This window comes from Streptomyces sp. NPDC002884, from assembly GCF_040295245.1.
Classification (GTDB): Bacteria; Actinomycetota; Actinomycetes; order Streptomycetales; family Streptomycetaceae; genus Streptomyces.
Window position 1 is genome coordinate 622,521 of sequence record NZ_JBEOVB010000001.1, and the last position, 57,671, is coordinate 680,191.

Below are 57,671 nucleotides of genomic sequence, written 5' to 3' on the forward strand. Positions count from 1 at the left end.
ACGCGCACGGACCCGCCTGCGGGCACGACGAGTCCGTGCCGGTGCAGCGTTCGTCCGTGCCGGATGTGCTGCGCGGTGCCGGGCGGCCGCTGGACGGGGCGGTCCGCACGGAGATGGAGGCGCGGCTGGGCGCCGACTTCTCCGACGTGCGGCTGCACACAGGGCCGACCGCCCAGCGTTCGGCGGCCGAGGTGGGCGCCCGCGCCTACACCTCCGGCAGCAATGTCGTCATCGGCGCCGGCGGCGCGGACCGGCACACCCTGGCCCATGAACTGACGCATGTCATCCAGCAGCGCCAGGGGCCGGTCGCGGGCACCGACAACGGCTCGGGGCTCAGCGTCTCGGACCCCTCCGACCGCTTCGAGCGCGCGGCGGAGGACAACGCCCGCCGTGTCATGGCCGGTCCCGCACCCACCGGGTCGGCGCCCGTGCAGCGGGCGGCGGCCGCCCCCGCGCACGCCGGCGGGGAGGTCGCCGTACAGCGCATGCACGGCGGCGAGGCTCCCTTCGACCACGGCCAGTACTACGCGAAGACGGGCTGGCAGGCGGCGGCCGAGGAGTTCGAGAAGCGGCTGGGGGCGTACTCCTTCGGGCATCCGAAGGCGCTCGCCGCGGCCCGCAAGACCGTGAACCGGCTCAAGCAGCTGCTCATCGCCTACGCCCGCTCGGAACACAAGGACACCGCGCTCGCCAACAAGTCGTTCTTCAAGAACGACAGAACGAGCGCCGGGCAGGTCGGCGAGGGGATGACCACCGACCAGATCAACGAATTCTTCGCCCGGGACGGCAATGTCCGCGAGCTGATCACCGCCGTCTACAACGCCGCGTACTACAACAAGTCGGCGGAACTCTCGCTCAAGGACGTCCTCAACGGCATCGTCGGGCCCAAGCCGCAGCTCGCGGCCACGCTCGGCATGGACCAGGAGGAGCTGAAGAAGCACTCCGCGTTCCTCAACGGCTGGTCCCGGCCGCCCCTGTGGGCCGCGGCGAACGTCGCGGGCAAGGGCTACAACTACGAGAAGGACCCGTACGCGCTGGGCGGCCTGCTGTGGCAGTCGGACCCGGAGACCTTCGCCGGCGACACCCTGGAAATGATCAACAGCCAGGGGCCGCGGAAGGAGCGCAGCGAGGCCGACAAGGAGGCCAACCGCAAGACGCCCCGCGACTACGCGGACCGGGGCGCCCCGCTCGGCGCGCGCGAGCTGGCGTTCCTCGGCAAGCCCGGTATGGACGACAAACTGCCGTGGAACGAGGGCACCGCCTACTGGGAGATCCAGCAGAACGAGTCCTGGCCGAAGGCGAACGCCGCGCGCGGCATCCCGGTCGTCGCCGGCATGTCCGGCACCACGACCCGGATGCTCAAGACCTTCCAGTGGATCAAGGTGTCCGGGGTGGACGTCTTCGACTACCGGATGGCCGTGATGGGCTGGATGCTGCCGTCCTGGGACCACTCGCTCTACGAGATCCTCCGCGGTTCCTGGGCGGCCGGGGTCAAGGGGCCCGGCGAGTCAGCGAGCCTGGCGGGCAGGGGCGCGGCACTGATGTACCAGAAGATCGCGCCCTTCACGGAGGAGGAGCTGCGGCAGAACGTCTGCGTCGACGGCCAGTTCCCGCACGAGCTCATGTACCTCGCCGAGGCCGACAAGCCGCGTGCCGTCGACCCCGCGGCGAGCGGATTCATGGAACCGGGCCAGGACGCGGCCCGCACGGTGCCGGCCAAGTACAACGAGTTCGCGCAGGGCGACACCACGCCCACGCCGGCCATCACCAAGTGGAAGACGGACAACGGGGGCGCCTCCACGGCGGCCGTCACCGAGACGTTCAAGCCCGCCCACGCGACCGCCCTGATGACGTACACGGGCGGGGCGCACCAGATGATCAACTCGGTGGTGCGCAGCCGGCTGCTGCCCGAGGGGTACGCGCCGTACGGCACCGGTGGCCTCGCGACCGCCGGCGCCGAGGCGCTCTCGCTGCGGCAGATCAAGAGCCAGCTCCACTGGGCCGCCCAGAACGACGATCCGAGCCAGGAGTACGTGCCCACGCTCGACGAGGACCCGGTGATCGAGCCCCAGCTCGCGGCCGCGCGGGGCACCGACCCGGTGGCCAAGAAGGCGGCGATGGTCGTCGTCGACGCCCGGATCGAGGTGATCGCCCCCGCGCTCTTCGAGGAGCTCAAGGCGCACGCCGACATGACCATGGAGGCGCTGAACCGGCTGCCCGGCGTCACCGGCACGGTCTTCCGCGGCGACTGGAACCTCGGCGGCGACGAGGACTCGGCCCTCCGGCACGGCAAGCAGGCCGCGCTGAACTACCGGCCCGGCTCCGTCTTCACCAGCTCCTTCGACAGCACCAGCAGGGACGAGACCGTGGGGCTGAAGTTCATGCGGGGGCAGAAGGCCAGCGGCAGGCAGACGCACCGGATCCTCCTGGAGCTGACGCTCACCGGGAAGTACGGCCGCGACATCGATCCGTTCCACCAGTACCAGGGCACGGAGGACGAGGTCCTGCTCATGCCGGGCGCGAAATTCAAGGTCACCAAGAGCGAGTGGAAGACCGACGCGGCGCACAGCCCGACGGACGGTGGCACCGACCAGTACGAGCACGTCTGGGCGACCGAGGTGTAGGGGCGCGGCGGGAGCGCGGGACGCAACCCTCACACCCCCGCCCCGGCCCCGCTGAGGGCAGCGTTCCTCGCGGGAAACAACCGTGATGCGGTCGGGTAACGTCGGCAACGCACGCTCCTGGACATGACCTCGAATTCGCGTGTGGTGGTGATCGGCGCCGGCCTCGCGGGCGTACGACTCGCCCGCCGGCTCGGCGAGCTGGGCACGCCCGCGCTGCTGATCGGCGAGGAGGAGCACCGGCCCTACAACCGGGTCCTGCTCGCCGAGGTGCTGGCCGGCCGGTACGCCCCCGAGGTGATCGCGCTGCCCGCGCCCGCCGGGCTGGTCCGGGGCCGGGTCACCGGCATCGACCGCGACCGGCGGACCGTGGCCTGCGCGGACGGCTCGGAGATCGCATACGACACCCTGGTCCTGGCCACCGGCTCCAACCCGGTGCTGCCGCCCCTGCGCGGTCTCTTCACGCCGGACCACGTGCTTCCGGAGGGCGTCCACGCCTTCCGCACCATGGACGACTGCCTCGGCCTGTCGAAGGCGGTGCGGCCGGGCGTGCGGGCGGTCGTCATCGGCGGCGGGCTCCTCGGGGTCTCCGCGGCCCGCGCGCTCGCCGTCCGCGGCGCCCAGGTCGTCCTCGCGCAGCAGGCCGAGCGGCTCATGGAACGCCAGCTCGACCCGAACGCGTCGAAGCTGGTGCTCCGGCACCTGAGGGACCTCGGCGTCGAGGTCCACACCGAGTGCCGGGTCCGCGACGTGCGCTGCGTCGGCGGCGCCGTCCGCTCGGTGGAGCTGGCCGACGGCTACGCCCTCGACGCCGACCTGGTGGTGCTGGCCTGCGGGGTCTCCCCGCGCGCCGGACTCGCCAAGGCGTCCGGGATCGCCGTGCACAAGGGAATCCTGGTCGACGACGAACTCCGCACGTCCGACCCGTACATCCGGGCGATCGGCGACTGCGCGCAGCACGACGGGAACGTGTACGGGCTGGCAGCACCCGCGCTGGAACAGGCGGACGTCCTCGCCGAGTCGCTCGCCGGAGACGCGGGCTCCCGGTACGGCGGCACCCGCGCCCTCACCCGGCTCACCCTCGCCGGGCACAGCGCCTTCGACCTCGCCGCGTTCGGCGAGACGGAACCGCGCCCCGGCGACGACGTCGTACAGCTCGCCGACGCCACCCGGGGCACCTACCGCAAGGTCGTCGTCCGCGACGACCGCCTGGTCGGCGGGGTCCTCGTCGGCGAACTCGGCACCGTCGGCGCGCTGGCGCGCGCCTGGGAGGGAGCAGAGCCGCTCCCCTCCGACGGCGGCCCCCTGCTCCACCTGCTCACCAACGACGGAGGCTCCTGATGACCGCCACCCCCGGGGGCACCCCCACGATCGTGCTCGTCGGCCACGGCATGGTCGGCCAGCGCTTCCTCGAGGCGCTCGCCGAGCGCGGCCTGACCGCCACGCACCGCGTGGTCGTGCTGTGCGAGGAGCCGCGTCCCGCGTACGACCGCGTGCAGCTCACCTCGTACTTCTCGGGCCGGACGCCCGAGGAGCTGTCCATGACGGACATGGCGTTCATCGCCGACCACGGGATCGAGCTGTACGTCGGCGACCCCGCGGAGACCATCGACCGCGAGGCCCGCAAGGTCACCGCCCGCTCGGGGCTGGCGGTCGACTACGACATCCTCGTCCTGGCCACCGGCTCCTACCCCTTCGTGCCGCCCGTCCCGAACAAGGACGCCGAGGGCTGCTTCGTCTACCGCACGATCGAGGACCTGTTCGCGATCGAGGCGTACGCGAAGTCCCGTGCCACCACCGGCGCGGTGGTCGGCGGGGGCCTGCTGGGCCTGGAGGCCGCGGGCGCGCTGAAGGGCCTCGGGCTCACCTCCCACATCGTGGAGTTCGCGCCGCGCCTGATGCCCGTCCAGGTCGACGACGGCGGCGGCGCGGCCCTGCTGCGCACCATCGAGGACATGGGCCTGAGCGTCCACACCGGTGTGGGCACCCAGGAGATCGTCGTCGGCGAGGACGGCGCGGTCACCGGTATGAAGCTCTCCGACGGCTCCGAGCTCGCCACCGACCTGGTGGTGTTCAGCGCCGGTGTCCGTCCCCGTGACCAGCTGGCCCGCGAGTCCGGCCTGACGGTCGGCGAGCGCGGCGGTATCGCCGTCGACGAGCAGTGCCGCACGGTGAACGACCCGCACGTGTTCGCGATCGGCGAGTGCGCGCTGGCCGCCGACGGCCGGGTGTACGGCCTGGTGGCCCCCGGCTACGAGCAGGCCGTCACGGTCGCCGCGACCATCGCCGCCGACGAGTCCGAGCAGCTGTCCTTCACCGGCGCCGACCTCTCCACCAAGCTGAAGCTGCTCGGCGTCGACGTGGCGTCCTTCGGTGACGCGCACGGCACCGCCGAGGACTGCCTCGACGTCGTCTACTCCGACTCCCGCTCGGGCCTGTACAAGAAGCTGGTCATCGGCCGCGACGGCACGCTGCTCGGCGGCATCCTGGTCGGCGACGCGGAGGCGTACGGCACCCTGCGCGCGTTCACCGGGTCCGTGCCGCCCGTCTCCCCCGAGTCACTGGTCCTGCCGGCCGGTGCCGGGGAGTCCGTCCAGCTCGGCCCGTCCGCGCTGCCGGACGAGGCGATCGTCTGCTCCTGCCACAACGTGTCGAAGGGCACGATCCGCGGCGCGGTGACGGAGCACTCCTGCACGACCGTGCCCGAGGTGAAGAAGTGCACCAAGGCCGGTACCGGCTGCGGAAGCTGCGTCAAGGTGCTCGGCCAGCTGGTCACCGCCGAGCTGGAGGCGAGCGGCGTCGAGGTCGACAAGGGCCTGTGCGGCTGCTTCTCGCAGACCCGCGAGGAGCTGTACGAGATCGTCCTCGCCCTGCGCATCAACACCTACCAGGACCTCCTCGACCGCTACGGCCGGGACGGCGCCCGGGGCGGCGACGGCTGCGAGGTCTGCAAGCCGACCGTCGGCTCGATCATCGCCTCCCTCGCCCCGACGATCGGCGCGAGCGGCTATGTCCTGGACGGCGAGCAGGCGGCCCTCCAGGACAGCAACGACCACTTCCTCGCCAACCTCCAGAAGAACGGCTCCTACTCGGTCGTCCCGCGCATCCCCGGCGGTGAGATCACGCCCGAGGGGCTGATCGTGATCGGTGAGATCGCCCGCGACTTCGGCCTCTACACGAAGATCACCGGCGGCCAGCGCATCGACATGTTCGGCGCCCGGGTGGAGCAGCTCCCGCTGATCTGGACCCGGCTGGTCGACGCCGGCTTCGAGTCGGGACACGCCTACGGCAAGTCGCTGCGCACGGTGAAGTCCTGCGTCGGCCAGACCTGGTGCCGCTACGGCGTCCAGGACTCCGTCCGCATGGCGATCGACCTGGAGCTGCGCTACCGGGGGCTGCGCTCCCCGCACAAGCTCAAGTCGGCGGTGTCGGGCTGCGCCCGCGAGTGCGCCGAGGCCCAGTCGAAGGACTTCGGCATCATCGCCACGTCCAACGGCTGGAACCTCTACGTCGGCGGCAACGGCGGCGCCACCCCGCGCCACGCCGACCTGCTCGCCCAGGACCTCACCGACACCGAACTGGTCCGCCTCATCGACCGGTTCCTGATGTTCTACATCCGCACCGCCGACCGCCTGGAGCGCACCTCGACCTGGCTGGACCGCATCCCCGGCGGCCTGGACCACGTACGGGACGTGGTGGTGGAGGACTCCCTCGGCATCTGCGAGGAGCTGGAGTCCCTGATGACCGACCACGTGGCGCACTACGCCGACGAGTGGGCGACCACCATCAACGACCCGGAGAAGCTCGCCCGGTTCGTGTCCTTCGTCAACGCTCCCGACACCCCCGACCCGGTCGTCGGGTTCGTGCCGGAGCGCGACCAGATCAAGCCCGACCTGCCGTTGCTGTCCATCGGCCACCGTCCCCTGGAAGGGAGCGCCCAGCGATGACCCTGGCACTCGAGACGACCGACCTCAAGGTCCAACTGCGGCTGGATGAGCAGTGGTTCACGGTCTGCGACGTCAGCCGGCTGATCCCCGGCCGAGGTGTGGCCGCCCTGCTGCCCGACGGCCGCCAGGTCGCCCTGTTCCGGGACCGGGCGGGTGAACTGTACGCCGTCGACAACCGCGACCCGTTCGGTGGCGCGGCCGTCCTCTCACGCGGCCTGACCGGTACCCACGAGGGCCGCACGTTCGTCGCCTCCCCGCTGCTCAAGCAGCGTTTCGACCTGTCGAGCGGGGTGTGCCTGGACGACGACTCGGTGCGCATCGTCACCTACGAGGTGCGCACGGCCTGACGGCCGCCGTCGCCGTCGAGTCGCCGTCGAGTCCCCGTCGAGTCGCCTACCGCCGGCCCGGTGTCGTGGACTGGAGGCGCCTGGCCGGACGCTGCGCGGGCACGCCGGTGCTCCCGCTGCCGCCGGCGCCTGCCGTACTCCCGCTGCCGCCGGTGCTCCCGGCGGCGCCGGGGCGGGCCGGTACCGCCGGGAGCCGGACCACCGCGTCGAGGCCGCCGCGCGGCGCGGGCCGCAGGACCGCCTCGCCGCCGCTCGCGTGGGCGAGGCGCTGCACCAGGGCGAGACCCAGACCGGTACCGCCCTTCGGGGCGTCCGGGGCCCGCCAGAAGCGGTCGAAGGCCCGCCGGCGCTGCTCCTCGGTCATCCCGGGACCCTCGTCCATGACGTGCAGCTCGACCCGGCCAGGACCCGCCGGGCGGTGCGGGTGGCGATGCGGGAAACGGCGCTCGTGCGGCGTCTGGTGGCGCGGATCGACGGAGACCGTGGAACCCGGGGGCGCCACCCGCAGGGCGTTGGAGAGCAGGTTGTCGAGAATCTGCTCCACCGCCCCGGGCAGCGCCAGCACCTCGCCCGTGTAGTCCCCCGCCAGCGCCAGCCAGACACCGTGCTGCTCGAACAGCGGCGTCCAGGCGCGGTGCCGCTCCGCGCACACCCGGCCCAGGTCGACCGGCTCCCGTTCGGCGGCGCTCTCGTCGAGCCGGGCCATCGCGAGCAGCCCCTCGACCATCCGGGCCAGCCGGTCGGTCTCGGTCAGCGCGGCGGTGAGCGAGCCACGCGCGTTCAGGGCGATGTCGTTCTCCAGGTTCTCCAGCCGCAGCCGCAGCGCCGCGAGGGGCGTCTTCAGCTGGTGCGAGGCCTCACCGGCGAAGGCCCGCTGGGAGGCCAGCAGGTGTTCCAGGCGGGCGGCGGTCCGGTTGAAGGTCGCGGCGAGGCTGCGGACCTCCGGCGGCCCCTTGGTGATCGCCACCGGGACGGCGGTGCCGCCCATCGCCAGCTCATGGGTGGCGTGCTCCAGTTCACGGATCGGACGGCCGGTCCAGCGGGCGACGACGAACCCGAGCGCGGCCACCGCGGTGAGCGTCGCCAGTCCGCCGAGGGCCAGCAACAGCCAGACGTGGTGCACCCGTTCGGACACCATCCGGGTCGGCACGGTGATCCGGACGGCGCCCTGTTCCTCGACACCGTGGCGTACCGGGGTGGCCACCGCGAGGTACTGCACACCGCCGATGGTGGAGGTGCGCACGTCGGCCGTCGCGGTGCCGCGCAGGGCGGCGGCGATGCCCGGCCAGGAGGCGAGCGCGTCCTCCTCCCGCTCGGTGAGCGGATGCGAGGAGGCCAGCAGGGCGCCGCTCCCGTCGACGATCAGCACCTTGCCGCCGATGCGTTCGGCGCAGTGCGCGGCCCGCTCGGGCAGGTCCTGCGCCGCCCGGCCCGCCGAGATGGACAGCGAGGCGAACGCCGAGACCGACTCCGCCTCGTCCGTCGCCGCGTTGATCACCCGCTCCCGCTCACCGCGCGAGTAGACGAAGCCCAGCGGGATCTCCAGGCAGAGCAGGACCAGGGCGGCGAGCGTGAGATAGCCGAGCAGCAGCCGACGGGTCACCGGTAGGCCGCCGGGTGCCGGTGGGTCCGGTCCCACGCCGACGCCGGCTCGGCCGCCGGCACCTGGTACGGGTACGCGGACGACGGGTCGTAGGCCTGAGCGCCGTAGGCGTGCGGGTCGTGGGCCGACGGTTCATAGCCGGTCTGAGGGTAGGCGGGCTCGCCATACGCGGGCTGCGGACAGGCGGCCTGGGGGAAGGCCGGTGGGGCAGGGGTGGCGGGGGCCGGTGGTTCGTACGGGTGCCGCGCGCTCGGGGAGGAGGTGTGGACCGCCAGCCGGAATCCCACTCCGCGCAGTGTCTGGATCCAGGCCGGGTTGCCCAGCTTCTTTCGCAGGGTGGCGACATGGACGTCCAGCGTCTTGGTCGGCCCCTGGTAGTGCGGGTCCCACACCCGGTCGAGGATCTGCTGCCGCGAGTACACGGCCCCCGGGTCCTCGGTGAGCAGTGCGAGCAGCTCGAACTCCTTGGGTGTCAGTGTCACCGTCTCCTCCCCCACCCACACCTGCCGGGTCCGCCGGTCGACGACCAGGGGACCGGCAACGGCCGTGGCGGCCGTGGCGGCGGCCGTGGGAGCCGTGGCGGCGGCCGTGGCGGTGCCCTCGAAGGCCTCAGGCGCGGCGGCCGCCGGCGCGAAGGACTCCCCGCCGACCGGCTCCTGCCCCGTGAACTCGCGTTCGGCCAGCCCGCGGTGGGTCCGCCGGGTCACCGCGCGCACCCGCGCCACGAGTTCGCGCATGCTGAACGGCTTCGCCAGGTAGTCGTCGGCGCCCAGTTCCAGGCCCAGCACCCGGTCGGCCTCCTCCCCGCGGGCGCTGAGGATGATGATGGGGACGTCGGAGGTCTGCCGGATGCCCCGGCAGACGTCGATGCCGTCGATGTCGGGCAACCCCAGGTCGAGCAGGACGACATCGCCGTACGGCCCCCTCAACCCCTCGCCGCCGGTGCCGACATGACGCACCGTCAGCCCGAAGTTCCCGAGGCCCTCGACGAGCGGTTCGGCGATCGTCCGGTCGTCCTCGATGAGCAGGACTCGTACACCCATGCGTTCCCGTCTCTCCCGTGCACCGAATTCACGTGTTCCGTGGATCCGTCACGCTACAAGAACGCTCAGGGAAACGCCTCGAATCTTTCGGACAATGTGAGCAGCGGCTCAACTCCGGACGAAAACTGTCCCCTTCTTGTCGGCGGTTTAGTGTTCCTCTAACCTTCGCCTGGCATTGACTCCTCTACGGTGATGAGGAACTGGCCGGACCCCCATGCCGACCAGCTCTGACCTGGGAGGATCCATGAAGGCACTGCTGGACCGCGCCCGCTCGTTCAAACGACGGGTCGATTTCGAAAGCGGCGAATACCGGCGACTGGCCGAAGGACAATATCCCGAGGCATTGTTCATCACCTGCTCGGACTCACGGGTGATACCCGCACTGATCACGGGCGCGCGGCCCGGTGAGATATTCGAGCTGCGAAACGCGGGAAACATCGTTCCGCCGCACGGCCGGCCGGGCGCCTCCGGCGAGGCGGCCACCATCGAGTACGCACTCGAGGTGCTCGGCGTTCAGGACATCGTGGTGTGCGGCCACTCCCACTGCGGTGCGATGGGCGCCCTCAAGTCCGGCGACGACCTGTCCGCCCTTCCCGGCGTGGACGCCTGGCTCCAGCTGGCCCGCCCCAGGCTGGCGCCCGTCCTGGACGGCGGCGTCGAGGACCCCTCGATGCCGGACGTCGCCCAGCTGAACGTCGTCAACCAGCTCGCGATACTCCGGAGTTACCCGGCCACGCGGCAGCGTCTCGACGCCGGGCGACTGCGGCTGCACGGCTGGTACTACGAGGTGCACACCGGTCAGGTGCACGAGCTGGAAGAGGACGGCCTGTTCCGGGTGCACGCGGCATGAGCGGCGCGCACGCCAGGCACGCCCGCAGCCGGGACACGGGCACGGACATCGCCGCGGGCGCGGAGTGGGACCCGGGCACGGCCTGGGACACGAGCGAGGCCTGGGACGCGAGCGCGGACCGGGGAGCCGTCACGGACCGGGGAGCCGGCGCGGACTGGAGCTCCGGGGAGAGTGACGGACGGGGCCGCACGTTCGGGGAGGCGGCCGGGCTGACCGGTCCGCCGCCCAGGCCGGCCGCGCCACCGCCCCGGCCCATGTCCCCGCCGCCGCCCACGCGCAAGCCCACGCGCCCGCCGACACCGACGGCCCGGCGGGACACTTCACCGACGACCGGGCGGGACACCACACCGAAGGGCGCCGCGACAGCCACCTCGCAGGACGACACGGCGAAGGGCACCGTGGTGGGCACGGCGAGGGCCGCGCTGAAAGCGGCCGCGCCGAAGGGGGACCTGGCCACCGAGATCACCGCGTCCCTCGTCGTCTTCCTGGTCGCGCTCCCGCTGTGCATCGGCGTCGCCGTCGCCTCGGGTGTCTCCCCCGAGCTGGGCATCATCTCCGGTGTCATCGGCGGTCTGGTGGTGGGCGCGGCGCGCGGCAGCACGCTTCAGGTGAGCGGTCCCGCCGCCGGACTCGCCGCGCTGGTCGCGGAGACCGTGCTGGAGTACGGCGTGGCCATGCTCGGTGTGATCGTGCTCTTCTCGGGCCTCCTCCAGATCGTCCTCGGCCTGGTGAAACTGGGCCGGTTCTTCCAGGCGATCTCCCTGGCCGTCGTCCAGGGCATGCTCGCGGGCATCGGCCTGCCGCTGATGTTCAGCCAGGCGTATCCGCTGGCGGACGCGAAGGCCCCCGGAGCCCCGCTGGAGAACATGGCCGGCGTCCCCGGTCTGCTCGCGGACACGGCCGCCGACCCACAGGCGATGATCGCCGCCGGCCTCGGCATCGTCACGGTCGTCCTGAGCTTCCTGTGGAAGAAGGCGCCGGGGCCGGTGCGGAAGGTGCCCGCGGCCCTGGTCGCGGTGGGCATCGGCATCACGGTCGCCGCGCTGCCGGGCGTCGACGTCAAGACGCTCCAGGTGGGCAATCTGCTGGCCTCCGTCGACGTACCGGGCCCGGCGCAGTTCGCGGGTCTGGCGGACGCCGGGATCATCACCGCGATCCTCACCTTCACGGTGATCGCCTCGGCGGAGTCGCTGTTCACGGCGGCCGCGGTGGACCGGATGCACGACGGTCCGCGCACCCGCTACAACCCCGAGCTGATCGCCCAGGGCGCCGGCAACACGCTCGCGGGACTGCTCGGCGCCCTGCCCGTCACGGCGGTGGTGGCCCGTAGTTCGGCGAACGTCCAGGCGGGCGCCAGGACCCGGCTCTCCCGCACCCTGCACGGTCTGTGGCTGCTGGCGTTCGCGCTGCTGCTCCCCCAGGTGCTGGCCCTGATCCCGATCTCGGTCCTCGCCGGCGTACTCGTGCACAGCGGCTGGAAGCTGTTCGCTCCCGACGAGTTCCCGAAGATGTGGCGGCAGGACCGTGGCGAGTTCGCCGTCATGACGCTCACCACCCTGGTGATCGTGGTGACGGCGCTGCTGGAGGGCGTCCTGATCGGCCTCGCGGCGGGCATCGTGCTGGCCGCGGTGCGTATGTCCCGGACGGTCATCCGGCAGCACACCGAGGACGACACCGCGAAGGTGGTGATGGCGGGCAACGCGACCTTCCTGCGGCTGCCCCAGGTCATCGAGGCCCTGGAGTCCGCCGCCGAGGCCGGCCGGCCCCGGATCCGGCTCGACCTCACCGGCGTGACCCACCTCGACCACGCCTGCCGCAGCCAGGTGGAGGAGTTCACCGCCCAGCAGCGCGGCAAGGGCCTGCGGGTGGAACTGCTGATGCCGGGCCCGGCGACACGACCGCCCGCCGAGGCGGACGCGACACCGCTCACCGACGCTCCCCCGCACTCCGACCCGCTCCCCCGCCGCCGACCGGCCCCGACGCCCGCCGCCTCCGGGTCCGCCCCCGGCCCCACCGCCGAGTGGTTCTACCTGGACACCACCCCGATGCCGGAGGACTTCGCACAGCGCTACGCGCAGGAGTACGCCCCGAGCTCTCCGCAGGGCTACCCGCGGGCGTACTCCGAGGGGTACGCGGACGAGTACGCCTCCGGGTTCGCGCGCGGGCAGTCGTAGCCACGAGTACGGGCAACGAGGTGCGGCCCCGCTCCCTGAAGCGGGCGGCGACAGCGGGCGGCGACAGGGGCGGCAGCGGGCGACGAAAGCGGCCGGGGATCAGCCCTCGAGGGCGTCGTAGGACACCCCGGTCAGCCGTTCGGAGGCGGCCCACAGCCGCTCCCCCGCCCGGTCGTCGCGGGTCCAGGGTGCCCGCCTCGACGGCGCGGGCGCTCCGCGCCACATCGCGAGGGACGGCCCGGTGAACGAGTCCGGGCGGACCCCGGGAGCGGTCGCCGCGTACAGGGCGGGCAGCGCGCCGGCCTCGGCGGGCTGGGCGAAGACCCGGTTGCCCAGCGCCATCAGCCGCTCGGCGACCGGTCGCCCCTCCGCGCGCGGCCCCGCCGTCTGGAGGTTGGTCGCCGCGTACCCCGGATGCGCGGACGCCGCGACGGCCTCGGCCCGGGCCTCGTCGAGTCTGCGCGCCAGTTCGTGCGTGAAGAGCAGGTTGGCGGTCTTGGTACGGCCGTAGGCGATCCAACGGCGGTAGTTCCGCTTGGAGTCGAGGTCCTCCGGGTCGATGTTGCCGAGCAGGTGGGCCATGCTGGAGACGGTCACGATCCGGGCCTCGGGCGAGCGGCCCCGCGTGGCGAGCAGCGCGGGCAACAGCAGCCCGGTGAGGGCGAAGTGCCCCAGGTGGTTCACCCCGAACTGCGTCTCGAACCCGTCGGCGGTGGTGCCGTACGGCATCGCCATCACGCCCGCGTTGTTGACGAGCAGGTCGAGCCGGTCGTACGGCAGCGCGTCCGCGAACTCCCGTACGGAGGCGAGGTCTCCGAGATCGAGGCGCCGCAACTCGGCTTCCGCGCCCGGCACTTCGCCGTGCAGTCGTCGGACGGCCTCCCGCCCCCGCGTCTCGCTGCGGCAGGCGAGCACCACACGTGCCCCCTTGCGGGCGAGCTCGCGCGCGGTGACGTATCCGAGCCCGCTGTTGGCCCCGGTGACGACAGCGGTGCGACCGCCCTGGTCAGGGATGTCGTGCGCGCTCCAGCCGGCCATGGCCGTACTCCCTCCGCCGTGTGCACGGGCAGCCTACGGCGCTGCCGGTCACCCATCCCGCATCTCCCCGTTACGGCATGTCCACGACATCGCTACCCTGCGCTTCTAGCGTTCGGCAGCGCACGACCCCTGAACGACCCCGTCGCCGGGACCGGCGTGCGGGCCGGTTCACCACACCACCCCCGGGAGTGAGCGTGGAACGTCGTACCTTCCTGCGTGCGGCCGCGATCGGCGGCTCCTCCGCCGTACTCGGCGGAACCCTCTGGCGCGGCGCCGCCTACGCCGCCCCGGCCCAGCCCGGCACGGGCCCCTACGGGGCACTCGGCACGGCCGACGCCAACGGCATCCGGCTCCCGAGCGGCTTCACCAGCCGGGTGATCGCCCGCTCCGGCCAGACGGTGTCCGGGACGTCGTACGCCTGGCACAACGCGCCCGACGGCGGCGCCTGTTACGCGGACGGCACGGGCTGGATCTACGTCTCCAACTCGGAGATCAACCCGTCGGGCGGCGCGAGCGCGGTGAAGTTCTCGGCGGCGGGGACCATCACGGCCGCGTACCGCGTCCTCTCCTCCACCCGCCAGAACTGCGCGGGCGGCAAGACCCCATGGAACACCTGGCTGTCCTGCGAGGAGGTCGACCGCGGGTACGTCTACGAGACCGACCCCTGGGGCACGAAGGCGGCGGTCCGCCGGGACGCCATGGGCCGCTTCAAGCACGAGGCGGCGGCCGCCGACCCGGTCCGCGGGGTGATCTACCTGACCGAGGACGTGACCGACGGCTGCTTCTACCGTTTCCGGCCGACGAGCTGGGGCGACCTGTCCGCGGGGACGCTGGAGGTCCTGGTGGCCGGCACGGCCACGAGCGGCCCCGTGACCTGGTCGCCGGTGCCCGACCCGACCGGCGCCACCGCCACCCGCAACCAGGTCTCCGGCGCCAAGCGCTTCAACGGCGGCGAGGGCTGCCACTACGCGAACGACACCTGCTGGTTCACGACGAAGGGCGACAACCGGGTCTGGCAGTACGACGCGGCCGCCCAGAGAATCGAACTCGCCTACGACGACTCGCTGGTGACGTCCGGTACGGCTCCCCTCACCGGGGTGGACAACATCACGGGCTCCGCCTCCGGCGACCTGTTCGTGGCGGAGGACGGCGGCAGCATGGACATCTGCCTCATCACCCCCGACGACGTGGTCGCCCCGTTCCTGCGCATCGACGGCCAGTCGGGTTCCGAGATCACGGGCCCGGCCTTCTCCCCGGACGGCACCCGGCTGCACTTCTCCAGCCAGCGGGGCACGAGCGGCAGTTCGTCCGGCGGGATCACCTACGAGGTAAAGGGCCCGTTCCGGACCTGAGGGCTCCTGGGCAGGCACTTCCGGATTGACAGGAACCCGACAGCGGAACGGAGGAACGCAGCCGGGCGGCGGCTCGTTACTCGCCAACGAAGTCGAAGCGGAGTGAGACCACACACCCGGTGTGGCCGCAGTTCGCCGTGGTACGCCGTTCGCAGAGTTACGCCGTTCGCCGCCCGCACCCCACTCACGGAGGCACGTAACCATGACCCCCGCTCCCACGCCCGCCCCCACCCCGTCCCGCCGCACCGTACTCGGCGGCGCGACCCTGGCCGCCCTCGCCGTGACGGCCACGGCGGCCCCCGCCGCGACCGCGGCCACCTCCCCGCCCTCGGCCGCGAAATCCCCCACGGGCGAGGCGAGTTGGCCGACCACCTACCCCCTCCCCGACGGCTGGCTCCCGGAGGGCATCGCCATCGGCGGCAAGCCGTACGCCTACCAGGGCTCCCGCGCCCACGGCGGCATCCTCCGCACCGACCTGCGCACCGGCGAGGGCACGGTCCTGTACGCGGGCGGCACCGGCCAGGTCGCGGTCGGCCTGAAGCTCGACCACGACGGCCTGCTGTACGTGGCGGGCAGCACGGGAGTGGCGCGCGTCATCGACTCCCGCACCGGCGCACTGGTGACGACCCACCAACTCAGCCCGGCGACAGGCCACTTCATCAACGACGTGACCCTGCTCGGCGATCGGGCCTGGTTCACCGACTCCCGGGCCGCCGTACTGTACGGCGTCCCGCGCGGCCGGACCGACGGCGAGATCCGCGCCCTTCCGCTCACCGGCGACTGGGTCCAGCTCCCCGACGTGAACAACGCCAACGGGATCGTCGGCACACCGGACGGCCGGGGTCTGATCGTCGTCAAGAGCACACCGGGCGAGCTGTACCACGTGAATCCCAGGACGGGCCACGCCACGAGGATCACGCTGGTCGGCGCGTCGGACGTGGTGAACGGCGACGGCCTCTACCGCATCGGCCGCACCCTGTACGTGGTCCAGAACCGCCTGAACCTGATCAGCGTCTGGGCCCTGGACCGCACGGCGACCACGGCCACCCTCACCCGCACGATCACCGACCCCCGCTTCGACGTCCCCACCACGGCCGCCCGCTACGGCGACCGCCTCTACCTGGTCAACGCGCGCTTCACCAGCCCGCAGCTCCCGGAGACGACGTTCACGGCGGTGGCGGTGTCGATCTGACGGACCGTCCGGCCCACCGGGCAGGGGCGGCACCCACCGAGCACGGGCGCCGCCCCGAACAACACGCACAGAAAGTCACAGAACGGCCACGCCCCCCACACCGCATGCAAAACGGCCATACCGTCGTCCCCTCACGCCACACACAGCTCGGGGGGACACACATGAGCAACCCGTACACCACCTCACCCACCCGGAACCCCTCCCCCCGGTGGGCCAGGAAGAGATACGTCCTGCCCGCCCTCGCCCTGGCCCTGTTCCTCGGCGTGGGCATCGGCGGATCCGACGGCGGCACGAAGACCGAGGCGAAGCCGACGTCCGCCGAGCCCCAGCCCACGGTGACCGTGACGACCACGACCACGGAGACCGCCGTCCCCGAACCGGCGGGCACGGTGACCGCCACGGCGACGGAGACGGTGAGGGTGACGAAGACGGTCACGGCGAAGGCGGCGGCGAACGAGAACGGCACCGCAACAGGCACAGACGACTCCGCCGACTCCGCCGGATCCGACGACTCAGCCGGTTCCGGAAGCGCCTACTACGACAACTGCGCGGCCGCCCGCGCCGCCGGCGCCGCTCCGGTCCGCGTGGGCGACCCCGGCTACGGGCGCCACCTGGACCGCGACGGCGACGGCGTCGGCTGCGAATGAGGACAGAAGGCGGCGCCCACCGCTCCACCCCTCACCCCACCAGGAGCCCGCGGCGTGAATGGTTCGGGCGATGTGGGCGGTGTCGGCGGCGTGGGCGGCGTGGGCGGTGTGGGCGGTGTTCGCCAGGACCGTTTGCCGAACCGGCAACAAAACTCGCGGCACACCCGCCAGGACCGCATCCTCGGCCTCATCCTCGAAACGATCTCGAGCCATGGAGGACCGATGTCCCAGCAGACCGCGAGCGACGTGAAACACCACATGGTCCCCGCGCCCGCGGGCCGTATCCACGTGGTGGAACAGGGCGAGGGCCCACTGGTCCTGCTCGTGCACGGCTTCCCCGAAACCTGGCGCTCCTGGCGTCACCAGTTGCCGGCGCTGGCCGCGGCCGGGTACCGCGCGGCCGCCATCGACGTCCGCGGCTACGGCCGCTCCTGCGAACCCCCGGCCACGGACGCGTACCGCATGCTGGAACTGGTGGAGGACAACGCCGCGATCGTGCACGCCCTGGGCGAGGATTCGGCGACGATCGTCGGCCACGACTGGGGCGCGACGATCGCGGCCCACTCCGCCCTCCTGCGCCCGGACGTCTTCCACGCGGTGGGTCTGCTGAGCGTCCCCTACACCCCGCCGGGCGGACCGAAGCCGAGCGAGGTCTTCGCCCAGCTGGGCGCGACAGGCGGGGAGGAAGGGAAGGGCGAGGAGTTCTACGTCTCCTACTTCCAGGAGCCCGGCCGCGCCGAGGCGGAGATCGAGCCCGACGTACGAGGCTGGCTCGCGGGCTTCTACGCCGCCCTGTCCGCGGACACCATGCCGGCGGCGGACTCCCCCGACCCCCACTTCGTCACCCGGGGCGAAAAACTGCGCGACCGCTTCCCCACCGACGGACTCCCCGCCTGGCTCACCGAGGCGGAGCTCGACCTCTGCGCGGCGGAGTTCGAGCGAACCGGCATGACCGGCGCCCTGAACCGCTACCGCAACATGGACCGCGACTGGCAGGACCTCAAGGACTTCACCGGCGCCCCGATCACCCAACCGTCCCTGTTCATCGGCGGCGCACTCGACGCCTCGACGACCTGGCTGGCCGCCGCGATCGAGGCATTCCCCACCACCCTCCCCGGCCTCTCCTCCTCCCACATCCTCGAAAACTGCGGCCACTGGCTCCAGCAGGAACACCCCCGAACAACAAACCACCTCCTGACCACCTGGCTCTCCACCCTGCCGACCTGACCCCCCGCACAACAATCAACCAGGGGCGGCACCCCACCCACGGGCACCGCCCCCACCCACACCCGACCACCGACCTCAGTCGCGCCGAATCAACTCCGGATCAATCCGCCGCCCGACCAACGGCAGGGCGCCCAGCGCGGCGACGACCACGACGCCGAGCGCGGAGGCGAGGAGCAGCGGCAGCCCGTCCCCGTCCCAGAAGACGGCTCCGCCACCGGTCACCAGGTAACTGGACTCCGCCATCTTCCCGGTCACCACCGCGAGCACGAGCCCGACAACCAGGGGCAACGCGACCTGCGCCACCTGAACCGCCCGGAGTGTCCGGGGCCTGGCCCCGAGCAACGCCAGGGCAGTGACCTGCGGCCGGCGTTCCACCGCTCGATCGGTGGCGGCGACGAGATACGCCGCCACGCCGATGATCAGACCCAGGATCATGCCGACGGCGAGGAGCGTCTTGATGACGGTGATCTGCTGGAGAGACGCGGCATCCACGCCGTCCGTCTCGACCTCGATCGTGGGGTCGACCCCCGCGATGCCTTCGAGCACGGAGCGCACGGTCTCGGGGGCGGAACTGCTGAGAAGGCTGAAAGTGGCTCGGTCCTCAGGACGGAATCCGGCCGGGAACATGGACGGAGGAATCAGAACAGTGCCGCTGGTGACCAGTTGCGCTGCCGTGTCGTCGCGATAGTCGATCGTCTGGCGCGGCACCTGCACGTTGACGACCCGGCGCTTGCCTTCGGCATTGCGCAGATGGAAGGGGAAGCTGCTTCCTGGCTTGCTGGGCTCGTCGTAGGTGTGGTCCGCAACCATCAGCCGGGCCGGACGTCCGTCGACGCAGTTGCCGAGCTCGGACGCCATCCTGCGCAGCTGTCCGCAGGTGGCGATCACAGCACTGATGCTCCACTCGTCACTGCCGGGCTCCGTCCACGACTGCGTCCGAATGGCGTGGCTGCGGACGCCCGCTACCTTGCGGAGAGCCCGCTCCTTGGTCTCGGGAACATCGTCGAGCGCCATGGTGTAGAGCTGGACGGGCGAGGTGTTCTTGGACACCTGGTCCAGCTCGATCAGCACGCCCTGGGTGAGCGACGCCGCGTAGACGAGCAGCACCAGGCCGGTCGCCACGCGGAGGGCACCGCCCGGTTCCACTTCGTTGCGGCGCATGGCGAGACCCAGAGACAGCGAACTCGTGGCACGGGCGACTGTCCGGGCCAGGAAGCGCGAGAGGATCGGCAACGACAGCACGAGGCCGGTACCGACCAGCACGACGGCGAGCGGCATCAGGATCGCGGAGTACGACGTGTCCGTGGGTACGTTCCCCGTCGCGCCGGCCACGCAGTATCCGATGACGATGCCCAGTCCGGGAACAAGCGGGAGCAGGCCCCACAGGCGCGGCGGCTTCTCCACGGCGCTGCGCCGCACGGCCAGCGGGTTGGCCGCGGCCCTCTTCGCTCCGACGCGGCCCACGAACCAGGCAAGCGTCGGACACCCCACCAGACAGACGAGGAGCGCCGTCCCGGACAGCGCGCCATCGGCCGGGTACCACTTGAACCCGGGCAGCCCCATCCGTGCGACCAGTTGGTTGACGACCCAGTAGGCGCCCAGCCCGAGAACGGCTCCCAGCAGCGCGGCAGCGACGGTCTCGGCCGCATTGACGCGCTGCGTGCCCCTTCTGCTCAGACCGAGCAGGCGCAACGCGGCCAACCGCCTCATGCGAGAGGCGGCGGACAGCCGGGCACACACGGAAAGGAACACCGCCAGCGGTAGCAGTACGACGCCGGCCAGGGTGAAGCGCAGGATGTCGAGCGTGGAGGGCTCCACGGTGGGAAAGCGCGCATCCTTCCAACCGAATGCCGACAAGTGACCGCCCCCCTTGAGCTCTTCGGGTCTGGCGCCGATGTACGCGTAGAGCTCATCGGGCTGGGCCAGCCCCTGAGCGGAGATGAGGCCGACTTCTTTCCCCGGCAGGAGTTGATCAAGGCCAGGATCCCTACTCAGCAACTCGTGCAGCCTGGGAGATACGAACACCTCACCGGGACCGGGAAGTTCAGGAAGCCCCGGAGGCGGAGTGATGGGCGCGCCTGTCTGGGCCACGAAGATCCGAGTGAGGGGTTCGGAACCGTAGGGGTCCATTCGGGTGAGCGCTAGTCCACGCGCTCCCCTCGATGTTGATGTACAGCTACCCCGACCATTTGAACAATCCGGCTCGCGGGCTGCCTTGCGGGCGTCCTGCGTAGCCAGGATGCTCGGGATCGCGAGTACAACAGCCAGACAGCACACACCGATCGCACTGCCCACCACCATGAGCAGGAAACGAGTGCGGTTGCCCCGGCCGCTGCCCAACAATAGCCGCAAGCCCAGTAGAAGTTCCTTCACGACGCTTCCCGCACCTGAGCCGTCAGCACTCCATCGCACATGATGTAGCGGTCGTCCGCCCGGTCCGCCACCTGGGTGTCGTGAGTCACGAGCACCACAGCCGTTCCTTGCGACCTCGCCAGACTGAGGAATTCATCCAAGACAGCCGTGGCATTGCTGCTGTCGAGCGAACCGGTGGGCTCATCGGCGAATACGACAGCCGGCTTGTGCACCAACGCCCTTGCGACCGCCACACGCTGGCTTTGCCCCCCGGACACCTGCGACGGGCGACGCTCGCGTAGATCCGCAAGGCCGAGCCGTCCCAAAATCTCACCGGCCGCAGCGAGAGCTTCGCCCTTGCGCTGTCCAGCCAGTCGCAGCGGCAGAGCAGCATTTTCCTCTACCGTCAGCTCGGGTAGGAGCTCGCCGTATTGGAAGACGAATCCGAACCGTTCACGACGAAGCGTGCTGAGTTCCTCGTCATTGAGAGACCCGAGTGAGAGCCCGTCGAAACGGATCTCGCCACAAGAGACCGGGAGTACCCCGGCCAGACAATAGAGCAGTGACGACTTCCCAGACCCGCTCTGTCCCGTAATCGCCGCGATCTGTCCTCGCTTCAGCGAAAACTCCACGTTCCGAACAGCCAGCGTCTCACCGTAGAGGAGGTCAACCCCGCTGGCCGACAGGACTTCTGACGTCTTGATCTCGTTCTCCTATCAAGAGCCCGAGCCCAGGCGAATGCACCTGGGCTCGAGAAGGCGGACAGGCTCAGCCACGATCCCAGTCATGCGTAAAGGACTCGAGAGGCGCACAGTTGTCCGGACGAAGGGCGCCCCGATCGCGGCACACTCGAAGCTTCGCCTTGCTGATGTATCGCTGGGCACCATCCCAATTCGACTTGTGGAGTCGGATCGAGCTCCGCTGCTTTCCGTAGTAACGCACCCAGTCGTGCCCCTGGACCTGGACCTCGACATAGACGTTGTGACGGTCGCCGACGATCGTGTCAGTGAGCCACCCCCGCCATTCGAAGGCGCCGTGATTGACCCCGGGCCGGTTGAGTTTGTAGTGGCCGCCGCCGAACTCGACGCCTTCCGATTCGAGGTGAGGGATTCCCCCCTCCGCCGGCGAAGCAACTGCCGCCACCGCCCCGCCGAGCACCAGACCAACCGCGGCCAAGCCGAGCACTGCCCTCTTCATCCACGCCTCCGTAACCATCAGCAACACTGTCGTTGCTGCGAGTAACGGACTGTAGCGGCACCTAAGTTGACAGAAACGATCTATCGCCCCACAACCATCACATCAGGCGATCGACTTCAAGCCATACCCCGCCGAAAACCGCAAGAGGACGGCACCCCCGCACAGGGTGCCGTCCTCCTTGGTGCGCCGGGGCCGTTGCCGATCGGTGAGGGTCGGGGACCGGCGGCGGCTCCGGGGCTATCGGGGTGTCAGCGGTGGTCGCTGCCCGCCGACTGCGAGGCCGCCCGGCCCGCTTCCAGCCGCGCCACCGGGATCCGGAACGGCGAGCAGGAGACGTAGTCGAGTCCCACCTCGTGGAAGAAGTGGACGGACTCCGGGTCGCCGCCGTGCTCGCCGCAGACGCCGAGCTTCAGGTCGGGGCGGGTGGCGCGGCCGGCCTCCACCGCCAGCTTCACCAGGGAGCCGACGCCGTCCCGGTCGATCGTCTCGAACGGGCTGACGCCGAAGATGCCCTTCTCCAGGTAGGCCGTGAAGAACGAGGCCTCGACGTCGTCGCGGCTGAAGCCCCACACCGTCTGGGTCAGGTCGTTCGTGCCGAAGGAGAAGAAGTGGGCCGCCTCGGCGATCTGACCGGCGGTCAGCGCGGCTCGCGGGAGTTCGATCATCGTGCCGATCGAGAGCTTCAGCTGGACGCCGGTCGCCGCCTCCACCTCCGCGATGACCTGGTCGGCCTCCTCGCGGACGATCTCCAGCTCCTGGACCGTGCCGACGAGCGGAATCATGATCTCCGGGCGCGGGTCGCCCTTGGCCGTCTTGCGCTCGGCCGCGGCCTCGGCGATCGCCCGTACCTGCATGGTGAACAGGCCGGGGATGACCAGGCCGAGGCGTACGCCGCGCAGACCCAGCATCGGGTTCTGCTCGTGCAGCCGGTGGACGGCCTGGAGGAGGCGGAGTTCGTTCTCGTGGGGTTCCTGGCGGGACTCGGCGAGGGCCACGCGGACCGAGAGCTCGGTGATGTCCGGCAGGAACTCGTGCAGCGGCGGGTCGAGGAGGCGGACCGTGACCGGGAGGCCGTCCATCGCCGAGAACAGCTCCACGAAGTCCTGCTTCTGGAGCGGCAGCAGCGCCTTCAGCGACTCCTCGCGCTCGGCCTCGGTGTCCGCGAGGATCAGCCGCTCGACCAGCTCACGACGGTCGCCGAGGAACATGTGCTCCGTACGGCACAGGCCGATGCCCTGGGCGCCGAAGCGGCGGGCGCGCAGCGCGTCCTCGGCGTTGTCCGCGTTGGCGCGCACCCACAGGCGGCGCTTGCGGTCGGCGAACGCCATGATCCGGTGCACGGCCTCGACCAGTTCGTCGGCGTCGTTGGCGCCCGCGTGCATCCGGCCCTCGAAGTACTCCACGACGGGGGACGGGACCACCGGGACCTCGCCCAGGTAGACCTTGCCGCTCGAGCCGTCGATGGAGATCAGGTCGCCTTCCTCGACGACGTGGCCGCCCGGCACCGTCATCCGGCGGCGCTTGGTGTCGACCTCGAGTTCCTCGGCGCCGCAGACACAGGTCTTGCCCATGCCGCGGGCCACCACGGCCGCGTGCGACGTCTTGCCGCCGCGCGAGGTCAGGATGCCCTCGGCCGCGATCATGCCGTCCAGGTCGTCGGGGTTGGTCTCGCGGCGGACCAGGATGACCTTCTCGCCCGAGCGGGACCACTTGACGGCGGTGTACGAGTCGAAGACCGCCTTGCCGACGGCCGCGCCCGGCGACGCCGCGATGCCCCGGCCGACCTGCTGGACCTTGGCCTCCTCGTCGAAGCGGGGGAACATCAGCTGGGCGAGCTGGGCGCCGGTCACCCGCTGGAGCGCCTCGGCCTCGTCGATCAGGCCCTGGTCGACGAGCTGGGTGGCGATGCGGAAGGCCGCGCCCGCCGTGCGCTTGCCGACGCGCGTCTGGAGCATCCACAGCTGGCCGCGCTCGATGGTGAACTCGATGTCGCAGAGGTCCTTGTAGTGGTTCTCCAGCGTCTCCATGATCTGGATCAGCTGGTCGTAGGACTTCTTGTCGATCGATTCCAGCTCGGCGAGCGGGACGGTGTTGCGGATGCCCGCCACCACGTCCTCGCCCTGGGCGTTCTGGAGGTAGTCGCCGTACACGCCCTGGTGGCCGGAGGCGGGGTCGCGGGTGAACGCCACGCCGGTGCCCGAGTCGGGGCCGAGGTTGCCGAAGACCATCGAACAGACGTTGACGGCGGTGCCCAGGTCGCCCGGGATGCGCTCCTGGCGGCGGTAGAGCTTCGCGCGGTCGGTGTTCCAGGAGTCGAAGACCGCGTGGATGGCGAGGTCCATCTGCTCGCGCGGGTCCTGCGGGAAGTCGCGGCCGGCCTCGGTCTTGACGATCTTCTTGAAGCGGGTGACCAGCTTCTTCAGGTCCGCGGCCTCCAGCTCGGTGTCGACCGTGACCTTCTTGGCCGCCTTCGCGGACTCCAGCGCGTCCTCGAAGAGCTCGCCCTCGACGCCGAGGACGGTCTTGCCGAACATCTGGATCAGGCGGCGGTAGGAGTCCCAGGCGAAGCGGTCGTCGCCGGACTGCTTGGCGAGGCCCTGGACCGACTTGTCGGAGAGGCCGATGTTGAGGACCGTGTCCATCATTCCGGGCATCGAGAACTTGGCGCCGGAGCGGACGGAGACCAGCAGCGGGTCGTCGGCCTGGCCGAGCTTCTTGCCCATGCGCTGCTCCAGCGCGTCGAGGTGCGCACTCACCTCGTCACGCAGTGCCGCCGGCTCGTCGCCGCTGTCGAGGTAGACCCTGCAGGCGTCGGTGGTGATGGTGAAGCCCGGAGGGACCGGAAGGCCCAGGTTGGTCATCTCGGCGAGGTTCGCGCCCTTGCCGCCGAGAAGGTCCTTGAGGTCCTTGTTGCCCTCGGTGAAGTCGTAGACGAACTTCACGCCCTCAACGGTCGCGGCCTGCTCGGCTACCTGGAGATCTTTGTTTTCCGACACGGGTCTCGACTCCTCGAGGACGCGGTGGCTGCCCTGACGGCCAGGAACATACCCAGATCGAAGGCTCCTGGGTACGTCCACTCGCGCGTCATGTGCCCGTAACCAACCGTCCGCCAGCGGATCGAAAGTCAAGGCTTGGCAAGCGCACGGCCGCCGATGTTTTCACTTCTTGAACGCAAGCACCTCCTGACCGCCTCTCACATGCCCCATATTACGCTCAGATGAGCACTGTGCGGCACGATTGATTTCGATCGATGAACGATCAAGGGGTGGCACTGAGTGCCACCCTTTGGAGAAGTGCAGTCGCTCTTGATTCGCTCATCTGAGCACTTCCCCCCTCAGGGGTGGCGAGAATCACGCCGGAATCAGCCTTGCGCGGGCGCCTCGATTTCACGATGCGGACGCGGACGAGGACCCGTCCGGAAGCGGAAACCTGCTCGTCACACGAGCCGTCCCGGGGAGCCGCCGGGATCCCGGGAGTCCCGTCCCCCGAGCGTCCCTCACACTCCGAGCGCCAGCAACCGCTCCTCGGCCCGCTCCGGCGCGTACAGGTGCTCCACGACCAGCGCACCCGCTCCCACCAGGCCCGCCCGCTCCCCCAGTCGCGAGGTCACCACGTCCAGGTGAGCCGTGGAGCGGGGCAGCGCACGCTGATAGAGCAACTCGCGCACACCGGTCAGGAAGGCGGTTCCGGCCAGATCTCCGGCGATCATCAGAACCCCGGGGTTGAGCAGCGTCACGACGGTCGCCAGGACGTCCCCGACCCGGCGGCCGGCCTCACGGGCCAGTGCGGCCGCCTCCGGGTGGCCGGCCGCGAGCAGGTCGCGCACATCCGATCCCGAGGACGCCGGAACACCCGACTCCGCCAGCCTCCGGGCCACGGCGCCACCACTGGCGACCGCCGCGAGACAGCCGTAGGAACCGCAGCGGCACAACGCCTCCGCGCCCACCCGGATGTGCCCGATGTCGCCGGCCCCGCCGTCGATGCCCCGGAAGATCGAGCCGCCGACCACGACCCCCGCACCTATGCCCGTCGATACCTTGACCAGCACGAACGCCGAGCAGTCGGCGTATCCGGTGCGCTGTTCGCCGTACGCCATGAGGTTCGCGTCGTTGTCGACGAGGACGGGGACCGCCACCGCGCCGCCGCCCGCTTCCCCGCCCGGGCCCGCCGTCCGTTCGGTGAAGGCGCGGGACAGGCGGCCCCTTATGTCGTAGCCGTCCCAGCCGGGCATGATCGGCGGCTGGACGACCCGGCCGGTCTCGCTGTCGACCGGGCCGGGCACGGCGAGTCCGATGCCGCACACCTCGTCCGGCCGGTGGCCCGCCTTCTCCAGCAGCTCGGCGAACCAGCCGCCCAGCTCGCCGAGCACCGCGTCCGGCCCGTCCTCGATGACCAGCGTGCCGCCGTGCTCGGCCAGGATCTCCCCGGTCAGCGTGAGTACGGCCGCCCGCGCGTGCCGGGTGTCCAGGTCCGCCGCCAGGACGACGGCGTGGGCGTCGTCGAACTCCAGGGTGATCGAGGGACGGCCGCCCAGCGGGGAGTCGACCGGGCCGCCGGCGCCCTCGCGCAGCCAGCCGGCGCGGAAGAGGCGGTCCAGACGCTGACCGACGGTCGCCCGGGAGAGGCCGGTGGCCTGCTGGAGGGCACCACGTGTCGTCGCCCGTCCCCTGCGTACCAGTTCGAGCAGATCCCCGGAGCTGGCCTGGCCGCGTCCCGTCATGCGCACCCCCTTGTGTTTCTCAAGCCTGCATTACATATTGAGTTTTGCGTGTTAAATAGACGTAACCCTATGGTAGCCACTGCCGAACCGGTCGGCCTTGTCGTCTTCGGGGAGCCCCGAGTGGATCGCACCGCCCAGCTCATCGCCCGCCCGGCGGAGTACGCCGCCGTATACGATCCGACGGCTCCGCCGGGTGCGCCGCGTCTCGGGGCTCCGGCACCCGGGACGTCGCACCTCGCCGCGCTGCACCACCGGGCGGCGAACGTGCTGGCGGGCAACTGGACGGGATCGTCCACGGTCCCCTCACCCTCCCTGTACCCGCACCAGTGGTCCTGGGACTCGGCCTTCATCGCCATCGGCCTGCGGCACGTCTCGCCGCGCCGGGCGCAGACGGAGCTGGAGACGCTGCTGGACGCCCAGTGGGGCGACGGGCGCATCCCGCACATCGTGTTCAACCCCTCCGTGCCGCTCGACGCGTACTTCCCGAGCCCCGACTTCTGGCGCTCCTCGACCGCGGGGCGCGCTGCGGGCGCCCCGCGCACCGTACAGACCTCCGGCATCGTGCAGCCACCGGTGCACGCGCTCGCGGCCTGGCTGGTGCACCTCGCCGACCCCGGGCTCTCACGGGCCAGCGGTTTCCTCACCCGGGTGTACCCCCGGCTGGCCGCCTGGCACCGCTATCTGCTGCACCGGCGCGACCTGGGCGGAGGCGGGCTGGTGTCCGTCGTCCATCCGTGGGAGCAGGGCATGGACAACGCGCCGAGCTGGGACGCGCCGCTCTCCCGGGTCACCCCGGCCCCGGCCCGCTCCTTCCGGCGCGCCGACCTCGACCACGGGGCGCCCGAGGACCGTCCGACGGACCTGGACTACGGGCGCTACGTGCGGCTGGCCACGGAGTACCGGGACGGCGGATACCGCGACGGCGGGGTGTGGGACGACGGCCACGGGGACGGCCACCGGGACGGGCCCGGCGGGGGTGGACATGGCGCGGGTGGGCCCGGCGCGGGGGGCGCGGAGTTCGCCGTCGAGGATCCCGCCTTCAACGCGCTGCTCATCGCCTCCGAACACGCCCTCGCCCGTATCGCGACCGAGCTGGGCGCCACCGGCACGGCCCGGCACGCGCGTGCGGAGCGGCTGACGACGGCGCTCGTCGAGCGGCTGTGGGACCCGACGGAGGGCATGTTCTTCTGCCGCGACCTGCGCGGCGGCGATCCGGATCCGGGCCGGCGCCCGCTCGCCGGCGCCCTCGTCCCGGAGCGTGGCGTCTCCGGTCTCGTCCCCCTTCTCCTGCCCGGCCTGCCCCGCGAGGTGGCCGCCGCCCTCGTCGGCACCCTGCGCGGCCCGCACTTCGGTCTGGGCGCCACCACCCGCCTCGCGCCCAGCTACGACCTGCTCGGCGAGGCCTTCGACCCGCACCGCTACTGGCGCGGCCCGGCCTGGTTCAACACGAGCTGGCTGCTCGAGCGGGGCCTCAGGCTGCACGGCGCCCAGGCCGACGCGGACGCGCTGCGCCGGGCCGTGCTGGACATCGCGGACACCTCCGACTTCGCCGAGTACGTGGACCCGTACACCGGCGAGGCCTGCGGCGCGACCGGCTTCAGCTGGACCGCCGCGCTCACGCTCGACCTGCTGCACGACGACACCACGTCAGGCACGGGTGTCATGGCCGGCCCGGACATCACGGCCGGCACGGGGATCACGGCTCTCAAGGGAGGGGACCGGGGATGACGGACCGGCATCATCTGCTCGTGTACGGCGGGACGTTCGCCGCCGTGGGCGACCGCGGGGACATCAGCGGCGTACGGGGTTCAGGGGTGGCCGACGGGTCCCCCGAGGGATTGTTCGTCCGGGACGCCCGGCACCTCAGCCGCTGGCAGCTGACGGTCGACGGCGCCGTGCCGGAGGTGCTCTCGCCGGTCGCGGACGGGGACACCACGCGCTGCGTGCTCGTCCCGCGCGGCGGCCGCAACGAGCCGCCGTCCTGCACGCTCTTCCGCGAACAGGCCGTCGGTGACAGCTCGTTCGTGGAGACGCTGCGGGTCGTCAGCAACCGCCCGGTGCCGACGACGGTCCGCCTCGCGGTCACCGCCGACGCCGACTTCACCGACCAGTTCGAACTGCGCTCCGACCACCGTACGTACGCGAAGACCGGCGTCGTACGCCGACGCCAGATCCTCGACGACGGCGTGGAGTTCACCTACCGGCGCGGCGAGTGGAAGTCCTGTACGACGGTGACGGCCGAACCCGTGCCGGACGGCGTCGAGGAGACCGGCACCGGCGCCCGGCGGCTGGTGTGGAAGCTGGAACTCGAGCCGCACGGCTCCGCCGAGCTGACCCTGCGGGTGATGGCCCGGCCGCACGGTGAGAAGCGGACTCTGCGGGTGCCCCGCTCACCGGCCTCGGTCACCGGGCAACTCCTCGTGCAGGAGGGCGAGTTCGTGGCGGGCGTGGCCTTCCCGACCGGCTGGCCCGAGCTGGCCGCGGCCTGTGCGCGCGGTCTCGCGGACCTGGCCGCGCTCCAGGTCCAGGCGACCGGCCCGGACGGCGAGGAACTGCGCGTCCCGGCGGCGGGCGCCCCCTGGTTCCTGACCCTGCTGGGCCGTGACGCCCTGCTCACCTCGCTCTTCGCCCTCCCCTACCGCTCCCGCCCGGCCGCCGCCACGCTGCTCGCGCTCGCCGCGGCCCAGGCCACCGAGACCGGCCCGCGGACGGTGTCCCAGCCCGGCAAGATCGTGCACGAGGTGCGGCACGGCGAGCTCGCCCACTTCGGGCAGGTCCCGTACGGCCGCTACTACGGCTCGGTGGACGCGACCCCGCTGTTCCTCGTCCTCCTCGGCGCGTATGTCGAGCAGACCCGTGACCTGGCGCTGGCCCGCCGGCTGGAGCCGCACGCCCGCGCGGCGATCGGCTGGATGCTGGACCACGGCGGGCTCACCTCCCGCGGCTACCTGGTGTACCGGGCCGACCAGGGCGGTCTGGCCAACCAGAACTGGAAGGACTCCCCCGGCGCCATCTGCTCCGCGGACGGCACCCGGGCGACCGGAGCGGTGCTGGCGGCGGGGGCCCAGGGCTACGCGTACGACGCGCTGCGCCGCACCGCGTGGGTGGCGCGCACGGTGTGGGAGGACGAGAAGTACGCGGCCCTGCTGGAGCAGGCGGCCGCCGACCTGCGGGACCGGTTCCAGCGGGACTTCTGGATGCGGGAGCGTTCGTTCCCGGCGCTCGCCCTGGACGGCGAGGGCCGCCAGGTCGACGCGCTCGCCTCGGACGCCGGGCATCTGCTCTGGTCGGGTCTGCTGGACAAGGAGTACGGGGAGGTCGTCGGCCGACGGCTGCTCGAACCGGACTTCTTCTCCGGCTGGGGCGTGCGCACCCTGGCGTCCGGGCAGCCGGCGTACCACCCACTGTCCTACCACCGCGGTTCGGTCTGGCCGCACGACAACGCGCTGATCACGCTGGGACTCGCCCGCTACGGCCTGCACGACGAGGCCCGTACGGTCGCCCACGCGCTGGTCGACGCGGCGACCGCGACCGGGCACCGCCTCCCCGAGGTCCTCGCGGGCTACGGCCGCGACACCCATGCGGAGCCGGTACCGTACCCGCACGCGTGTGTACGGGAGTCCCGTTCTGCGGCGGCCCCGTTGGCGCTGCTCACGGCGGTCGGGGGCGCGTAACCTCCCCCGGTCCGGCCCCGGTCCGGCTGCTTGGCGTGCCGTTTGCGCGGTGTTTGCCGAGCGCTGGCCGAGGGGGGCTGAACGCGGGCCGAAGGCAGACCGTACGAGACTGTGGCGGATCCGGCCCCCTGCCGGATCCCCCGAACCGCCGGGCTTCGTACGGAAGGACCCTCGGGTGCCTGTCACCACTCACTCATCCCAGCTGCCCACACCGCAGGACCCCGAGGACGACACCCCGACCCCCACGACGGCCCGACCGGAGCCTCCCTCACCGGAAACCCCGTCGGCGGAGACCGCGACGCCAGAAACCCCGGCCGCCGAGCCTCAGTCGGCAGAGACCCCGTCGGCCGAGGTCCCGGCCGCCGAGCCCCAGTCGGCCGAGCCTCAGTCGGCGGAGGCCCCGTCGGCAGAGGCCCCGTCGGCAGAGGCCCCGTCGGCAGAGGCCCCGTCGGCAGAGGCCCCGTCGGCAGAGGCCCCGTCGGCAGAGGCCCCGTCGGCGGAGGCCCCGTCGGCGGAGAGCTCTTCGGCTGAAAGCCCCGCTGCCCAGGCCTCGTCGGCTGCGAGCCCGTCGACGAAGACCCCGGCCTCCGAGGGCGAGCCCGATGAGCGCAGCGAGCCCGATGACTCCGGTGAGCTCAACGAGCCCGCCGAGACCGTTGAGCGCAGCGAGCCCGATGACTCCGGTGAGCTCAACGAGCCCGCCAAGTCCGGTGAGCCCAGCGAGGCCGGTGAGGCCGACGCCTCCGGTGAAGCCGGTGCCGCCGACGCGCCCAGCACGGCCGGTGAATCCGGTGAGGCCGGCGAATCCGGTGCGGCCGCCGCGTTCAGGCCTCGGGGTTTCCGGGCGCGGGTCTCGTACTGGCGGGGCTGGCGGGGGCGGTACCCGCGGGCCGCTCGGGTGGTGTGGTGGGCGGCGACGGTCGCTTCCCTGCTGCTCGTGTTCGGGGCGCTGTCGCTGCCGAATCGTCTCTTCGCGCTGCACGTGAGCCGGTTCGTGCGGCTGCCGGGTGAGGCGATCATCGGCGCGGCCGTGCTGCTGGCGCTGCCGCGCCGGCCCCGGGTGGTGCTCGCGGCACTGGCCGGTTCGGCTCTCGGCGCGCTGACCATCCTGAACGTGCTCGACATGCAGTTCGTGGAGTACCTGGGCCGCCCCTTCGACCTGGTGCTGGACTGGATCCTGCTGGACGACGCGCAGTCCTACGTCGCGGACTCGATGGGCGGGACCGTCGCGCTGGCCGCGACGATCGGGCTGATCATCCTCGTCGTACTGATCATGGCCGTCATGGCGCTGGCGACGGTCCGGCTGAGCGGCATCCTGGTGCGCGACACCCGGCGGGCGACCCGGGGCACGCTGATCGCGGGCACCGTCTGGATCACCTGCTCCGTCCTCGGTGTCCAGTACGCCGCGCTGCCGGTCGCCTCCGACCAGGTGGTGAACACGCTCGTCTCCGAGGCCAGGCGGGTGCGGGCGACCATCCAGGACGAGGCGACGTTCGGGAAGGTGGCCCGCAGCGACACGTTCGGGGCGACCCCGGCCGCCCAGCTCGTGCCGGACCTGCGCGGCAAGGACGTGATCTTCGCCTTCATCGAGAGCTACGGCCGCAGCGCCATCGAGGATCCGGGCATGGCGCCGGGCGTCGACGAGACCCTGGACACCAGCACCGCGGCCCTGACGAAGGCCGGTTTCAGCGCGAAGAGCGGCTGGCTGACCTCGGCGACGTACGGCGGCAGCAGCTGGCTCGGCCACTCCACCACCCTGTCGGGCCTGTGGGTCGACACCCAGCAGCGCTACCGCACGGTGATGGCCAGCGACCACCTGTCCCTGACCAAGGTGTTCCAGAAGACCGGCGCCTGGGACACGGTCGGCATCATGCCGGGCGTGCAGAAGGGCTGGCCGGAGCAGAAGTTCTACGGCCTGGACAAGGTCTACAACGCCTTCCAGATGGGCTACCAGGGGCCGAAGTTCAGCTGGTCGACCATGCCCGACCAGTACGCCCTGGAGGCGTTCCAGCGGCTGGAGCACGGCCGCACCGACCGCGACAAGCCGCTCATGTCGGAGATCATCCTGACCTCCAGCCACCAGCCCTGGGCGCCGATACCGAAGATGGTCGACTGGGACGAGCTCGGTGACGGCTCGGTGTTCGAGGACATCCAGGCGGCCGGCGAGAAGGCGTCCGACGTCATCGCCGACTCGGCCAAGTCCAAGGAGGAGTACGGCAAGTCCATCCAGTACTCGGTGACCGCCCTCACCCAGTGGCTGGAGCGCTACGGCACCGACGACACGGTTCTGGTGTTCCTCGGCGACCACCAGCCCATCAGCCGGGTCAGCGGCAACAACGCCAGCCGGGACGTGCCGGTCTCGATCGTCGCCAAGGACCCGAAGGTGCTCGACAAAATCGCCGCCTGGAACTGGACGGACGGTCTGAAGCCGGCCCACGACGCCCCGGTGTGGAAGATGAGTTCGTTCCGCGACAAGTTCCTGAAGGCGTACGGCTCGACCCCGCACCTGTCGACCGGCTGAGCGCCCGGCGGCGCGTCAGCCGCCGGAGGTGTCCAGTTCCGCGTCCTCGCTGATGCCCGCGCAGTCGTACGGGTCCTTCAGCCAGCCGTCCGGCAGCACGACCCTGTTGTTGCCGGAGGTGCGGCCACGGGGGCCGTCGGCGCCGGTGGGCCAGGGCTGGTCGAGGTCCAGCTCGTCCAGACCGGCGCGGAGTTCGGCGAGGGACGAGGTGATGGCCAGCCGCTTGCGCATGTCGGAGCCGACCGCGAAGCCCTTGAGGTACCAGGCGACGTGCTTGCGGAAGTCGATGACCCCGCGCGGCTCGTCGCCGATCCACTCGCCGAGCAGGGTGGCGTGCCGGACCATCACGTCGGCGACCTCGCGCAGGGACGGCCGCGCGACGGCTTCGGCGCGGCCCTCGAAGGCGGCCACGAGGTCGGCGAACAGCCACGGCCGGCCGAGGCAGCCGCGTCCGACGACCACGCCGTCGCAGCCGGTCTCGCGCACCATGCGCAGCGCGTCCTCGGCCGACCAGATGTCGCCGTTGCCGAGGACGGGGATCTCCGGGACGTGTTCCTTCAGGCAGGCGATCGCCTCCCAGTCGGCGGTGCCGCCGTAGTGCTGGGCGGCGGTGCGTCCGTGCAGCGCGATCGCGGTGACGCCCTCCTCGACGGCGATCCGGCCGGCGTCGAGGTAGGTGATGTGGTCGTCGTCGATGCCCTTGCGCATCTTCATCGTCACCGGGAGGTCGCCGGCCCCGCTCACCGCCTCCCGCAGGATCGCCCGCAGCAGGTGGCGCTTGTAGGGGAGCGCGGAGCCGCCGCCCTTGCGGGTCACCTTGGGGACCGGGCAGCCGAAGTTCAGGTCGATGTGGTCGGCGAGGCCCTCCTCCGCGATCATGCGGACGGCCTTGCCGACGGTGGCCGGGTCGACGCCGTACAGCTGGATCGAGCGCGGCTTCTCGGTCGCGTCGAAGTGGATCAGCTGCATGGTCTTCTCGTTGCGCTCGACCAGCGCCCTGGTCGTGATCATCTCGCTCACGAACAGGCCCTTGCCGCCGCTGAACTCCCGGCACAGGGTGCGGAAGGGAGCGTTGGTGATCCCGGCCATGGGGGCCAGGACGACCGGCGGGGTGACGGCGTGCGGGCCGATCCGGAGGGTCGTGTTCTGCGTGGGCGCGGTCGTGGGCATCCACCCATTGTCACGCATCGGACGGCGTGCCCTGCCGCATATTTCCCTGCCCGGCCGACAGATCATGTAGTAACCATTAGTTAGGCGCACTATTGATATCGGCGTACGATGGAGCGCATGCCCGAGCTCAGCTCCCGGCGACGTCTCCTGGTCCTCGCGATCTGCTGCATGAGTCTGCTGATCGTGAGTCTCGACGTCACCGTCCTCAATGTCGCCCTGCCCGCGATGCAGCGCGATCTGCACGCCTCCACCGCCGGCCTCCAGTGGACGATCGACGCGTACACGCTCGTGCTCGCCGTGCTGCTGATGCTCGCGGGATCGACCGCCGACCGGATCGGCCGCAAGAAGGTCTTCATGGCCGGGCTGGTCGTCTTCACGATCGGCTCGCTGCTGTGCTCGCTCGCCCCGAACCTGGAGCTGCTGATCGCGGCCCGGATGATGCAGGCGGTCGGCGGCTCGATGCTGAACCCGGTCGCCATGTCGATCATCACCAACACGTTCACCGACCCCCGCGAGCGGGCCCGCGCGATCGGGGTCTGGGGCGCGGTCGTGGGCATCTCGATGGCCGCGGGCCCGCTGCTGGGCGGGCTCCTGGTGGAGTCCGTCGGCTGGCGGTCGATCTTCTGGCTCAACCTGCCGATCGGCCTGGTCGCCCTGCTGGCGACCCTGCGCTACGTCCCCGAGTCCCGCGCGCCCAAGCCCCGCCGGCCCGACCCGGTCGGCCAGCTGCTGGTCATCGCCCTGTTCGGCCCCCTCACCTACGCGATCATCGAGGCGCCGGAGGCGGGCGCCTCCACCAGCCTCCCCTTCGCGGCGGTGGCGCTGGCCGCGTTGATCGGCCTGCTCCGGTACGAGCCCCGGCGCGATGAACCCCTCGTCGACCTGCGCTTCTTCCGGTCGGTCCCGTTCAGCGGGGCGACCGTGGTCGCGGTCGGCGCGTTCGCCGCGCTGGGCGGGTTCCTCTTCCTGTCCACGCTGTACCTCCAGAACGTACGGGGTCTCGACGCCCTGCACGCCGGGCTGTGGATGCTGCCCATGGCCGTGCCGATGTTCCTGTGCGCCCCGCTGTCCGGACGGCTGGTCGGCAGCCGGGGACCGCGGCTGCCGCTGCTGATCTCGGGCGCCGCGATCACGACGAGCGGGCTGCTGTTCGCCGTCTTCGAGGCGGAGACGTCCGACGCGACCCTGTTCCTCGGGTACGTGCTGTTCGGGGTGGGCTTCGGGTTCGTGAACGCGCCGATCACGAACACGGCGGTGTCGGGCATGCCCCGCGGTCAGGCGGGGGTCGCGGCCGCGGTCGCCTCCACCAGCCGTCAGCTGGGCCAGACGCTGGGCGTCGCGGTGATCGGCGCGGTCCTGGCGGCGGGCGTGAGCCCCTCGGCGTACCGCGACACGTTCGTCTCCGCGGCCCTTCCCGGCTGGTGGATCCTCACCGGCTGCGGTGTCGTCGTCCTCGTCCTGGGCGCCGTGACCACCGGACCCTGGGCCCGGCGGACGGCGGAGCGGACCGCTCGGCGGCTGGAGTCGCCGGAGGTCCGGGAGGCGGCGAGCCTCAGCGCCTGACCCCGATCCCGACGGCCTCGGCGCTCTTGGCGCTCTTGGCGGTCCCTGCCGTCTCGGCGGTCTCGGCGGTCTCGGCGGTCCCTGCCGTCTCGGCGGTCTCGGCGGTCTCGGCGGTCTCCGCAGTCTCGGCGGAGGCCGCCCGCGCGAACGCGTACAGCTTCTCCAGCCGCTCCCGCGTCGCCTCGTCCGCCGGGGCGTACGTCACCAGGCGGGCCCCGAGCTCCGGGCTGAGCCAGAGGTCGGTGTGGGTGAGGTCGAGGAGACCGACCTGCGGGTTGCGGAACTGCTTGGTCTTGCTGCGGGTCGCGATGACCTCGTAGCGCTCCCAGTTCTCGCGGAACTCCGGGGACTCCGACTGGAGCCGCTTGACCAGCATCTTCCAGGCGGGCTCGGTGAGGTGGCCGGCCATGGAGGCGCGGAGCTTCGCGGCCATCAGGCGCATGGTCTCGTCGAGGTGGACGATCGACTCGCGCCACTGCGGGTGGGTGTGGACGAGGACCATGCAGTTGCGGTCCTCGGGCGGGATCGCGTCGAGGTCGCAGAGCAGATGGGCGTAGGTGCGGTTGTAGGCCAGGATGTCGTAGCGGCTGTTCTGGACGCAGGCGGGCAGCGGGTCGAGCTGGTCGAGGACCTCGCGTACGGCGTCGGTGACGCCGGTGCAGGACGAGGCGGGGGTCGGGTCGGTCGCGGCGGCCAGCTGGAAGAGGTGCGCCCGTTCGCTCGGGTCGAGCAGCAGGGTGCGGGCGAGGGCGTCGAGGACCTGGACCGAGACCTGGATGTCCCTGGACTGTTCGAGCCAGGTGTACCAGGTGACGCCCACCGCCGAGAGATGGGCGACCTCCTCGCGGCGCAGTCCCGGCGTACGGCGGCGTGCCCCGCGCGGGAGACCCACCTGCTCGGGCGTGATCCGCTCACGCCGGCTGCGCAGGAAGGCGGCCAGCTCGTGGCGCCGGATCTCCGAGCCTCCGGCTCCGGGCGACTCACGGGCCCTCTGGACCTCGCGGGCCTTCTGGGCCGCACGAACTTCCTCGGCCGCACGGGCCTCCTGGGCCTCACGAGTCCCCTGAGCCTGGCGCATCGCCCGGGCCTCGCGCGCGCGTGTTTCCTGGGCCATCGTCGTCATGCCTCCAGCGTGCCGCCGCCCGGACCCTGTTGCCAGGTACTCCTTCTACCAGGATAAGAAGAATCTGGTACCCGTCTGGGCGACGGCGCAGGCTCGGGGGCGTGACTGAAACCATCACCACCCCAGCCGCCGCACGGACGGTCGCGGCACCCCGCGCGCTCGGCTCGCTCGGGCTGTTCACCGTGCTGCTCGGCGCGGCACTTCCGCTGATCGACTTCTTCATCGTCAACGTCGCCCTGCCCACCATGGGCCGGGATCTCGCCGCGAGCGAGTCCGTCCTCGAACTCGTCGTCTCCGGGTACGGGCTCGCGTACGCCGTACTGCTCGTGCTGGGCGGCCGGCTCGGCGACCTGTTCGGCCGGCGCCGGCTCTTCCTGGGCGGCATGGCCGTCTTCGGCCTGACCTCACTCGCCTGTGGACTCGCGCCCGACGCCTGGTCGCTGGTCGCGGCGCGGGTCGCGCAGGGCGCGTCGGCCGCCGCGATGGTCCCGCAGGTGCTGGCCACCATCCAGTCGTCGACCGAGGGGCCGCGTCGCGCCAAGGCGATGAGCCTGTACGGCGCGACCGCGGGGCTGTCCATGGTCGCGGGCCAGATCCTGGGCGGCGTACTGGTCGCCGCGGACCTCGCCGGCAGCGGCTGGCGGTCCGTGTTCCTCGTGAACGTCCCCGTCGTGGTCGTCGGGCTCGTCCTCGCCGTCCGTACCGTCCCGGAGACGCGCTCACCGCGCCCCGAGCCCGTGGACGTACCCGGCACCGTGCTGCTCGCCGCCGCCCTGCTGACGCTGCTCGCCCCGCTCACCGAGGGCCGGGCGGCGGGCTGGCCGCTGTGGACGTGGCTGTCGCTGGCCGCGTTCCCGCTGGTCACGGGCGCGTTCCTCGCAGTGGAGCGGCGGGCCGACCGGCAGGGCCGTACCCCGCTGGTGCCGCCGAGCCTGTTCGCGCTCACTCCGCTGCGGCGCGGCCTCACGCTCATGGTGCCGTTCTCGATCGGCTTCAGCGGGTTCATGTTCGTCATCGCCGTGGCGCTCCAGAGCGGGGCGGGACTGGGTCCGGTGCGGGCCGGACTCGCGCTCGCGCCGATGGCCCTGGCGTTCTTCCTGAGCTCGCTGGCCGGGCCGCGGCTGGTGGCGCGGTTCGGGGCCCGGGTCGTCACGGCGGGCTCGGCGGTCCAGGCCGTGGGCGTCGTCCTCATCCTGCTGGCGGTGCGCGCCGACTGGCCGGACGTGGGCTTCGTCGCGCTGCTGCCGGGCGCCGCGGTCGCCGGTGCGGGGCAGGCGCTCCAACTGCCCGTCGTCATGCGGATCGTGATGTCCGAGGTGCCGCCGGCCCGCGCGGGCGTCGGCAGCGGGGTGATGGTGACCACCCAACAGGCCGCGCTGGCCCTGGGCGTGGCCACCCTCGGCACCCTGTTCCTCTCCCTGGTCCCCGGGATGGGCATGCGGGACGCCCTGGTCACCACGCTGGCCGTGCAGTTGGGCGGGGTCGTCCTGACGGGGCTGCTGAGCCTGCGGCTGCCGCGCAAGGTCGGCTGACTCCGGCGCCGCGGACCGGGCTCGGGAACGGCTCGGTCAACTCGACGGGCCGAAACCCCTGTTGATGTTGGTATTGCTGCACACTCCTTGCTGGCCGAGATTTCGGGAGGCGTGGTGCTGGAGATCAACACGAGCAAGGTGAGCCGCTGGGACCAGCACGGACGGGAGCATGTCGTGAGAGTGCGGCGCGCGGGAGTGCAGCGCACGATCAGCTGCGACACGTGCGGCTGGCACCAGAGGGCGCAGTTCCTGCCCTGGCTGAAGGCCGAGGAGCACCTCACCGAGGCGCATCAGGCGACGGTGGATCCCTCGGAGGGCCGCGAGCCCCGCTGACGCCCGGCCGCCCGGCCGCCCGGCCGCCCGGCCGCCCCGGCTGCCCCGGCGCCCCGGGAGTCGCCGATGCGCCGATGCGCCGATGCGCCGATGCGCCGATGCGCCGACCAGGATGGAGCCGACGTCGGTGCCCGACACGAGCGGGTGCGGAATCCGGCCCGTCAGGCGCGGTCCGGTGCTGGCTCCGGCCCCCGCTCCAGCCCCGGCTCCGGCTCCGGCCCGGAGAGGCGCGCTGCCGCGCGGCGGGGCAGCAGCAGCGGGGTGGCCAGCAGGAGTACGCCGGCCAGGCCGATGGCCGTACGCGGGCCGAGCAGGCTGCCCAGCACGCCCCAGACGGCCGTCAGGAGCGCGGTCGACGCCTTGGTCGTCACCGCCCAGGCGGACAGGGTGCGGGTGACCCGGTCGGTCGCGGTGCGCTCCAGGCGGTAGGTGGCCTGGACGGGGTTGAAGACCCCGCAGCAGAAGATGAGCCCGAGTTCGACGCCCACCACCAGCAGCAGCCCGCCGGTGCCCGGCCCGAGGAAGGCCAGGCCGACGGGCCAGACCGCGCGCAGCGCCCCCGACCCGACCAGGACCCGGCGCTGCCCGAACCGGGTGACGAGCGGTCGGGCCAGCCGCGAACCGAGCAGCCCGCCGATCGCGGGCGCGGCGAAGGCGAGACCGTACTGCCAGGGCGCGAACCCGAGCCGGCCGAGCATCAGGACGGCCAGCAGCGGCTGGGCGGCCATCACCAGGCCGTTGAACAAGGCCGTGTTGAGGAACAGGGGACGCAGCGTCGCGTCGGCGAGGATGTACCGCCAGCCGTCGAGCAGGTCCCCGGCCCGCATGCGCGCGGTCTCCCGGGGCTCGGGCCGCTGCTCCTGTCCGCCCATCGCACGCAGGCCCAGGGCCGAGAGCAGGTAGCTGACCGCGTCGGCCACCACCGTCGCCACCGGGCCGAGGAGCCCGATCATCGCGCCCCCCAGCGGCGGTCCGACGATCGTGGTCGTCCAGGCCGTGGACTCGAACCGGGCGCTCGCGACGAGCAGGTCCTCGGCCGGCAGCAGGTTCTTCAGGTACGCGCCGGAGGCGGCGCGGAAGGTGATGTCGGCCGCCGCGACGACGATCGAGACCAGCAGGAGCTGGAGGAAGGTGAGGACGCCGAGCGCGAACGCGGCGGGGATCGTCAGCAGCGCCGCGCACCGCACCAGGTCCATCGCGATCAGCACCGGCCGTTTGCGGCGGAACTCCACCCACGGGCCGAGCGGCACCGCCACGACCGCGCCCACCGCGGCCCCCACGGAGGAGAGCGCGGCGACCTCGGCCGGTCCGGCGTGCAGGACCTGGACGGCGATCAGCGGGAACGCGCCGAAGGCGAGCCAGGTGCCGAGCGCGCTGGTCCCGTACGCCCCCCAGAGCCACCCGAAGCGCCGCCCCGGCCGAGGCCCGGGCAGCCGCCCCTTCCACTGTCCCCGCCGGTGCCCGCTCCGCATGCCCGCCCGCCCCTCGCCGCTCATCCGCACAACCGATCCGCGTTCGGAAGCATCAAAGCGAGCACCGCACCCAGGGATCAAACAACCGCGGGACCGCCGGTCCACAACCGATGGTTGTATCCATAGGGTGGGGACATGGACCTCGACACCGTCCGGACCTTCGTCGCCGCCGCCGACGCGGGGCGGTTCCAGGAAGCCGCCGCCGAGCTGGCGGTCACCCAGCAGGCCGTCTCCAAGCGCATCGCGGCGCTGGAGCGCGACCTCGGGGTGCGGCTGTTCACCCGCACCCCGCGTGGCGCCGAACTCACCATCGACGGGCAGGCGTTCCTGCCCCACGCACGCGAACTGCTGCGCGTCGGCGAGCGCGCGGTCGTGTCCGTGCGTACCGGCCGGCGTCCGCTGCGCGTCGACGTGATCGCCTCACGCGGCGCGGCAACGGGCCTGATGCGCGGCTTCCACCGCGTCCATCCCGAGATCGATCTCGACGTGGTGATGCTGCTCGAGATCGAGACGGCCGTCGCCGCCCTCCGGTCCGGTGCGATCGACGCGTCCTTCCGCGCCGTCGCCGCGCCCGGCCGGCCCCTGCCCGAGGACATCGAGTCCGTCCGGGTGCTCGACGAGCCGCTCCAGCTCCTCACCGGCTCCGCCCACGCGCTCGCGGGCGCCCGGTCGGTGCCCCTCGCCCAGCTCGCCGGGCACCGGATCTGGATGCCCGGCCTCACCCCCGGAACCGAGTGGACCGCCTACTACGACGACCTCGTCGCCGAGTTCGGCCTCACCATCGAGGCGACCGGCCCCAACTTCGGCTCCGACGCCCTCCTCGACACCATCGCCGACACCCCGGCCCTGGCCACCTTCATGGGCGGGCGGACCCGTCTCGTCTGGCCCGCGGGCCACGGCCTGCGCCTCATCCCGGTGACCGACCCCACACCCGTCTACCCGCACTCGCTGCTCTGGCGCCGCGACAACCCCCACCCGGCGCTGGCCACCCTCCGCGCCCACCTCGACGCCACGGCCGCCGGCCACGACGCGCCCGGGACCTGGGCGCCGGGCTGGGTGATTCCGCGTTGAGCGTCGGTCAGTGCGAGTGGGGCGCCCGGTCGCCGCGGGCGTCGAGGTCGCCGACCAGGCCCCGCAGCACCGGCCCGTACTCGGGGTGGGCGAGGGCGTGGGCCAGCTGGGCGACGAGGTAGTCGGCCGGGTTGCCGGTGTCGTACCAGCGGCCCTGGATGACCTGGCCGTACACCGCGCGGCCGCGGGCGTAGGCGTTGATCGCGTCGGTCAGGTAGATCTCACCGGTCCGGTGCTCGTACCAGCGGCGGGTCTGCTCGCGCAGTTCGTCGATGATGCCGGGGGTGACGACATAGCCGCCGATGGCCGCGTACGACGACGGCGCCTGTGCGGGGTCGGGTTTCTCGACGAGGCCGGTGATGCGCAGGGTCCCCTCGCCGAGGTCCTCCTTGACGACGGGCACGCCGTAGCGCTGTGAGTCGGCGGGGTCCATCGGCAGCAGCGCCAGCACCGGGCAGCCGGTCTGCTCGTAGGCGCGGATCAGCTGCTGGGCGCGGGGGGTCTCGGCGACGAAGACGTCGTCGGGCCACAGGACCAGGACCGGCTCGTCGCCGAAGGAACGGGCGGCGTTCAGCACCGGGGTGCCGTTGCCGTACGGACCGCGCTGGTCCAGATAGGTGATGTGACCCCTGCGGGCCAGCTCGGCCACCTCCTCGACCGCGTCCGCGTAAGCGGTCTTGCCGTCGGCGCGGAGCTGCTCGACGAGGGCCGGGTTGGGGCGGAAGTGGTCCTGGATCAGGCTCTTGCCGCCGGAGACGACGATGGTGATGTCGGTGATGCCCGAGTCCACCAGCTCGCGCACGGTGTGCTCGATCACCGGCTTGTCGCCGACCGGGAGCATCTCCTTCGGGATCGCCTTCGTGAGGGGCAGCAGCCGGGAGCCCAGCCCGGCGGCGGGGATCACGGCCCGTCGGATCGTCGGGGCCATCAGACCGTCCCCCGCAGCCCGCGCAGCAGCAGGTCCACCAGCGCCGTGAAGTCCTCCTGGGCCCCGGGCCGCTCCCACACCCGGTGGTAGCCGGGGTCGTGGAAGCGGCCGGTGGCCTGGAAGACGGCGCCGGCGGCGGTTCCCGGGTCGGGGACGGTGAAGTCGCCGGACGCGACTCCCGCCTCGATGATCCGGGTCAGCTGGCCGGTCAGGTCGGCGAGGTGCTCGCCGACCACCTGGCCGGTCTCCCCGGTCAGCACCATGTAGGTGGCGAACAGCTCGGGGTCGTCGCCGGCCTTGCGCCGCTTGGCCTCGAAGAGCGCCGCGAGCCAGTCGCGCAGCCGGGTCTGCGGGGCGCGGGTCTCGTCGTCGGTGATGCCGGCGAGGGTCTCGGACGTACGGTCCAACCACCGTTTCGTGACCGCCTCGCGCAGCGCCGCCTTCGTCCGGAAGTGCCGGTAGACGCTGCCGTGACTGACCCCGAGCGCGCGGGCCACGTCGACCACGGTGGCCTTGGCCGGGCCGTGGCGGCGCAGCACCTCCTCGGTCGCCTCGAGGATGCGCTCGGCGGTCAGGGTCTCGGTGGTCGGTGACATGCTCAGACCGTACCCGGAGGGCGGGTCAGCGCTCGCTGTCGAGGTGGGCCATCGCGGCGGCGGAGTAGCGGTCACCCGCGGCCGCGTCGGCCGGGACGGCGCCCTCGATCGCGGCGAGGTCGGCGGCCTCCAGGACGACGTCCAGCGCGCCCAGCGACTCCGCCAGCCGCTCCCTGGTGCGGGCGCCGATCAGCGGCACGATGTCCTCGCCCTGGGCCAGCACCCAGGCGATGGCGATCTGCGCGACGGAGACGCCCTTCTGCTCGGCGATCTTCCGCAGGGCCTCCACCAAGTCCAGGTTGTGCTGAAGGTTGTCGCCCTGGAAGCGGGGCGAGTAGAGCCGGAAGTCGTTCGCGGCGAGCTTGCGGTCGGCGGTGAAGTGCCCGGAGATCAGCCCGCGCGACAGCACGCCGTACGCCGTGATGGAGATCCCCAGCTCACGGGTGACCGGCAGGATCGACTTCTCGATGCCTCGCGAGATCAGCGCGTACTCGATCTGGAGGTCGGCGATCGGCGCGGTGGCGGCGGCCCTGCGGATGGTCTCGGCGCCGACCTCACTGAGGCCGATGTGCCGGACGTACCCCTTCTCGACCAGCTCGGCGATCGCGCCGACCGTCTCCTCGATCGGTACGTCGGGGTCGAGCCGGGCGATGCGGTAGACGTCGATGTGGTCGACGCCCAGGCGCTGGAGGGAGTAGGCGGCGAAGTTCTTCACGGCACCCGGACGGCCGTCGTAGCCGCTCCAGCCGCCGTCCGGGTCGCGCAGGGCGCCGAACTTCACGCTGACCTGCGCCTGTTCGCGGCGGGCGGCGGGCGCGGTGCGCAGGGCTTCGCCGATCAGCAGTTCGTTGTGGCCCATGCCGTAGAAGTCGCCGGTGTCCAGCAGCGTCACGCCGGCTTCGAGGGCGGCGTGGATCGTCGCGATCCCCTCGGTCCGGTCCGCGTCGCCGTACAGCGCGGACATGCCCATACAGCCGAGGCCGAGGGCGGAGACCTGGGGACCGGTGGTACCGAGGGAACGGGTTCGCATCGTCATGCCCACCACCCTGACATGACAGCTGACAGATTTCAACATCTGTCAGCTGTCATCTGCCATCCGTCATCTGCTGTCTGTCATCCGGTGTCTGTCATCCGGTATCTGTCCGGTCGACGGGACGGGAGGTCCGAGGACAATGAGAGATGTCGGTGCGCAGTCACCTCGGCGGCGCCTGCCGCCGGCCGAGCGGCCCTTCGCGCCGCCATGGAGGCTGCCATGAGCATCCGCATCGCCACCTTCAACATGGAGAACCTCTTCCGCCGGCCCACGGCGTTCCGCCTCGCGGACCCGGCCAAGCGCAAGGAGATTCTCGACGACTTCGTCGCGCTGACCGCTCTCCTCGATCTTCAGACGTACGGGGACACGGACAAGACGAAGATCGAACGGATCATCAAGAAGCACCGGGCGTACGAGGCCGACCCGAAGGACCCGCCGCCGATCTTCATCAACCAGTCACGACCGGTCAAGGAATCCAGGCTGTTCAGCAGGTCAGGATCGGGAAAGGACACCGTCATCAAGGTCACGGCCGCGGGCCGTGCCTCGTGGTCCGGCTGGGCCGAACTGGGCCAGGACGACCTTGACCTGGACGTTGTGCGCAACACCGGCCGAGTGGTCTCGGAGGTCGACGCCGACATCCTGCTCACGGTGGAGGTCGAGAACCGACTCGCTCTGGAGCGCTTCAACACACAGGTGCTGGCCGGAGCTCTCGACCGGCGGCCGTACCCCTACGCCCTGCTGATCGACGGCAACGATCCCCGGGGCATCGACATAGGGATCTTCAGCCGGTACCCGATCACGTCCATCCGGACCCACCTCTTCGAAACCAACCCGGACCGTCCCAGCCACCGCCTCTTCAGCCGCGACTGCCCCGAGTTCGAGATCCAGCTCAACGGGACACCCCTGGTGATCCTCGGCAACCACCTCAAGAGCAAGTCCCAGGACGACCCGGAGCTGCGGCTGGCCCAGGCGAAGCGGGTCGCGGAGATCTACCGCGCCGCGCTGGAGCGCACCCCGCACGTCATCGTCGCCGGGGACCTCAACGACCACCCGACCAGCGACGCGGCCGCGGCACTGGAGGGCACCGGGCTGCGGGACGTGATGAGCCACCGCTCGTATCGCGGGCTGCCCGGCACGTTCGGGGAATGCAAGAACGAGCGGGACAAGTTCGACTACCTACTGCTGTCGCCGGAGGTATGGCAGGAAGTGCAGCAGGTCGGCCTCGAAACCCGTGGCATCTTCGCGGACGGCATCAAGCCCTTCGACACCGTGACCTCGGAAGCCAACGCCGCCTCCGACCACGCGGCGCTCTACATGGACGTCGACCTGTAGGCCCCGACGAAGCGGCCCCAGGCCTCCGCGCCGAACACCAACACCCCTCGGGCGGGGTCTTTACTGTCCCGGACCGGGACGAGGGAGGGGTGGTGGTCGGCGACTTCGAGGCAGTTGCCGCCGTCCGAGTTGCTGTAGCTGCTCTTGCGCCATGTCACATTGCTCAGATCGATGGCTCGCACGGCACTTCCTCCAGCACTCGCAAGATGAACGTCCGCGACTCGGCGGGGCTCAACGCCAGGTCACGCACCGCATCATATGTGCGGTGCAAGCGTTCAACCTTGCCTGATTCCTCGACCAGTACACCTCGCACGTCGTTTTCTGCATAGACCACAGTACGGCCGTCCAGCAGCCTCAGGAACATGGAGTCGGTGCTGTCCAGGCCATGCAGTCCGGTGCCGAACGGCAGCACGTGCAGGGTGATGTTCGGGCGCTCCGCAGCATCCGCCAGATGCTCCAACTGCCCTCGCCACTCACGGGTGTTGCACAGCGCGTTACGCAGCACCAGCTCTGAGAGGATCACGCGGAACGGTGGCGCTTCGGCGTCGTCCAGCACTTTCCGTCGCCCCACGCGCGCGTCGACCTGCTGCTCCAACTCCTCCCCCTGAAGCCCGCCCGCCGCAAGCGCCTCACGCGCATACCCGGGCGTCTGGAGCAACCCTGGCGGCCGGCTCACCGAATACTGCCAGAGGCTCACCGCCTCGGCCTCCAGCAGCATGTACCGCCGATACTGCTCCTTGAACTGCGAGGTGTCGGAGACCGCCAACTCCCATAACGCCAGCAGCAATCCGGGTGTCCCGTAGTACTGGTCGAGCGCCTGGGCGACCTCCGGGCTGCCCAACGTGCGCCCTGTCTCCAGCTTTCCGAACTGGGACGGATCCCAGCCGACGACCTCTGCCAGCTTTTGCAGGCTCACGCGCTTCTCGTGCCGCAGAAACCGCAACTCCTCCGCGAACCGTTGCCGCGGCTCCTGACTCCGGCCCGTGATCACCCGCCTCGGCGGCATCGCACCCTCCCTGGAATTTGTGGAACTAACGCCACCGAACATCGAAGAACCCCACGTCAGCGGCGCGCCGATCCCGATCTCGGGCCATCCTGGCGACAACCCCCACCACGCAGAGTAGCCCAACTGTCACAATTAGTATGTAAGTTGGGTGAAAGGAGCGAAAGACATGCACGACACGCAGCACGAGCCGGGCGCCCTGTTCTACGACCCCGCGACGGACAAGGTCGGCGAGTACCAGGACCGGTCCGGGCCCTACGCGATGCTGCCCGTCGGCGGCGGCCGGGAGTGGCAGGCCGATCCGGCGACGCTGCGGCCGGCGACCGCCGAGGAGCGGCTGAGTGCGGGCGTACGGGCGGCGAACCGGCGTGCACGGACCGACGCGCCGTTCATGGTCGGCATCGGCACGCCCCGCCCTCCCGCACCGGAGCCGGACTGCGCCGAGTGCGAGGACCTGGGGGCACGCCGGGAGAGCGCCCGCGCCGCGCACGACTGGAGCGCCGAGACCGACGCGAACGTACTGCTGCGGGGCCATCGGCGAGAACGGCACGAATGATCACGAACAGGCCATGTGGACAGGGAGCGTCATCGTGCAGCATCGCTCACCCACCGAGCCGGAACGGACCGGCGACGATCACCCGTCGCCGGCATACCGAGCCCGTCCGTTCACAGCGCGCCGTGCGCGCCCCGCGCCCGACCCCGAGCCGCACGAACCGTAACTGTCCGCATTGGATCTAGTGCGTTGAGTAATCAGCTTCATAAGGTTCAAAGCGTCGCCAACACCGCATCCCTGGAGGATTCGTGGCAAGGTTCCGCACTCGACTGGCCCTGCTCGGTTCGGCCGCGGCTCTCACCGCCGGCGCCCTCGCTCCCGCACAACTCGCCGGGGCGCAGCCCGCCGCCGCGGCGAACTACGAGTGGGTCGCCCTGGGCGACTCCTACACCGCCGGAGTCATCCCGGCGGCGGGCGAGACCTTCGAAGTCCCGCGGGACGGCTGCGAGCGCACCGACCGGTCCTACCCGCAGGTCATCGACCGTGACCTCGGCTCGCTGATCGAGCTGACCAACGTCAGCTGCGGCGCGGCCACCATCGAGGACGTCACCTTCAGGGCGCAGGAGCCGATCGGCCGCCACCTGCCGCCCTTCTCCGAGGACCCGGACTACCCGTTCCCCCCGGTGCCTCCCCAGTCCCAGGCGGTGCGCTCCGGCACCGACGTGGTCACCGTCGGCGTGGGCGGCAACTCCCTCGGATTCGCCCAGATCCTCCTCACGTGTCTTCAGCTGGGCGACGGCAGCGGCGGCGTGGGCACGCCCTGCCGGGACGACCTCGCCGACAACATCCCCGGCCGGCTCGCCAAGGTGAGCGGGGACTACGACGACATGCTCGCCACCCTGCACGAGCGTGCCCCGCACGCCAAGGTCGTCACCGTCGGCTACCCCACGGTCATCCCGGAGGACACCTCCAAGTGCCGGTACAACGACTGGGAGCAGTTCGCCTCGATCACCCCGGGCGACCTGGACTGGCTGCGCAACGACGTCCTGGGGCCGCTCAACGCGACCATCGAGAAGAGGGCCGGTGAGCGCGGCGCCGCCTTCGTCGACCTCGCCCCCTCCACCCGGAACCACAGCGTCTGCGACGCGGGCCGGTGGGTGGAGGGCGTATTCAGCACCTTCCCGAGCGAGGTGGCCTTCGTGCACCCCAACGCCAAGGGCCACAAGAACGCCGCCGATCATGTCGCCACGGCGATCCTGAACGCCGTGGGCGTGTCCTGACCCGCGGACACCCGCACGCCCGCACACAGCGCGAGGCCGGCCCCGACGGGTACTCCCCGTCGGGGCCGGCCTCGGTCTGCCGGGTGCCGCGGGCGGCTACGCGCCGATCAGGCGGCCGGCGAGGTAGCTCTCGATCTGGTCGAGGGACACCCGCTCCTGCTTCATCGAGTCACGCTCACGGACGGTCACCGCGTTGTCGTCGAGGGTGTCGAAGTCGACGGTCACGCAGTACGGCGTGCCGATCTCGTCCTGACGGCGGTAGCGGCGGCCGATGGCGCCGGCGTCGTCGAACTCGATGTTCCAGTTCTGGCGCAGCGCGGCGGCGAGACCCTTGGCCTTGGGCGACAGCTCCGGGTTGCGGGACAGCGGCAGCACGGCGACCTTCACCGGGGCGAGGCGGTGGTCGAGGCGCAGAACGGTCCGCTTCTCCAGCTTGCCCTTGGCGTTGGGCGCCTCGTCCTCGATGTACGCGTCGAGGAGGAAGGCCAGCATCGCGCGGCCGACACCGGCCGCGGGCTCGATGACGTAGGGGGTCCAGCGCTCCTGGGCCTCCTGGTCGAAGTAGGAGAGGTCCTGGCCGGAGGCCTTGGCGTGGGCGGAGAGGTCGTAGTCGGTGCGGTTGGCCACGCCCTCCAGCTCGCCCCACTCGTTGCCGCCGAACTGGAAGCGGTACTCGATGTCAGCGGTGCGCTTGGAGTAGTGGGAGAGCTTCTCCTTCGGGTGGTCGTACCACCGCATGTTCTCCTCGCGCAGGCCCAGGCCGGTGTACCAGTTCCAGCGCTGCTCCATCCAGTACTCCTGCCACGTCTCGTCCTCGCCCGGCTTGACGAAGAACTCCATCTCCATCTGCTCGAACTCGCGGGTGCGGAAGATGAAGTTGCCGGGCGTGATCTCGTTGCGGAAGGACTTGCCCATCTGCGCGATGCCGAACGGCGGCTTGCGGCGCGAAGTGGTCTGCACCTGGGCGAAGTTGGTGAAGATGCCCTGGGCGGTCTCGGGGCGCAGGTAGGCGATGGAGCCGGTGTCCTGCGTGGGACCGAGGTGGGTGGAGAGCAGGCCCGAGAACTGCTTGGGCTCGGTGAACTGGCCCTTGTTGCCACAGTTGGGGCAGTTCACGTCCGCCAGGCCGTTCTCCGGCAGGCGGTTGTGCTTGGCCTCGTACGCCTCTTCCAGGTGGTCCGCGCGGAACCGCTTGTGGCAGGAGGTGCACTCGGTCAGCGGGTCGGAGAAAGTGGCGACGTGGCCGGAGGCCACCCAGACCTCGGGGGCCAGGATGACGGACGAGTCGATGCCGACCACGTCCTCGCGCGACGTCACCATGTAGCGCCACCACTGGCGCTTCAGGTTCTCCTTGAGCTCGACACCCAGCGGTCCGTAGTCCCAGGCGGCCTTCTGGCCGCCGTAGATCTCACTGCACGGGAATACGAAGCCACGGCGCTTGCTCAGGCTGACGATGGTGTCGATCTTGTCGGCGGCCACGGTGCTCTCTTCATAACGACGACGGGCGACGAAGCGAGATGCGCTTCCAGAGAAGACTTCAGGGTACCGGCGGGGACTCCCCCTCGACCAAATCGGATCCCTACCCAGACCCTTACCCAGCCGTTACCAGGCCTTGTTGACAACGGTTTCCATATTTGTTGAAAATGACTGTCATGAACGTACGACGACGACTCATATCCGGCACCGCGGTCGCGGCGGCCACCGCCCTCGGCCTCGGCACCCTCTCGGCCTGCTCCTCCGACAGCGCGGCCGCGGCCAACACGGACAAGTTCGACGTCGTCGCGTCGTTCTACCCGATGGCCTTCCTCGCCGAGCAGATAGGCGGGGACCATGTGAACGTCAGCAGCCTCACCGAGCCCGGCCAGGAGCCGCACGACCTGGAGATCAGCGCCCGGCAGACCGCCGCGCTCCAGGAGTCCGACGCGGTGCTCTACCTCAAGAACCTCCAGCCCTCCGTGGACGACGCGGTGGCCCAGTCCGAGGTCAAGACCAAGATCGACGCGGCCTCCCTCACCACGCTGGAGAAGCACGGCAACGAGGTCGGCGGCCACGCGGCCGAGCACGACGACCACGAGAACGAGGAGCTGTCCGGCCTCGACCCGCACATCTGGCTCGACCCGGTGCGCTACTCCCAGGTCGCCGCGGGCGTCGGCAAGGCCTTCGAGAAGGCCGACCCGGACCACGCGGCCGACTACAAGGCCAACACCGCGGCCCTCGTGAAGAAGCTCGACGCCCTGAACACCCGGTTCGAGGACGGGCTGGCGAACACGAAGACCAAGGTGTTCGTCACCACCCACGCCGCCTTCGGCTACCTCGCCGAGCGCTACGGCCTGACCGAGGAGGCCATCAACGGCCTCGACCCCGAGTCGGAGCCCAGCGCCGCCCGCGTCAAGGAGCTTGAGAAGATGGCGAAGGCCGACGGCGTCACGACCGTGTTCTACGAGACGCTCGTCAGCGACAAGACCGCGAAGACCATCGCCTCCGACGCGAACCTGAAGACCGACGTCCTCGACCCGATCGAGGGCATCACGAAGAAGTCCCGGGGCACGGACTACTTCTCGGTCCAGGAGGCGAACCTCAAGGCGCTGAAGACAGCCCTGGGAACGAAGTGATCTCTACGGAGGGCGTCATGGACGCGAGCGTCACCGGCGTGAAGGCCGAGTCCGTCTCATCGGAGTCCGTCTCATCGGAGTCCGTCCCGTCGGAGTCCGTCCTGTCGGATTCCGTCCCGTCGGATTCCGTCATCTCGCTGCGCGGGGTCCGCGCGGAGCTGGGCTCGCGCCCGGTCCTGCGGGGCATCGACCTCACCGTGCGGCGCGGTGAGGTCGTCGCCCTGCTCGGCGCGAACGGCTCGGGCAAGTCCACCGCCGTACGCACCGTGATCGGCCAGGTCCCGGCCGCCGCCGGGGAGGTCGAGCTGTTCGGCACCCCGCAGCGCCGGTTCCGGGACTGGGCACGGATCGGATACGTGCCGCAGCGCACGACGGCCGCCGGCGGGGTCCCCGCCACGGTGACGGAGGTCGTCTCCTCGGGCCGGCTCTCCCGCACCCGCTTCGGCGTCTTCCGCAAGGCCGACCGGGAGGCCGTCCGGCACGCCCTGGACCTCGTGGGCATGGCCGACCGGGCCAGGGACAACGTCGACGCCCTCTCCGGCGGCCAGCACCAGCGCGTGCTCATCGCCCGCGCACTGGCCTCCCAACCCGACCTGCTGATCATGGACGAGCCGATGGCGGGCGTCGACCTGGCCAGCCAGGAGGTCCTGGCACGGACCCTGAAGGACCAGGTCGCGGCCGGTACGACGGTCCTGCTCGTCCTGCACGAACTGGGCCCCCTGGAGCCCCTGATCGACCGGGCGGTCGTCCTGCGCGACGGCTGCGTCCTGCACGACGGCCCGCCCACACCGGCCGTCGGCCAGCACGCGCTGCCCGGCCACGACCACGTACACCCGCACGCACCCGCGGGCGCCGAACCGATCCGCACGGGACTGCTGAGCTGATGGACTTCCTGAACTACGCCTTCATGCAGCGGGCGCTGCTGGCCGCCGTCCTGGTCGGCATCACGGCCCCCGCCGTCGGCATCTACCTCGTCCAGCGCCGCCAGGCCCTCATGGGCGACGGCATCGGCCATGTCGCGATGACCGGCGTCGGCCTGGGCTTCCTGCTGTCCTGGTCCCCGGTGTGGATGGCCACCGCCGTCTCGGTCCTGGGCGCGGTGACCATGGAACTGATCCGCTGGTACGGCAAGACCCGCGGCGACATCGCCCTCGCCATGCTCTTCTACGGCGGTATGGCCGGCGGCGTGATGTTCATCAACCTCGCGCCCGGCGGCTCGAACGCCAACCTGACGTCGTACCTGTTCGGATCGCTGTCGACCGTCTCCGAGTCGGACGTCACGGCGATCTGCCTGCTCGCGGCCTTCGTGGTCGTCGTCACCATCGGCCTGCGCCGCCAGCTCTTCGCGGTCAGCCAGGACGAGGAGTTCGCCCGGGTGACCGGCCTGCCGGTCCGCGCGCTGAACCTGCTGACGGCGATCACGGCGGCGGTCACCGTGACGGTGGCGATGCGGGTGGTGGGCCTGCTGCTGGTGTCGGCCCTGATGGTGGTCCCGGTGGCCGCGGCCCAGCAGCTCAGCCGCAGCTTCGCCGCGACCTTCGCCATCGCGACGGCGATCGGCGTGACGGTGACCATCGGCGGCACGGTCACCTCGTACTACCAGGACGTCCCGCCCGGTGCGACGATCGTGCTGCTGACCATCGCCGCGTTCATCGCGCTGAGCGTGCTGGCCGCTCCGCTGGCCCGCCGCCGCGCCCGCGCACTGGCGTCGGCGCATCCCGCCGGCGATCCGGCGGAGTGCGCGATTCCGGCCACCCGGGCGGCGGGGGACGAGGTCGGCGTCTGACCGCGCACAGCCGGGGCTGGCACAATGGCCCGGCAAGCCGCAGACGTGAGGAGGCAACGGTGACAACCGCTGGACCGCCCGTGAAGGGCCGTTCCACCCGGCAGCGTGCCGCCGTGGCGGCGGCGCTCGACGAGGTCGACGAGTTCCGCAGCGCCCAGGATCTGCACGACATGCTCAAGCACAAGGGCGACTCGGTGGGCCTGACCACGGTCTACCGCACCCTCCAGTCCCTCGCCGACGCGGGCGAGGTCGACGTCCTGCGCACCTCCGACGGCGAGTCGGTGTACCGCCGGTGCTCCACCGGCGAGCACCACCACCACCTCGTCTGCCGCGTCTGCGGCAAGGCCGTGGAGGTGGAGGGCCCGGCGGTGGAGACGTGGGCCGAGGCCATCGCCGCGGAGCACGGCTACGTCAACGTGGCCCACACGGTGGAGATCTTCGGCACCTGTTCCGACTGCGCGGGTGCCTCCGGCGGCTGAGCGGTTGTGGGTGCGGGTCGGGTGACCGGACCCTGGGGGCTGCGCCCCCAGACCCCCGCTTCGGCCTGAACGGCCTCGTCCTCAAGCGCCGGACGGGCTGGAAGCAGCCGGCCGGGGCTGAGAACTCATCGCCTCACGGCCGGCCGAAGCAGCGTTCCAGCTCGTCCAGGTCGTAGAACTTGCTGCCCTTGGATATCGGGGTGCAGGCGGCCTTGAAGGACGTCTCCTGCTCGTTGTAGAGCATGCGGACCAGGAACCGGCCGTTCTTCTCGTAGACGTCCCACTGGATGTTCGAGGCGAGGGGGGCCACGTCGGCGCCGCGCCACGGGTTCGAGGCGTAGGTGTAGGGCTTGGCGGCGGTGACCGGCTTCGTGCTGCCGGGCAGGCCCATCAGGGCGGCCAGCGGGATGATCTCCTCGGCGTGGGTGAAGCGGAGTTCGGCGCCCAGGGTGCTGGTGCCGGACCGCTTGGCCTCCGCCTGCTCGAAGAAGTCGTCGAGCAGGACGTCCGCCATCCTGTACGTGATGTCGCTGTCGGCGAAGCCGGGACCCTTCTCGTAGAAGTCCTCGGCGTCGCTCAGGTATCCGAACCAGGCGGCGTCGGAGGCGGAGATGTACCGCTGCATCCCCCAGCCCTTCCCGCCCGGGCTCTCCTCGCTCATCGCGGGGGCGATGGCGTACAGGTTGTAGACGGCCCGGGCCGCGGCGACCTGGTCGGCGCCGCTGATCCCGGCCACGAAGTCGGCCTTGAAGAGGCGGCGCAGGACACCGGTCGCAGCCCGGTGGGTCTTCGGCTGGTCGGTGATCTTCGCCAGGGTGTCCGCGAGGCGCTGGTCGTTGGCCAGGTAGTCGCGGTAGGCCGCGCCGCCGTCGGCCTTGTGGAAGTAGAGCAGGTCCTTGTCGGTGCGGGTCGCGCCGATCAGCGGCTTCAGGGCCGGGTCGGCGTCGGCGAGGGCGCCCGCGTACAGGTTGGCGCTGTCGGTGGCCCGGGCCTGGCCGGAGCTGACGACGTCGATCTTCTCGCCGTCGCGCGCGATCCCGGCGAAGAGCGACGGCAGCCGGGCGGCCGTGCGCGCGGCCGTGTCCTGGATCTCCTCCTTGCCGAGGCCGCTCAGGTTGCCGTAGCCGATCTTCGCCATGGCGGCCTGGAGGGCGCGCACCTTCGGGCCGAGCTCCTCGCCCCTGCCGGTGAGCCGGCCCGCGGCCTCGGCCTTGTCCCACAGGGCGAGGATCAGGTCGGCGTCCTCGCCGTCGGTGGCGGAGCGGGAGCCGTGCCGGGAGACGTTCTCCGTGAAGACGGGGGTGAAGCCGGCCGGCGGCCGCTGGTAGGAGCGGGCGCTCTGCCCGGGCGCGTAGGTGGCTTTCGTGCCGTAGCTGTCGCGGTGCGCGAGGTGCGTACCGGAGCCGCCGGTGCCGGCGGCGTGGGCGGGCAGCGCGGTGAGCACCAGCGCACCGAGGGCGGTGGCGAGGACGGGAGTGACGCGGTTCATGTGCGGGCCGTTTCACGAGCGGGAGACCGAGGAAGGACTGATCTCCCGCAGCGTCGACGGGCCGGGTGAACGCCCGGAGGCTACGAGGTGACCTCCTGGTCCGGAGTCTTCCCTTCCATGGCCAAGAGTTCCTCATTCGTGATCGCGCCGCCGAAACGGCGGTCCCTGGACGCGAACTCGACGCACGCCCGCCACAGGTCACGGCGGTCGAAGTCGGGCCACAGGACGTCCTGGAAGACCAGCTCCGCGTACGCGCTCTGCCAGAGCAGGTAGTTGGAGGTGCGCTGCTCACCGCTCGGCCGCAGGAACAGGTCGACGTCCGGCATGTCCGGGTAGTACAGGTACTTGGCGAGGGTCTTCTCGTTGACCTTCGACGGGTCGAGACGGCCCGCCTTCACGTCCTCGGCCAGTGCCTGCGCCGCGTCCGCGATCTCCGCCCGGCCGCCGTAGTTCATGCAGAAGTACAGGGTGAGACGGTCGTTGTCCTTGGTCTGCTCCTGGGCGACCTGGAGCTCCTTGGCGACCGACTTCCAGAGCTTGGGCATCCGGCCCACCCAGCGCACCCGGATACCGAGCTCGTCGAGCTGGTCGCGGGTCTTGCGGATGAAGTCGCGGTTGAAGTTCATCAGGAACCGGACCTCGTCGGGCGAGCGCTTCCAGTTCTCGGTGGAGAAGGCGTACAGCGAGATGTTGCGCACACCCATCTCGACCGCGCCCTGGAGCACGTCGAGGACCTGCTCGGCGCCGACCTTGTGCCCCTCGGTGCGCGGCAGCCCGCGCTCCTTGGCCCAGCGGCCGTTGCCGTCCATGACGATCGCCACATGCTCGGGGACCAGCTCGCCGGGGAGCTTCGGCGGGCGCGCGCCGGACGGGTGCGGCTCCGGCGTCCTGTACTCCCGACGCTGCCGACCCAGGAACCCGCGTACGACCATGTGCCTCTCGTCTCCTCTGACTTTCGCTATTTCTCTACGTACCTGAGTGAGCGCAGGCCGCGCTCCAGGTGCCAGTGCAGATAGGCGGACACCAGCCCGCTGCCCTCCCGGACGTGGCGCGCCTCGCACGCGTCCGCCGTCTCCCAGTCTCCCGTGAGCAGCGCGCCCAACAGGACCAGGGTCTGCGGTGAGGGTACGACGCTGCCGGCCACCCGGCAGTCGACGCAGACGGAGCCGCCGGCCGCGACGGAGAAGAACCGGTTGGGTCCGGGCATTCCGCACTTGGCGCAGTCGCCGAAGCTGGGCGCGTATCCGTTGACGGCCAGCGACCGCAGCAGGAAGGCGTCGAGGACGAGGTGCGGGGCGTGCTCCCCGCGGGCCAGGGTACGCAGCGCCCCGACGAGCAGCAGGTACTGCTGGACGGCCGGTTCGCCCTCGTGGTCGGTGAACCGCTCGGCGGTCTCGAGCATGGCGGTCCCGGCGGTGTAGCGGGCGTAGTCGGTCACGATCCCGCCACCGTAGGGAGCGATGATCTCGCTCTGCGTGCACAGCGGCAGCCCGCGTCCGACCAGCTCGCTGCTGCCCCGCGCGAAGAACTGCACGTCTACGTGGGAGAAGGGTTCGAGGCGGGCGCCGAACTTGGACTTCGTCCGGCGCACCCCCCGCGCCACGGCCCGCACCCGCCCGTGCCCGCGCGTCAGCAGCGTGATGATGCGGTCGGCCTCGCCGAGCTTCTGGGTCCGCAGGACGACGCCGTCGTCCCGGAAGAGACTCATCGGGCACCGCCGGGGGCGGCCTGCCGGGGGCGCGCCAGGCCGCGGTCCGTCGCGCCCGGCTGCCGGGTGCGGGGCGCGTCGCCGTCGTCGCGGAACAGGCTCATGCGGCCATTCTCGCCTACGCCGGAGGGGCTGTGTGCCCGCCCGCCACGATGCCCCGGGGGGCACGGCGGGCGCCGGTGCGCGGCTTCGGTCGCTGACCAGGGACGGCGCAACCAAGGGGAGCGCGGAGACGTCCGTGACAGAGGAGACCATGATCCTCGACGGACGGAGAGAACGATCTCAAGCTCGCACCTTTCCCCCACGCCCTCCCGCCGCACCCTGCTGACGGCGGGCGCGGCCACCACGGCCGTCCTGCTCGCCGCGGGCCCCGCCGCGGCCGCCACCGGCCCCGTCACCGCCCGCCTGCGGGAGCTCGAGGCCGGGCACGGCGCCCGCCTCGGCGTGTTCGCGCACAACGTCCGCACGGGGCGATCGGTCCGCTACCGCGCCGACGAACGTTTCCCGGTCTGCTCCCTGTTCAAGACGCTGGCGGTGGCGGCCGTCCTGCGGGACCTGCCCGAGGGGACTCTGGACCGCCGCGTCCACTGGACGGCGGCGGACGTGGTGGAGAACTCCCCCGTCACCCAGGAGCACGTGGCCGACGGCCTGACGATCGCCGAGCTGTCCGCCGCCGCCATCCAGCGCAGCGACAACACGGCCGGCAACCTGCTCCTGCGCGAGCTGGGCGGCCCCGCCGCGCTCACCCGCTTCGCCCGCTCCGTCGGCGACCGCGTCACCCGCCTCGACCGCTGGGAGCCGGAGCTCAACTCGGCCGAGCCGGACCGGATCACGGACACCACCAGCCCGGCCGCGATCGGCCGCACCTACGCCCGTCTCGTCCTCGGCCGGGCGCTGGCCCCGGCCGACCGCGGCCGTCTGACCGACTGGATGCTCGGCACCGTCACCAGCGCCAACCGCTTCCGCGCCGGGCTCCCGCCGACCTGGACGGTCGCCGACAAGACCGGCGGCGGCTGGTACGGCGCCAACAACGACGCCGGGGTCGCCTGGACCCCGGACGGCACCCCGATCGTCCTGGTGGTCCAGCTCACCAAGCCGGACCGGGAGGCCGCCTACGACCACGCGCTGATCGTGGAGACGGCGGGGCTGCTGGCGGAGGTGCTGGGCTAGGACCCGCTCGGCCTCAGCCGGACGCTGTCGGGGGTGCCGTTCGGGGACGTGCCCGGGGCGGCGGCCTCCCACAGCTGGTCGAACCGGCGGATCAGCGGCTGGACCTCGTCGGCCCGGGCGTTCACCGTCGTCGAGGTGTTCACACTCAGCTGGTCCGCGTGGATCTCGTACGACAGCACCCCGTCGAAGACGATGCAGTCGATCATCTTGCCGCGGCGCAGATAGAGCGGGAGCTCTTCCAGGGCCACCACCTGGACCTGGATGCCCATCTCCCGCTGCTCCTCGCAGATCGGTTCCAGGGCGGCCAGCTCTTCGGGCCGCTTCACGATGAACAGGCGCCGGACCGCGATGCGCCGCTCGAGGATCGCCTCGCGCTGGGCGGTCAGATAGCGTCCCGCCGGCTCGGTGTTCCAGAACCCGTCGTCGACGACGGTGGTGCTGATGGCGTCGATGCTGGTCCTCGCGCACTTGGTGAGGGTCAGGAGCCAGTCGTGGTTCTCGCCCGCGCACTCGGCGCTGAGGTTGGTGAAGTCCTCCATCTGCGCGGCGAGACGGTCGATCTCCGTATGCGCGAACTCGTGCAGGATGTCGGGCCCCATGGACACGACCTTGGTGGCGTGCTCGGCGAGCCGGGGCACCCCGTCGCCGCGCAGCTTCTCCACCTCGGTGAAGAGTTTCGTCGCCTCGCCTATGTCGGCGAACCGCTTGTCCACCGACTCCCGGAGATCGCCCAGCTGGCTCACGAAGGACGCCAGGAACTGCACGATCAGCACGATGCCGCCGCACAGCACGGACAGCACGAGCTGCCACGGCCCGTCCTCCTCGGACGGTCCGACGACATTGGTGAGCAGATAGACGCCGCCACCCGTCACCATGGTGATCAGGATCTTCTGCGTCACATGCCGGGCGCCCTCCCCGTCCCTGATGCGGTCGCCCCGGAAGTTCGGATTCGTCGGTGCAGGCATCTCTCTTTCTCCCCCCGTCGGGATGCTG

Annotated in this window: 46 protein-coding genes; 25 read left to right on the forward strand and 21 right to left on the reverse strand. The window is 71.3% G+C overall.

Going from position 1 to position 57,671, the window contains the following annotated elements:
- From ABT070_RS02760 to nirD, 4 genes are all read left to right on the forward strand, one after another.
- On the forward strand, window positions 1–2,624 hold a 2,624-nt coding region (locus ABT070_RS02760), incomplete at its 5' end, for an eCIS core domain-containing protein (protein WP_351753640.1).
- A 123-nt stretch (window positions 2,625–2,747) separates the two neighbouring features.
- On the forward strand, window positions 2,748–3,962 hold the full coding sequence (locus ABT070_RS02765; protein WP_351753642.1) for an NAD(P)/FAD-dependent oxidoreductase: 1,215 nt from the start codon (window positions 2,748–2,750) through the stop codon (window positions 3,960–3,962).
- The gene (nirB, locus tag ABT070_RS02770; protein WP_351753645.1) at window positions 3,962–6,568 is read left to right on the forward strand and encodes a nitrite reductase large subunit NirB; all 2,607 of its coding nucleotides are present in this window, start codon (window positions 3,962–3,964) and stop codon (window positions 6,566–6,568) included. Before ABT070_RS02765 ends, nirB begins: the two co-directional genes overlap by 1 nt.
- The gene (gene nirD, locus ABT070_RS02775; RefSeq protein WP_351753648.1) at window positions 6,565–6,915 is read left to right on the forward strand and encodes a nitrite reductase small subunit NirD; all 351 of its coding nucleotides are present in this window, start codon (window positions 6,565–6,567) and stop codon (window positions 6,913–6,915) included. Before nirB ends, nirD begins: the two co-directional genes overlap by 4 nt.
- Before the next feature lie 46 nt (window positions 6,916–6,961).
- Here nirD and ABT070_RS02780 read toward each other — a convergent pair whose 3' ends face one another.
- Together ABT070_RS02780 and ABT070_RS02785 are read right to left on the reverse strand one after the other, a co-directional pair.
- Window positions 6,962–8,518 (reverse strand): HAMP domain-containing sensor histidine kinase, encoded by a 1,557-nt coding sequence (locus ABT070_RS02780; RefSeq protein WP_351753650.1) that lies wholly within the window; start codon window positions 8,516–8,518, stop codon window positions 6,962–6,964.
- Window positions 8,515–9,561, reverse strand: coding sequence for a response regulator transcription factor (locus ABT070_RS02785; protein WP_451099201.1), 1,047 nt, complete (start codon window positions 9,559–9,561; stop codon window positions 8,515–8,517). Before ABT070_RS02785 ends, ABT070_RS02780 begins: the two co-directional genes overlap by 4 nt.
- 244 nt (window positions 9,562–9,805) lie before the next feature.
- Here ABT070_RS02785 and ABT070_RS02790 point away from each other — a divergent pair, with 244 nt between their 5' ends.
- Entirely contained in the window at window positions 9,806–10,411 is a 606-nt protein-coding gene (locus ABT070_RS02790; RefSeq protein WP_351753653.1) for a carbonic anhydrase, read from the forward strand.
- Window positions 10,408–12,585: a SulP family inorganic anion transporter gene (locus ABT070_RS02795; RefSeq protein ID WP_351753656.1), complete on the forward strand. Its 2,178-nt coding sequence runs from the start codon at window positions 10,408–10,410 to the stop codon at window positions 12,583–12,585. Before ABT070_RS02790 ends, ABT070_RS02795 begins: the two co-directional genes overlap by 4 nt.
- 99 nt (window positions 12,586–12,684) lie before the next feature.
- Here ABT070_RS02795 and ABT070_RS02800 read toward each other — a convergent pair whose 3' ends face one another.
- Entirely contained in the window at window positions 12,685–13,623 is a 939-nt protein-coding gene (locus tag ABT070_RS02800; protein ID WP_351753658.1) for an oxidoreductase, read from the reverse strand.
- Between the two features lie 194 nt (window positions 13,624–13,817).
- Between ABT070_RS02800 and ABT070_RS02805 the strand changes: the two genes are divergently transcribed.
- From ABT070_RS02805 to ABT070_RS02820, 4 genes are all read left to right on the forward strand, one after another.
- Window positions 13,818–14,975, forward strand: a complete 1,158-nt coding sequence (locus ABT070_RS02805; protein ID WP_351753661.1) for an alkaline phosphatase PhoX — start codon at window positions 13,818–13,820, stop codon at window positions 14,973–14,975.
- 202 nt (window positions 14,976–15,177) lie between these two features.
- The gene (locus ABT070_RS02810) at window positions 15,178–16,167 is read left to right on the forward strand and encodes an SMP-30/gluconolactonase/LRE family protein (protein WP_351753664.1); all 990 of its coding nucleotides are present in this window, start codon (window positions 15,178–15,180) and stop codon (window positions 16,165–16,167) included.
- A 161-nt stretch (window positions 16,168–16,328) separates the two neighbouring features.
- Window positions 16,329–16,814, forward strand: coding sequence for an excalibur calcium-binding domain-containing protein (locus ABT070_RS02815; protein ID WP_351753667.1), 486 nt, complete (start codon window positions 16,329–16,331; stop codon window positions 16,812–16,814).
- 222 nt (window positions 16,815–17,036) lie between these two features.
- Window positions 17,037–18,041 (forward strand): alpha/beta fold hydrolase, encoded by a 1,005-nt coding sequence (locus tag ABT070_RS02820; RefSeq protein ID WP_351753669.1) that lies wholly within the window; start codon window positions 17,037–17,039, stop codon window positions 18,039–18,041.
- Window positions 18,042–18,116: 75 nt separating this feature from the next.
- On the opposite strand, the gene ABT070_RS02825 is transcribed toward ABT070_RS02820, so the two are convergent.
- The 5 genes from ABT070_RS02825 to ABT070_RS02845 form a co-directional block, all read right to left on the reverse strand.
- Entirely contained in the window at window positions 18,117–20,414 is a 2,298-nt protein-coding gene (locus tag ABT070_RS02825; RefSeq protein ID WP_351753672.1) for an FtsX-like permease family protein, read from the reverse strand.
- A complete protein-coding gene (locus tag ABT070_RS02830; RefSeq protein WP_351753675.1) occupies window positions 20,411–21,025 on the reverse strand; it encodes an ABC transporter ATP-binding protein in 615 nt (204 codons plus the stop codon). Before ABT070_RS02830 ends, ABT070_RS02825 begins: the two co-directional genes overlap by 4 nt.
- A gap of 136 nt (window positions 21,026–21,161) precedes the next feature.
- A complete protein-coding gene (locus ABT070_RS02835; protein ID WP_351753677.1) occupies window positions 21,162–21,590 on the reverse strand; it encodes a hypothetical protein in 429 nt (142 codons plus the stop codon).
- A 248-nt stretch (window positions 21,591–21,838) separates the two neighbouring features.
- Entirely contained in the window at window positions 21,839–24,586 is a 2,748-nt protein-coding gene (gene ppdK / locus ABT070_RS02840) for a pyruvate, phosphate dikinase (protein WP_351753680.1), read from the reverse strand.
- A 500-nt stretch (window positions 24,587–25,086) separates the two neighbouring features.
- Window positions 25,087–26,310: an ROK family protein gene (locus tag ABT070_RS02845; RefSeq protein ID WP_351753683.1), complete on the reverse strand. Its 1,224-nt coding sequence runs from the start codon at window positions 26,308–26,310 to the stop codon at window positions 25,087–25,089.
- A 120-nt stretch (window positions 26,311–26,430) separates the two neighbouring features.
- Between ABT070_RS02845 and ABT070_RS02850 the strand changes: the two genes are divergently transcribed.
- The 3 genes from ABT070_RS02850 (at window position 26,431) to ABT070_RS02860 (ending at window position 32,505) form a co-directional block, all read left to right on the forward strand.
- The gene (locus ABT070_RS02850) at window positions 26,431–28,038 is read left to right on the forward strand and encodes an MGH1-like glycoside hydrolase domain-containing protein (protein ID WP_351753686.1); all 1,608 of its coding nucleotides are present in this window, start codon (window positions 26,431–26,433) and stop codon (window positions 28,036–28,038) included.
- Window positions 28,035–29,984: an amylo-alpha-1,6-glucosidase gene (locus ABT070_RS02855; protein WP_351753688.1), complete on the forward strand. Its 1,950-nt coding sequence runs from the start codon at window positions 28,035–28,037 to the stop codon at window positions 29,982–29,984. Before ABT070_RS02850 ends, ABT070_RS02855 begins: the two co-directional genes overlap by 4 nt.
- 175 nt (window positions 29,985–30,159) lie before the next feature.
- Window positions 30,160–32,505 (forward strand): LTA synthase family protein, encoded by a 2,346-nt coding sequence (locus ABT070_RS02860; protein ID WP_351753691.1) that lies wholly within the window; start codon window positions 30,160–30,162, stop codon window positions 32,503–32,505.
- Between the two features lie 15 nt (window positions 32,506–32,520).
- On the opposite strand, the gene dusB is transcribed toward ABT070_RS02860, so the two are convergent.
- Entirely contained in the window at window positions 32,521–33,675 is a 1,155-nt protein-coding gene (dusB, locus tag ABT070_RS02865) for a tRNA dihydrouridine synthase DusB (protein ID WP_351753694.1), read from the reverse strand.
- 117 nt (window positions 33,676–33,792) lie between these two features.
- Here dusB and ABT070_RS02870 point away from each other — a divergent pair, with 117 nt between their 5' ends.
- Entirely contained in the window at window positions 33,793–35,238 is a 1,446-nt protein-coding gene (locus tag ABT070_RS02870; protein ID WP_351753697.1) for an MFS transporter, read from the forward strand.
- Here the strand turns inward: ABT070_RS02870 and ABT070_RS02875 are convergent.
- Window positions 35,228–36,361, reverse strand: coding sequence for a helix-turn-helix transcriptional regulator (locus tag ABT070_RS02875; protein WP_351753699.1), 1,134 nt, complete (start codon window positions 36,359–36,361; stop codon window positions 35,228–35,230). The genes ABT070_RS02870 and ABT070_RS02875 overlap by 11 nt on opposite strands.
- 101 nt (window positions 36,362–36,462) lie before the next feature.
- Here ABT070_RS02875 and ABT070_RS02880 point away from each other — a divergent pair, with 101 nt between their 5' ends.
- Together ABT070_RS02880 and ABT070_RS02885 are read left to right on the forward strand one after the other, a co-directional pair.
- The gene (locus ABT070_RS02880; RefSeq protein ID WP_351753701.1) at window positions 36,463–37,893 is read left to right on the forward strand and encodes an MFS transporter; all 1,431 of its coding nucleotides are present in this window, start codon (window positions 36,463–36,465) and stop codon (window positions 37,891–37,893) included.
- A gap of 114 nt (window positions 37,894–38,007) precedes the next feature.
- Window positions 38,008–38,226, forward strand: a complete 219-nt coding sequence (locus ABT070_RS02885; RefSeq protein ID WP_351753704.1) for a hypothetical protein — start codon at window positions 38,008–38,010, stop codon at window positions 38,224–38,226.
- Between the two features lie 161 nt (window positions 38,227–38,387).
- Here the strand turns inward: ABT070_RS02885 and ABT070_RS02890 are convergent, their stop codons facing one another.
- Window positions 38,388–39,698: an MFS transporter gene (locus ABT070_RS02890; RefSeq protein WP_351754421.1), complete on the reverse strand. Its 1,311-nt coding sequence runs from the start codon at window positions 39,696–39,698 to the stop codon at window positions 38,388–38,390.
- A 135-nt stretch (window positions 39,699–39,833) separates the two neighbouring features.
- Here ABT070_RS02890 and ABT070_RS02895 point away from each other — a divergent pair, with 135 nt between their 5' ends.
- Window positions 39,834–40,769, forward strand: coding sequence for a LysR family transcriptional regulator (locus ABT070_RS02895; RefSeq protein WP_351753707.1), 936 nt, complete (start codon window positions 39,834–39,836; stop codon window positions 40,767–40,769).
- Window positions 40,770–40,776: 7 nt separating this feature from the next.
- On the opposite strand, the gene ABT070_RS02900 is transcribed toward ABT070_RS02895, so the two are convergent.
- From ABT070_RS02900 to ABT070_RS02910, 3 genes are read right to left on the reverse strand one after another with little or no spacing between them, the layout of a single operon-like run.
- Window positions 40,777–41,697 carry a UTP--glucose-1-phosphate uridylyltransferase gene (locus tag ABT070_RS02900; RefSeq protein ID WP_351753709.1) on the reverse strand — a complete coding sequence of 307 codons (921 nt, stop codon included), beginning with the start codon at window positions 41,695–41,697 and terminating at the stop codon, window positions 40,777–40,779.
- On the reverse strand, window positions 41,697–42,293 hold the full coding sequence (locus ABT070_RS02905; RefSeq protein ID WP_351753712.1) for a TetR/AcrR family transcriptional regulator: 597 nt from the start codon (window positions 42,291–42,293) through the stop codon (window positions 41,697–41,699). The genes ABT070_RS02900 and ABT070_RS02905 overlap by 1 nt, the downstream gene beginning before the upstream one ends.
- A gap of 25 nt (window positions 42,294–42,318) precedes the next feature.
- Window positions 42,319–43,329 carry an aldo/keto reductase gene (locus ABT070_RS02910; RefSeq protein ID WP_351753715.1) on the reverse strand — a complete coding sequence of 337 codons (1,011 nt, stop codon included), beginning with the start codon at window positions 43,327–43,329 and terminating at the stop codon, window positions 42,319–42,321.
- Between the two features lie 216 nt (window positions 43,330–43,545).
- Here ABT070_RS02910 and ABT070_RS02915 point away from each other — a divergent pair, with 216 nt between their 5' ends.
- The gene (locus ABT070_RS02915; protein WP_351753718.1) at window positions 43,546–44,658 is read left to right on the forward strand and encodes an endonuclease/exonuclease/phosphatase family protein; all 1,113 of its coding nucleotides are present in this window, start codon (window positions 43,546–43,548) and stop codon (window positions 44,656–44,658) included.
- Here ABT070_RS02915 and ABT070_RS02920 read toward each other — a convergent pair.
- Window positions 44,637–44,840, reverse strand: a complete 204-nt coding sequence (locus tag ABT070_RS02920) for a DUF397 domain-containing protein (protein ID WP_351753720.1) — start codon at window positions 44,838–44,840, stop codon at window positions 44,637–44,639. The genes ABT070_RS02915 and ABT070_RS02920 overlap by 22 nt on opposite strands.
- Window positions 44,822–45,664 (reverse strand): helix-turn-helix domain-containing protein, encoded by an 843-nt coding sequence (locus ABT070_RS02925; RefSeq protein WP_351753723.1) that lies wholly within the window; start codon window positions 45,662–45,664, stop codon window positions 44,822–44,824. Before ABT070_RS02925 ends, ABT070_RS02920 begins: the two co-directional genes overlap by 19 nt.
- Before the next feature lie 166 nt (window positions 45,665–45,830).
- On the opposite strand from ABT070_RS02925, the gene ABT070_RS02930 reads away from it, so the two are divergent.
- Together ABT070_RS02930 and ABT070_RS02935 are read left to right on the forward strand one after the other, a co-directional pair.
- Window positions 45,831–46,217 (forward strand): hypothetical protein, encoded by a 387-nt coding sequence (locus ABT070_RS02930; RefSeq protein WP_351753725.1) that lies wholly within the window; start codon window positions 45,831–45,833, stop codon window positions 46,215–46,217.
- 245 nt (window positions 46,218–46,462) lie between these two features.
- Window positions 46,463–47,434 carry an SGNH/GDSL hydrolase family protein gene (locus tag ABT070_RS02935; protein ID WP_351753728.1) on the forward strand — a complete coding sequence of 324 codons (972 nt, stop codon included), beginning with the start codon at window positions 46,463–46,465 and terminating at the stop codon, window positions 47,432–47,434.
- A gap of 96 nt (window positions 47,435–47,530) precedes the next feature.
- On the opposite strand, the gene ABT070_RS02940 is transcribed toward ABT070_RS02935, so the two are convergent.
- The gene (locus ABT070_RS02940) at window positions 47,531–48,913 is read right to left on the reverse strand and encodes a glycine--tRNA ligase (RefSeq protein ID WP_351753731.1); all 1,383 of its coding nucleotides are present in this window, start codon (window positions 48,911–48,913) and stop codon (window positions 47,531–47,533) included.
- Window positions 48,914–49,086: 173 nt separating this feature from the next.
- Here ABT070_RS02940 and ABT070_RS02945 point away from each other — a divergent pair, with 173 nt between their 5' ends.
- From ABT070_RS02945 to ABT070_RS02960, 4 genes are read left to right on the forward strand one after another with little or no spacing between them, the layout of a single operon-like run.
- Window positions 49,087–50,046 (forward strand): metal ABC transporter substrate-binding protein, encoded by a 960-nt coding sequence (locus ABT070_RS02945; protein ID WP_351753734.1) that lies wholly within the window; start codon window positions 49,087–49,089, stop codon window positions 50,044–50,046.
- Between the two features lie 17 nt (window positions 50,047–50,063).
- Window positions 50,064–50,930, forward strand: a complete 867-nt coding sequence (locus tag ABT070_RS02950; RefSeq protein ID WP_351753736.1) for a metal ABC transporter ATP-binding protein — start codon at window positions 50,064–50,066, stop codon at window positions 50,928–50,930.
- On the forward strand, window positions 50,930–51,832 hold the full coding sequence (locus ABT070_RS02955; protein ID WP_351753739.1) for a metal ABC transporter permease: 903 nt from the start codon (window positions 50,930–50,932) through the stop codon (window positions 51,830–51,832). The genes ABT070_RS02950 and ABT070_RS02955 overlap by 1 nt, the downstream gene beginning before the upstream one ends.
- A gap of 59 nt (window positions 51,833–51,891) precedes the next feature.
- Entirely contained in the window at window positions 51,892–52,311 is a 420-nt protein-coding gene (locus ABT070_RS02960) for a Fur family transcriptional regulator (protein WP_327182974.1), read from the forward strand.
- A 133-nt stretch (window positions 52,312–52,444) separates the two neighbouring features.
- Here the strand turns inward: ABT070_RS02960 and ABT070_RS02965 are convergent, their stop codons facing one another.
- The 3 genes from ABT070_RS02965 to recO all read right to left on the reverse strand — a co-directional run bounded on the left by ABT070_RS02965 (window position 52,445) and on the right by recO (window position 55,508).
- A complete protein-coding gene (locus ABT070_RS02965) occupies window positions 52,445–53,800 on the reverse strand; it encodes a histidine-type phosphatase (protein ID WP_351753742.1) in 1,356 nt (451 codons plus the stop codon).
- A gap of 80 nt (window positions 53,801–53,880) precedes the next feature.
- On the reverse strand, window positions 53,881–54,732 hold the full coding sequence (locus ABT070_RS02970) for an isoprenyl transferase (RefSeq protein ID WP_351753745.1): 852 nt from the start codon (window positions 54,730–54,732) through the stop codon (window positions 53,881–53,883).
- Between the two features lie 26 nt (window positions 54,733–54,758).
- Window positions 54,759–55,508 carry a DNA repair protein RecO gene (gene recO, locus ABT070_RS02975; protein ID WP_351753746.1) on the reverse strand — a complete coding sequence of 250 codons (750 nt, stop codon included), beginning with the start codon at window positions 55,506–55,508 and terminating at the stop codon, window positions 54,759–54,761.
- Window positions 55,509–55,787: 279 nt separating this feature from the next.
- Here recO and bla point away from each other — a divergent pair, with 279 nt between their 5' ends.
- A complete protein-coding gene (gene bla / locus ABT070_RS02980) occupies window positions 55,788–56,678 on the forward strand; it encodes a class A beta-lactamase (RefSeq protein WP_351754424.1) in 891 nt (296 codons plus the stop codon).
- Here the strand turns inward: bla and ABT070_RS02985 are convergent.
- On the reverse strand, window positions 56,675–57,643 hold the full coding sequence (locus tag ABT070_RS02985) for a hypothetical protein (protein WP_351753749.1): 969 nt from the start codon (window positions 57,641–57,643) through the stop codon (window positions 56,675–56,677). The genes bla and ABT070_RS02985 overlap by 4 nt on opposite strands.
- Window positions 57,644–57,671: the final 28 nt, after the last annotated feature.

Bases quoted from the DNA above. Each gene is read 5' to 3' on its own strand.
- ABT070_RS02870 (WP_351753697.1), top strand. From the start codon at position 33,793: ATGCCCGAGCTCAGCTCCCGGCGACGTCTCCTGGTCCTCGCGATCTGC.
- ABT070_RS02875 (WP_351753699.1), bottom strand. From the start codon at position 36,361: ATGACGACGATGGCCCAGGAAACACGCGCGCGCGAGGCCCGGGCGATG.
- ABT070_RS02890 (WP_351754421.1), bottom strand. From the start codon at position 39,698: ATGCGGAGCGGGCACCGGCGGGGACAGTGGAAGGGGCGGCTGCCCGGG.
- recO (WP_351753746.1), bottom strand. From the start codon at position 55,508: ATGAGTCTCTTCCGGGACGACGGCGTCGTCCTGCGGACCCAGAAGCTC.
- ABT070_RS02970 (WP_351753745.1), bottom strand. From the start codon at position 54,732: ATGGTCGTACGCGGGTTCCTGGGTCGGCAGCGTCGGGAGTACAGGACG.
- nirD (WP_351753648.1), top strand. From the start codon at position 6,565: ATGACCCTGGCACTCGAGACGACCGACCTCAAGGTCCAACTGCGGCTG.
- ABT070_RS02800 (WP_351753658.1), bottom strand. From the start codon at position 13,623: ATGGCCGGCTGGAGCGCGCACGACATCCCTGACCAGGGCGGTCGCACC.
- ABT070_RS02945 (WP_351753734.1), top strand. From the start codon at position 49,087: ATGAACGTACGACGACGACTCATATCCGGCACCGCGGTCGCGGCGGCC.
- ABT070_RS02835 (WP_351753677.1), bottom strand. From the start codon at position 21,590: ATGAAGAGGGCAGTGCTCGGCTTGGCCGCGGTTGGTCTGGTGCTCGGC.
- ABT070_RS02985 (WP_351753749.1), bottom strand. From the start codon at position 57,643: ATGCCTGCACCGACGAATCCGAACTTCCGGGGCGACCGCATCAGGGAC.
- ABT070_RS02845 (WP_351753683.1), bottom strand. From the start codon at position 26,310: ATGACGGGACGCGGCCAGGCCAGCTCCGGGGATCTGCTCGAACTGGTA.
- ABT070_RS02765 (WP_351753642.1), top strand. From the start codon at position 2,748: ATGACCTCGAATTCGCGTGTGGTGGTGATCGGCGCCGGCCTCGCGGGC.
- ABT070_RS02905 (WP_351753712.1), bottom strand. From the start codon at position 42,293: ATGTCACCGACCACCGAGACCCTGACCGCCGAGCGCATCCTCGAGGCG.
- nirB (WP_351753645.1), top strand. From the start codon at position 3,962: ATGACCGCCACCCCCGGGGGCACCCCCACGATCGTGCTCGTCGGCCAC.
- dusB (WP_351753694.1), bottom strand. From the start codon at position 33,675: ATGCCCACGACCGCGCCCACGCAGAACACGACCCTCCGGATCGGCCCG.
- ABT070_RS02855 (WP_351753688.1), top strand. From the start codon at position 28,035: ATGACGGACCGGCATCATCTGCTCGTGTACGGCGGGACGTTCGCCGCC.
- ABT070_RS02925 (WP_351753723.1), bottom strand. From the start codon at position 45,664: ATGCCGCCGAGGCGGGTGATCACGGGCCGGAGTCAGGAGCCGCGGCAA.
- ABT070_RS02930 (WP_351753725.1), top strand. From the start codon at position 45,831: ATGCACGACACGCAGCACGAGCCGGGCGCCCTGTTCTACGACCCCGCG.
- ABT070_RS02965 (WP_351753742.1), bottom strand. From the start codon at position 53,800: ATGAACCGCGTCACTCCCGTCCTCGCCACCGCCCTCGGTGCGCTGGTG.
- ABT070_RS02790 (WP_351753653.1), top strand. From the start codon at position 9,806: ATGAAGGCACTGCTGGACCGCGCCCGCTCGTTCAAACGACGGGTCGAT.
- ABT070_RS02900 (WP_351753709.1), bottom strand. From the start codon at position 41,697: ATGGCCCCGACGATCCGACGGGCCGTGATCCCCGCCGCCGGGCTGGGC.
- ABT070_RS02795 (WP_351753656.1), top strand. From the start codon at position 10,408: ATGAGCGGCGCGCACGCCAGGCACGCCCGCAGCCGGGACACGGGCACG.
- ABT070_RS02915 (WP_351753718.1), top strand. From the start codon at position 43,546: ATGAGCATCCGCATCGCCACCTTCAACATGGAGAACCTCTTCCGCCGG.
- ABT070_RS02955 (WP_351753739.1), top strand. From the start codon at position 50,930: ATGGACTTCCTGAACTACGCCTTCATGCAGCGGGCGCTGCTGGCCGCC.
- ABT070_RS02810 (WP_351753664.1), top strand. From the start codon at position 15,178: ATGACCCCCGCTCCCACGCCCGCCCCCACCCCGTCCCGCCGCACCGTA.
- ABT070_RS02910 (WP_351753715.1), bottom strand. From the start codon at position 43,329: ATGACGATGCGAACCCGTTCCCTCGGTACCACCGGTCCCCAGGTCTCC.
- ABT070_RS02950 (WP_351753736.1), top strand. From the start codon at position 50,064: ATGGACGCGAGCGTCACCGGCGTGAAGGCCGAGTCCGTCTCATCGGAG.
- ABT070_RS02815 (WP_351753667.1), top strand. From the start codon at position 16,329: ATGAGCAACCCGTACACCACCTCACCCACCCGGAACCCCTCCCCCCGG.
- ABT070_RS02785 (WP_451099201.1), bottom strand. From the start codon at position 9,561: ATGGGTGTACGAGTCCTGCTCATCGAGGACGACCGGACGATCGCCGAA.
- ABT070_RS02895 (WP_351753707.1), top strand. From the start codon at position 39,834: ATGGACCTCGACACCGTCCGGACCTTCGTCGCCGCCGCCGACGCGGGG.
- ABT070_RS02820 (WP_351753669.1), top strand. From the start codon at position 17,037: ATGTCCCAGCAGACCGCGAGCGACGTGAAACACCACATGGTCCCCGCG.